This window comes from Streptomyces tyrfis, assembly GCF_037034285.1.
GTDB lineage: Bacteria > Actinomycetota > Actinomycetes > Streptomycetales > Streptomycetaceae > Streptomyces.
In genome coordinates, this window is record NZ_JBAGJZ010000042.1 from 1 (window position 1) to 57671 (window position 57671).

Below are 57671 nucleotides of genomic sequence, written 5' to 3' on the forward strand. Positions count from 1 at the left end.
CGCGTCCGTCCTCGGTCCCGCACGCCCCCGGAGGAGCCGCGTACAAGTCCGGAGGAGTCGCGTACGGGTCCGGAGCCTCCGCGTCCGGCGTCGGTCCCGCGCGGCCTCGGAGGAGTCGCATACGGGCCCTGAACGGCCCTACATGGGCCCGAACCGGCCAGAGGCGGGCCCGTGAGGGCCGCGAAGGCCGATGGAGGGCCGTGACGGGCCCTCTCGGGCCGGCGCACGGAAGGGCGGCCCCCCCGGGTGGGTACCCGGAGTGACCGCCCTTCCTCGCGCCAATGGGGCTTACGCGCCTTCGGGCGCCTCAAGCGCCCTCGGGGCCGTCGAGCCCTCGGGACTTACTTGCCCTTGGCGGCTTCCTTGAGCTTGGAGCCCGCGGAGACCTTCACGCTGTAGCCGGCCGGGATGTTGATCGGGTCACCGGTCTGCGGGTTACGAGCGGTGCGAGCGGCACGGTGGGTGCGCTCGAAGGTCAGGAAGCCGGGGATGGTGACCTTCTCGTCGCCCTTGGCGACGACCTCACCGACGGTCTCGGCGAGCGCGGCCAGCACGGCGTCGGCGTCCTTGCGAGTCACCTCGGCACGGTCGGCCAGGGCGGCCACCAGCTCACTGCGGTTCATGTTGTTACTCCCGTGTTCTTCTTGCCTGTGAGGCGTGAGATCGAAGCCGATGCTGCCAGGGCCCTCGGACAGTCCCCGGACCCGGGTCTGTCGCCAGACCCTCGCGCCCGATTACGCATCCTGCCCCCACCTGCGGCGGGAAAGCCAATCCGGCCCCCTCCGGAGTCACACGAAAAGCACCACTCGCTCGTCGTGGTGACGTTCCGTCGACACCGCGAAAGCGGTCCGCAGCGGATGCGGGGCTCGCTGGACGCGCCGCCCGCCCACCCTAAAGGGGCGTTTGGGGCGCCGCGATCCGCGACGCGCCGTAGCTCAGATCGACGTGGGGCCCGTCACAGCGCCGCCGGCCGCCTTCGCGGCGTCCCGGACGGCGCCGGCGACCGCGCCCGCGACCTTGTCGTTGAAGACCGACGGGATGATGTAGTTCGCGTTCACCTCGTCCTCGGCGACGACATCGGCGAGCGCGCGGGCCGCGGCCAGCATCATCTCCGTGTTGACAGTACGGGACTGGGCGTCGAGCAGACCGCGGAAGACACCCGGGAAGACCAGCACGTTGTTGATCTGGTTCGGGAAGTCGGAGCGTCCGGTGGCGACAACTGCGGCCGTCTGGCGGGCGATTGCCGGGTCCACCTCGGGGTCCGGGTTCGCGAGCGCGAACACGATCGAGCCCTCGGCCATCGCGGCCACGTCGTCGCCGTCCAGGACGTTCGGGGCGGAGACGCCGATGAAGACGTCGGCGCCCACGACCGCCTCCTTGAGGGTGCCGGAGACCGACTCCGGGTTGGTGTTGTCGGCGATCCAGCGCAGCGGCGAGTCGGGGGCGGCGGAGAGCAGGTCCTCGCGGCCCTCGTGCACCACGCCGTGGATGTCGGCGACGACGGCGTGCTTGACGCCCGCCGCGAGGAGGAGCTTCAGGATGGCCGTGCCGGCCGCTCCGGCGCCGGACATGACGACCCGTACGTCCCCGATTCCCTTGCCCACGACGCGCAGTGCGTTGGTCAGCGCGGCCAGCACCACGATGGCGGTGCCGTGCTGGTCGTCGTGGAAGACCGGGATGTCCAGGGCCTCGCGCAGCCGCGCCTCGATCTCGAAGCAGCGGGGGGCGGAGATGTCCTCCAGGTTGATGCCGGCGAAGCCGGGCGCGATCGCCTTGACGATCTCGACGATGGCGTCGGTGTCCTGGGTGTCCAGGCAGATCGGCCACGCGTCGATGCCCGCGAACCGCTTGAAGAGGGCGGCCTTGCCCTCCATCACGGGCAGGGCGGCCTTCGGGCCGATGTTGCCGAGACCCAGCACGGCGGAGCCGTCCGTCACAACTGCGACGGAGTTGCGCTTGATGGTGAGGCGGCGGGCGTCCTCGGGGTTCTCGGCGATCGCCATGCAGACGCGGGCCACGCCCGGGGTGTAGATCATCGAGAGGTCGTCGCGGTTGCGGATGGGGTGCTTGGACGCCATCTCGATCTTGCCGCCGAGGTGCATCAGGAACGTACGGTCGGAGACCTTGCCCAGGACGACGCCCTCGATGCCGCGCAGCTTCTCGACGATCTCGTCGGCGTGCGCGGTGGAGGTGGCGGCGATGGTGACGTCGATCCGCAGCTTCTCGTGGCCGGAGGCGGTCACGTCGAGGCCGGTGACCGAACCGCCCGAGGACTCCACGGCCGTGGTGAGCTGGGAGACTGACGTGCCGCTGGCGGGCACCTCCAGCCTGACCGTCATCGAGTACGAGACGCTGGGCGCCGTTGCCATGGCCGAGTCCTTCGCTTTCCTTAGCTTCTTTGCCGCGCGGCCGGAGCGCTCGCCTCGGTCGCGCCTTCCGATCGTCGCACCTACTGGTCGGTAGCCGGTAATGACTGCCACGTTTCGGAAAGTAGTTTCCACCATACGAGATATGACAGCGCGGAGGGAAGCCCGCGACCGGTATGTCCGCGCCCGAAGAGGGGCCGTACGGGTCAACGCGACGGCACTCGCGTCAACAGGACGGCACTCGCGACGGCGGCCCGCGGCCGGCGGCTCGCCCACCACGGCCCCCGCAACGACAACAGACCCGCGCCACCGGAAGGTGACGCGGGTCTGTCATCTGCTTGAACGGCACCGACCCGCCATGCTCGCCTCGCGGCAAGTGGTCGCTCGAAGCGACGAAGGTTGGGCCCGGGGGCTTGGATCGAGCCGGTGCCGCACACCAGGCTAACAAACACCCCGCGGATGCGATTCCCGAAGCCCGCACGGATTTCCGGAGCCTCGCCGGAAGGCGTCCCGGGCGTCCCCTCCGGACCGGCCACGGCCGCCTCCCGGCCCGCCGCCCCCGGCCGGGCGCGGGCCCGGAGCGCCCGCCCCGGACCCACGCAGGCCCGGACCGCCGTGCCCCGTCGCGCGTTCAGGTGCCCGGGTTCAGGTCCGCCCTCAGTCCCGCAGCAGGTCCGGGACGCCGTCCTCGTCGGGCAGGTCCCGCTCCCCCGAGACCACCGTGAGCTGCTGCGTCGCGCGCGTCAGCGCCACGTACAGCACCCGCAGGCCGGCCGGGGACTCGTCGGCGATCTCCGCGGGCGAGACGACCACCGTGGCGTCGTACTCCAGGCCCTTCGCCTCCAGGCTGCCCAGCGCCACCACCCGTTCGCCGAGACCGTCGAGCCAGTCCCGGGCCTGCGCGCGGCGGCCCATCGCCACGACCACGCCGACCGTGCCGTCGACCTCCGCCAGCAGTCGCCGCGCCTCCTCGCGCACCGCGGCGGCCAGGTCGCCGTCCCGCACGGTCTCGAAACGCGGCTTCACCCCGGTGGACCGGACGGCGGACGGCGGCTCCGTGCCGGGCATCGCCAGCGCCAGCACCTTCGAGGCCAGCTCGGCGATCTCCGCCGGGTTGCGGTAGTTGACCGTGAGGGTGAAGCGGCGGCGCGGCCGGGTGCCCAACGCCTCGTCGCGCGCCTGCGCCGCCTCGTCCGGGTCGGACCAGGAGGACTGCGCCGGGTCCCCGACGACCGTCCAGGTGGCATGCCGGCCGCGGCGTCCGACCATCCGCCACTGCATGGGGGTCAGGTCCTGCGCCTCGTCGACGATGACATGGGTGTACTCGGTGCGCTCCGCGGCCAGCCGCTCGGCGCGCTCGCGGCGGCTCTCCTCGCGGACCGGCATCAGCTCCTCCAGGCCGGTGAGCTGGTCCAGCGGGTCCGTCTCGCGCTTCTTCCTCGGCCGCAACGGTGCGCCGAGCAGCGTCTGGAGCTCGTCCAGGAGCGCCACGTCGTGCACGGAGAGCGGGCCGTTCCCCTCCTTGCCGAGCCGCTTCAGGGAGCGCGCCAGGCGGCGCACCTCGCCCTGGTTGAGGACCCGGCGCGCCCAGCGGCCCAGCCGCTTCTCGTCGGCCATCGCGGCGAGCACCCCGCGCGGGGTGAGCTCGGGCCACCAGGCGTCCAGGAAGTCGAGGAAGGGGATCTCGGTGGAGACGTCCTCGTCGAAGGAGGCGCGCAGTTCGGCGGCGAGTTCGGGGTCGGTGTAGCGGTCACGGCCGGACGACTTGTTCCACAGGGCGTCCAGCAGCAGTCTTCGGGCGCGCGGGCGCAGCAGGTTGACCGGGGCGGTGCCGCCGAGCACCGAGTGCCGGATCCGGCACAGTTCCTCGGCGTCCAGCTCGACGCGGGCGCCGAACGCGACGACCCGCAGCCGGGCAGGGGTGGCCGGGGGCGTGCCGGGGGCGCCGTCCGCGTCCGTCCCGTCGGCCGCGTCCCCGAAGGCGAGTTGGCCGTCGCCCTCACCGCAGGCACGCGGCGCGCCGGGCCGTTCCAGCGCCCCGCGCGCGGCCTTGCGCAGCACCGGGAGCATCCGGGAGGAGCCCTTGATCCGGGCGACGGCGGGTTCGTCGTACGCGGTGGCGCCCTCGGGCCCGGCCGCCTCGTCGGAGAGCGAGCCGACCGCGCGGATCGCGACCTGCCCCTCCTCGCCCAGCGAGGGCAGCACGCCCTCGGTGTACGCGACGAGGAGCGGGGTCGGCGAGACGACCAGGATGCCGCCCGCGTAACGCCGCCGGTCCTGGTAGAGGAGGTACGCGGCGCGGTGCAGGGCGACGGCCGTCTTGCCGGTGCCGGGGCCGCCGGAGACCTCGGTCACGGAGGCGGCGGGGGCCCGGATCACCAGGTCCTGTTCGGCCTGGATGGAGGAGACGATGTCCCGCATGGTGTGGCTGCGCGCCTGGCCCAGGGCCGCCATCAGGGCGCCGTCGCCGATGGCGGGCAGCCGCTCCCCGTCCAGGTACGCGGTCAGCTCGGGGCGCATCAGGTCGTCCTCGACGCCCAGCACCCTGCGGCCCTTGGAGCGGATGACCCGGCGGCGCACCACACGGCCCGGCTCCTTCGGCGTCGACCGGTAGAAGGGGGCGGCGGCGGGGGCGCGCCAGTCGATGACCAGGGGCGCGTACTCGGCGTCGAGGACGCCGATCCGGCCGATGTGCAGCGTCTCCGCGATGTCGGCGGTCCGGTCCTCGCGCACGGCGTCGTCGGCCGGCTCGACGGAGGTGTACGCGCCGTCCGGGCCGCGTTCGCCGTCCTTGCCCAGCAGCAGGTCGATCCGTCCGAAGAGGAAGTCCTCGAACTCGCTGTTCAGCCGGTTGAGGTGGATTCCGGCGCGGAACACCTGGGCGTCACGCTCGGCGAGCGCCCCGGGAGTGCCGACCTGGCCGCGCTTGACGGCGTCGTCCATGAGGAATTCCGCCTCATGGATCTTTTCCTCCAGACGGCGGTACACGCGGTCGAGATGTTCTTGCTCGACACCGATCTCCCGGTCCCGCAGTGAATCGACAGCGGCATCCTGCGCGGCCACCGAGGCCCCCTTCTGACGTGCATTGGGCAGCCGTCAACCTTATGCGAAGGGGAGCCGCCGCGCACCTGTGGTGCGGAAGAAGGGCGCGGCGGGGCCCGATTCCCCGGCCTCCGGCCTCCTCGGCCCCTCAGCCCCCAGCCTTCTCGCCCTTCTCCTCCCCCTCCCCCGATCCGTCCCCCTCTCCCTCTCCCGGTCCCGGCGCGGGTGCGGCGGCCGCGACGCGGCGCCGGTGACGGGCCACGCGCTCCCGGTTCCCGCACACCTCGCCGGAGCACCAGCGGCGTCGGTGCCCGCGCGAGGTGTCGAGATAGAGCCGACGGCAGTTGTCGGCCTCGCAGCGGCGCAGCCCGGCCCGCGCCACCGGGTCGGTGAGGAGTTCCACCGCGTCGCGGGCCACGGCGGCCAGCAGCGCCCCGCACTCCGGGTCCGCGCTCAGCGTCCGGACCAGCGTGCCGCCCCTCCCCCGTACCGCCCGCAGGCCCGGCGGGGGCGTCGCGGCCAGCGCGTTGACGCGTTCCAGGGCGGCCTCGGCCCTGCGGCCGCCGAGTTCGGCGGTCAGCAGCCGGTCGACGCCGGCCCTCAGCTGCCGGAAGCGCGCCACCCATGTGTCGTCCACGGCGTCGAGGCTCGTGCCGCGCGGTACGAGCCCGGTGGCGAGGAGCCAGTCTGCGAGCCGCTCGGCGCCGTCGAGCAGTTCGCACGTACCGGAGGAGCCGGTTCCCGTCGCCACCAGGTCCAGGCAGGGGCGGCCGGAGGCGAACCGCAGGTCGTACGCGTTCTTACCCGCTGCCATGGGGGTGTCACCGCCTCGGGGGTCTCCGCTGGAGGTCTCCCCCAGGGTGCCCCCTCGGCCGACCGGCCCGGAACCCCTGACGCGCACGGAGTCGGCGCCCCGGGGCGCTACCGTCTCCGAATGACCGACGATCTCCGCACCGCCGCGCCGAAGGCCGGGCCGCTGCTGCTCAGGCCCTGGCGGCCGCGGCCCGACGCAGTGCCCGGCCCGGCGCGATGCTCAGCCCAGCGGCGGATCGTCGTGCAGGATGCGCTGGAACAGCCGGTGGTCGCGCCATTCGCCGTCGATGTGCAGACAGCGCGGGGCCATTCCGTACTGCTCGAAGCCGCACTTGGCGAGCACCCGCTGCGACGCCACGTTGTCCACCACGGTCCCGGCCTCGATCCGGTGCAGCCGCAGCCCGTCCCTGGCCAGCTCGCAGATCCGCCGCACCGCGACCGTGGCCAGGCCCCGGCCCGCGTAATCGACGTCGACCCAGTAGCCGAGCGACGCGCTGCAGAACGGACCGAGCACGATGTTGCTGAGGGTGAACCCGCCCACCGCCCGGTCCTGTTCGTCGGCGAGCACCCACGGCATCGAGCGCCCCGCCTCACGGTCCGCGAGCACCCCGGCCAACCGCTCCCGCTGGCCCTGCTCGGTGTAGAACGCCTCGGGCCGTACCGGCTCCCAGGGCCGCATGAACGCGCGGCTGCGGGTCAGCGCGGCGGCGAGGGAGGCGGCGTCGTCCGGGGTGGCGGGGCGGAGCCGTATCTCCGCGTCAAGCCGGTGCGCGTCATTGATCATCCGTCCAGGCTATCCCGCCCCGGTGTCGCCCCGGCCGCCCGCCCGAGGACCGCCCCGGTGCCGTGCCGACCCCGCCCCAGTACGGCCCCAGTACGGCCTCAGTCCGCCGCGTTTCTCTCGCGCGCCAGGTCCACCAGCCGGTCGAAGGTGCGGTGCAGCTCGGCCCGCCGCTCCTCCTTGTGCCCCTCCGTGGGCTCCAGTCCGTCGATGGTCCGCTCCCACACGTCCATGAACGTCGTCTTCCACGCCTCGGCCACCGCCGGCTCCGGCAGCGTCACACCGACGTGGGCCCGCTCGGCGATCAGGCACAGCAGGTCGATGTCGCAGGGCACGACCACACCCCAGTAGTCGTCGGGCTCCAGCCCCTCCGGGTCGCCGGCCATCGCCTCCTCGATCTCCGAGAGAAGGCGTCCCGTGATGCCCGAGAGATGGTCCGCCGCCGTGTCGCTGTCGAAGTTTCCGCTGCCCCAGGTCCCCATGGCTCCCCTCCGTCATCCGTTCGGCGCGTGTCCGCGCGCCTCACCAAGTCATAGCGGACGGGACTGACAACGGCCCGTGCCGTCGCCCGGGTCCGGGGTCGCCTCCCAGGCCCTGTCGTCAGACTGCCGCCTGCCGTGCGACGGCAGTCCGAAGACAGGCCCTAGGCCAGCCGGTAGCCGCGTTTGACGACCGTCCGGACGAGACCGGGCACCCCCAGCGCCGTGCGCAGCCGCGCCACGGCCGCCTCCACCGCGTGCTCGTCCGAGCCGCCGCCCGGCAGCGCGCGCAGCAGTTCGGCGCGGGACACCACCCGGCCCGGCCGGCGGGCCAGGGCGTGCAGCAGGGCCATTCCGGCGGGCGGCACCGGGCGCCGCTCGCCGTCGACGGCCACCGCGTGCCCGCGGATCTCGATCCGGTGCCCGTCGGCCGTCACCACGCGGGCCCTGGCCGGGAGTTCGCGGCACAGGAGTTGGACCAGCGGGGCGAGCCGGAAGCGTTCCGGCTGGACGGTGCCGATGCCGAGCGCGTTCAGCGGCCGGGCGGTGACGGGTCCGACGCACGCGACCAGCACGTCCTCGCGGAGCGCGCCCAGGAGCTCCGGCAGCAGCCCGCGCCGCTCCGCCCGTCCCAGCAGCGAGACGGCGGCCGGGGCGCTGGTGAAGGTGAGCGCGTCCACGCCACGGGCCAGGAGGGCGTCGAGCAGCCGGTCGAGCGGGGCCGGGTCCTCGGGATCCGTCCAGCGGTAGACCGGCACGCAGACGACGTCGGCCCCGGCGGCGCGGAGCGGTTCGACGAAGCCCGGGACGGGTTCGCCGTGCAGTTGGAGGGCGATCCGGCGGCCGGCCACGCCCTCGGCCAGGAGCCGGTCGAGCACCTCGTCCATGGACTCGGAGGCGGGCGTCCAGGTCTCGGTCAGCCCGGCCGCCCGGACGGCGCCCTTCACCTTGGGGCCGCGCGTCAGCAGCTCGGCGCCGCGCAGGGCCGCCGCCAGCCGCTCGCCGAGGCCCCAGCCGGCGGCGGCCTCGATCCAGCCGCGGAAGCCGACGGCGGTGGTGGCGACGACCACGTCGGGGGCGGTGTCGACGACGTCCCGGGTGGTGGCGCGGAGTTCGGCGTCGTCGGCGAGCGGCACGATCCGGAGGGCCGGGGCGTGCAGGACGGCGGCCCCCCGCCGTTCCAGCAGGGCCCCGAACTCCTCCGCACGGCGTGCGGCGGTGACCCCGACGGTGAAGCCCGCGAGGGGTTCGAGCTGTTCGTCCATGTGTGCGCCGCCCCGGTCTCGTTCCGCCACTGCCCGATCGATGCGGAAGGCCGTCCGCCCGGCACGGGGGCCGAGCCCGCCCACGGCGTGCGACGGGCCCGGTTCCGCCGCGTCTCCCGCCCGCCGCGTCACGTCATCGGGACGCCGCGCGGACGGATTCGCGTCCCGTACGGCCGGGGCCGGAATCCCGGCGCGCGGACCGGACGTCTTCCGGACGTCTTCCGGACGTCTTCCGGACGTCTTCCGGACGTCTTCCGGACGGCGAACGTATACCACCGGCCCGCCCTCGCCGCACCGCGGCCGGGCCCGCCGCGCCGCCTCAGCCCGTTCCCGCCGACATGAGCGCGGCGTCGGCCTCCGGCAGCCAGCTCCCGTCCGGCCGCACCAGCCAGCCCTCCGCCGCCCCCAGCCGGGCCGCGGCCTCGCGCAGCGCGTCGAGACCCGGATGCCGCAGCCCCGCGCGCCAGACCATCAGCAGCGGGGAGACCGGCACCGGCCCGACCAGCGGACGCACCACGGTCCCCGGCATCGGGGGGAAGCCGACGACGCACAGCACCGGGTACGCCGACTTCGCCATGACCCGCTGGAACTCGGCCACGCCGACCGCGAGCGGAACCGGCGGGGCCAGCCGGATGCCCCACTTCGCGAAGAGCAGCCGGGCCAGGTCCGTCCACTCCCCGGTCCGCGGGTTGCCGTCCCCCGCGTAGACGGTCTCACCGGCCAGGTCCGCCGGGGCGACGGACTCCCGCGCGGCGAGGGGATGGCCGACGGGCAGCAGCACGGCCATCGGCTCGTACCGCACCGGCTGGAGGCCGAGCCGGGCCCGCACCGCGGGGTCGAGCCCGGCGGCACGGCCGAAGGAGACGTCGAGCCGCCCGGCCAGGATCTCCCCCGCCGCCCAGGTCAGCCCGCTCTCGAAGCGGGCCATCAGCTCGCACCCGGGAACCAGCTCACGGGCGCGGGCGAGCACCCGGGCGGCCGTCATGCCGTCGGTGTTGAGGTCGACGAAGAGCGGCCGGGCCGCGGGGTCGGCGAAGGCGGCGGCGAGGTCGGCGTGCGCCTCCAGCACCCGCCGGGCGTACGGAAGGAGCCGTTCCCCCTCGGCGGTCAGGGCCACCTGCCGGGTGGTGCGCACGAGCAGTTCCGCCCCCAGTTCGCGTTCCAGCCGCCGGACGTCCCGGCTCAGTGCCTGCTGCGCGATGTAGAGGCGGGCGGCGGCACGCGTGAAGTGCAGGTCCTCGGCGACGGCGACGAAGGCGCGGAGCAGCCGGGGGGCGATGTCGGCGCGGTGCGGCACCGGGGCGTCCGGATCGGCCGGGTAGGAGACCACGCCGAAGAATTTACAACACATACGCGTTAATCGCTGCGCAGAAGGTGTTGGACCCCATGGACCGCCCGCCCCGAGGGTTGGCCCATGCCGTACGAGAGAAATCCGCCCCCCGGCCCCGTCTTCGCGCTCTCCGGGGACCTTCTGGTCATCGCCCGCCCCGCCGGCGGCGCCCCCGTCCGTCCGAAGCCCGCCGGCCCGCGCCTCCCCCGTCCCGCCAACCCCTACCTCCGGCTGCTCGCGACACCGGGCGCCCGCGCCTTCACCGCGGGCAACCTCCTCGCCCGGCTCCCCATGGGCATGTTCACCGTCAGCGCGGTGATCATGATCGCCGGGTCGCGGGGCTCGTACGCCCTGGCGGGGGCCGTCACCGCGACCGGTCTGGCCGCCACCGCCGTGGTCGCCCCCTGGACGGCCCGGCTGGTCGACCGGTACGGGCAGGCCAGGGTCGCGGTCCCGGCCACCGCGATCGCCGTGCTCGGCTCCCTCGCCCTGCTCCTCTGTGTCCACTACGACGCCCCGGACTGGACGCTGTTCGCCTGTTACGCCGCGACCGCGACCACCCCCAACACCGGCGGGATGTCCCGCGCCCGCTGGGCCCATCTGCACCGGGGAGATCCGGCCGCCCTGCACACCGCGAACTCCTTCGAGCAGGCCGCCGACGAGCTCTGCTTCATGCTCGGCCCGGCCCTGGCGGCGCTGCTGTGCGGCGCGCTCTTCCCGGAGGCCGGAACGCTCGTCGGGGCGGTCCTGCTGATGACCGGCGTGCTGCTCTTCGCCGCCCAGCGCGCCACCGAGCCGCCCGTCGCCCCGCGCACGAGGGGCGGCGGCGGCTCCCCGCTCCGCGCCCCCGGCATGCCCGCCCTGCTCGCCGTCTTCCTCGCGACCGGGGCGGTCTTCGGGGCGATGGAGATCGCCACGGTCGCCCGGGCGGGGGGCGCGGTGGTGGCCCTCCAGGCGGCCGGGTCGTGCGTCGCGGGGCTGCTGTACGGGTCGCTCCGCCCGGCCGCGAACCCCGCCCGGCGGCTGCTGGTCTGTCTGACGGGGATGACGGCGCTGATGTCCCTGCCGCTGCTCGCCGCCTCCTCGACCGAGGCCCTGCCCGTCCTCGCCGGCGCCCTGCTGCTGGCCGGCGCGGCGACCGCCCCGACCATGGTCACCGGCATGACCCTGGTGCAACGCCTCACCCCGGCGGCCCAGTTGAACGAGGGCATGACCCTGGCCGTGACCGCGCTGCTGGGCGGGACGGCCGCGGGCTCGGCGACCGGCGGCCGGCTGCTGGAGCACGCGGGAACGGTCGCGGGCTACGCCGTGCCGGTGTGCGCGGCCGGTCTGGCCCTGGCCCTCGCGGCGACCGCGATCCGCGCCCCGGGAAGCCGCGCCCACGACTGACGGGGACGGGAAACCGGGGGACGAGGAAACGGGGGACGGGAAAACGAACGAGGACCCCGCCGCCGGTGGGCGACGAGGTCCTCGTTCACATGGGAATTGTGGAGATGGCGGGAATCGAACCCGCGTCCAACGGAGCGGAACCAGGGCTTCTCCGTGTGCAGTCCGCTGCGCTTTTCTCGGCCCCGGAGATCACGCGGACAAGTCTCCGACGGGCTCAGTCACTGTTTGATTTCCTTCTGGGCCCCGTGACCGGGCTCAGAAGTTTAGATCCCTTGATGATGCCAGGATCCGGGTCGGGATCAACCCCGGGCTGACACTTCGCAAGTCGCTACTTAGGCAGCGAGGGCGAAGGAATCGCGCTTGGTGTTGGCGATTATTGGTTGCGACATATGGTTTACGAGATCATTGCCGCTTCCTCGACACGCTTCCCCTGCTTCGACATCCGCTGTCGAAACCGATCATCCCCATGTGTTGTTTTCAATGACGCACCCGCTGTGAGGTGCGATGCCATCGTACGTGACCAACGCGCGACGATGCCAGCCCATTCCCCGCCGATCCCCCGGGCCCCGTCGTACGCCTCCCGGCGTCCTGCCGCAGGCGCCCGCCGGAGTCCGCCGGAACGGTGTCCGCCGGAGTCGTCGGCCCGGTGCGGCCGTCAGTGGCCGCGCTGGCGCCGGCGGGCCGCCGCGATCGCGCGGTTGGTCTCCCGCAGGTCCTGCTTCTCGCGCAGGGTCTGCCGCTTGTCGTACTCCTTCTTGCCCTTGGCGAGCGCGATCTCGACCTTGACCCGGCCTTCCTTGAAGTACAGCGCGAGGGGCACGATGGTGTGGCCCGTCTCGCCCGACTTCGACTCCAGCTTGTCGATCTCGGCCCGGTGCATCAGCAGCTTCCGCTTCCGCTTCGCCGAGTGGTTGGTCCAGGTGCCCTGCACGTACTCGGGGACGTGGACGTTGTGCAGCCACGCCTCGCCGCCGTCGATCTGGACGAAGCCGTCCACCAGGGAGGCCCGGCCCAGCCGCAGGGACTTGACCTCGGTGCCCATGAGGACGAGACCGCACTCATAGGTGTCGAGGATGTGGTAGTCGTGCCGCGCCTTCTTGTTCTGCGCGATGAGCTTGCGCCCGGTGTCTTTTTCCTTGGCCATAGTGCGGCCATTTTCGCACTACGACCCGCCCCCGAGGCCACTCAATACCGTCTCCGCGCGCTGCTCGGCCCCGGAGTCGACCACGAGGTCGGGGGTGATGCCCCGGTCGTCGACGACGCGTCCCGCTGGGGTGCGGTAGTGGCCGACGGTCAGCTCGGCCACCGCGCCGCCGGGGAGCCTGCTGGGCATCTGGACCGAGCCCTTGCCGAAGGTGCGGGAGCCGACGGTGACGGCCCGGCCCCGATCCTGGAGCGCGCCGGTGAGGAGTTCGGCGGCGCTCATCGTGCCCCCGTCGACGAGGACGACGAGGGGGCGGGCGGTGTCGCCGCCCGGTTCCGCGTAGAGGGCCCGCTGCTCGCCGCGCACGTCGTACGTGGCGACCAGGCCGCCGTCCAGGAAGGCGGAGGCGGCGGTGACGGCCTCGGTGACCAGTCCGCCGGAGTTGCCCCGCAGGTCGAGCAGCACCCCGGCGCCCGCCGGGGCCCCGCGGACCGCGTCCCGCACCTCGGTCCCCGAGCCCCGGGTGAAGGAGTCGACGTCGATCAGCAACGCCGGGGAGGGCCGGGAGCGGTCCGGTCCGATCCGGCGGACGGTGACCGCCTCGGTGCTGAGCCGGGCCCGGTGCAGCGTCCGGGTGCGCAGGACGCGGCCGCGCTGGACGCCGAGCGCGACCGCGCTGCCCGCCACCGCCTCCATGCGGTCCCCGCGCAGCAGGGCGACGGCCTCGGCGACGGGGCGGCCGTCGATCCGGCGCCCGTCGATCGTGCGCAGCAGGTCGCCCGGGGCGATGCCGGCCCGCTCGGCGGGGCTGCCCGGCTGCACCCGGGCCACCTCGACCCGCCCGTCGGCCGAGCGCCTCGCGGCGATCCCCACCCCGGTGTACGAACCGTCGAGCGCCCGCTCGAACTCCTGGTACTGCCGCTCGTCGTAGACCGCGCCCCAGCGGTCGCCGCTGCGGCTGACGACCCGCTCGGCCGCCTCCGTTCCCGACTTGCCGTCGGCCACGGCACGGGCGGCGGCCGACGCCACCTCCTCGCGGTCGACGGTGAAGGCGTGCTCGGTGTGGATCGCGGAACGGCTCGCGGGGTCCGGGGACTTGGCGCGGTCCCGCGGCAGCGAGCCGGTGGCCGCCGCGGTGGCCAGCACGGACGCGAAGACCAAGGTCAGGGCGGCCCCGCGGCGCACGCCGCGGGGCGCGAAACACCATGCGGGACCCGACATGGCGTCGAGTCTAGGGGGTGTCTGATAAATGAGTGCGGGAGAAGGAGCGGGGGCCGGTGCGTGCGATCGCAAGACTCCGGAGCGTCTGCGTGGCGGAGCCACGTGGGCGGTTCGGCAACGCCGCGAGCGTGCGCACCGGACCCCGCGACGCCGCAGGTATGTGTCAGACACCCCCTAGAGAGCGGGCCGAGGCCCTGCCTTCGAACCGGCGGCGCCGAACCGGAGGCTGTTCGAAGACGGGATACGGTGCGGCGACCGGCGGATGCGGAAGGCGCCGGCGGCACGGCAACGCCCCCGTCGGCACGAACGGTTGACCGGGTGCCGCGGGGGCGTTCGCCACGCCTTCGTTCGTCACACCTTGAGGTACTTGCGGAGCGCGAGGAGCGCCGCGAGGGCGGGCATGAGCAGGCCGATCGCCAGCACCAGCGGCAGCTTGGTGAGGACCGCGTCCCAGCCGATGAACTCGATCAGGGTCAGCTTGCTCTGGAGCGCCAGGCCGGCGTCGATCAGGAAGTACCGCCCGGCCAGCAGCATCACGCAGGCGAGCACGCCGCCGATGAGACCGGCGAACGCCGCCTCCATGATGAACGGCATCTGGATGTAGAAGCCGGAGGCCCCGACCAGCCGCATGATGCCGGTCTCCCGCCGCCGGCTGAACGCGGACACCCGGACGGTGTTCACGATCAGCATCAACGCGATCACCAGCATCAGCACCATCACGAAGATGGCCGCCACGTTCATGCCGTTCATCAGCCCGAAGAGGTTGTCCAGGATGGACCGCTGGTCCTGGACGGACTGCACGCCGTCACGGCCGGCGAAGGCGGTGGCGACGACCTTGTACTTCTTCGGGTCGTGCAGCTTGACCCGGAACGACTCCTGCATCTGGTCCGGCGTGATGTTGCCCGCCATGGGCGACTTGCCGAACTGCTCCTGGTAGCGCTTGTACGCCTCGTCGGCCGACTCGTACGTGACCGTCTGGACGGCGTCCATCTTCTTGAGATCGGCCTCGATCTCCTTCTTCTGCTCGGCGGTGACGGCGCCCTTGGCGCACTTGGGCGTCGAGACCGCGTCGTTCTTGCTGCAGAGGAAGATCGAGACGTTGACCTTGTCGTACCAGTAGTCCTTCATCGTGCTGACCTGCTCGCGCATCAGCAGCGCGCCGCCGAACAGGGCGAGCGAGAGGGCGACGGAGACGACGACGGCGAACGTCATCGTGAGGTTGCGACGGAGGCCGACGCCGATCTCCGACAGGACGAACTGGGCGCGCATGGCGTCCTTTCAGTGCTCGATGCTCAGTGCTGGTAGCCGTAGACGCCGCGGGCCTGGTCGCGTACGAGACGGCCCTGCTCCAGCTCGATGACGCGCTTGCGCATCTGGTCGACGATGTTCTGGTCGTGGGTCGCCATGATCACGGTGGTGCCGGTCCGGTTGATCCGGTCCAGCAGCTTCATGATGCCGACGGAGGTCTGGGGGTCGAGGTTGCCGGTGGGCTCGTCCGCGATCAGCAGCATGGGGCGGTTCACGAACGCCCGCGCGATCGCCACGCGCTGCTGCTCACCGCCGGAGAGCTCGCCGGGCATCCGGTCCTCCTTGCCGCCGAGGCCGACCAGGTCGAGGACCTGGGGCACCGCCTTGCGGATCTCGCCGCGCGGCTTGCCGATGACCTCCTGCGCGAACGCCACGTTCTGCGCGACGGTCTTGTTGGGCAGGAGCCGGAAGTCCTGGAACACCGTGCCCAGCTGGCGGCGCATGTGCGGCACCTTCCAGTTGGACAGCCGGGAGAGGTCCTTGCCCAGGACGTGGACCGTGCCCGTGCTGGCGCGTTCCTCACGGAGCATGAGTCTCATGAAGGTGGACTTGCCGGAGCCGGAGGAGCCCACCAGGAAGACGAACTCGCCCTTCTCGATTTCGAGCGACACATCCCGGAGAGCGGGACGGCTCTGCCTCGGGTAGGTCTTGGAGACGTTGTCGTATCGGATCACGGATGCACCACGGTAGGCCGGGAGTAGGTGTGCGTGACCTTACGCGAACCCGGCTGACGCGTGCAGGCGGACGTCCGGTCATGGGCGATTTATGGGGGAAGGAGCACCGGCCGGGAACGGGGCGGAAACGCTGCGGAACGGGTGATGTCCGGCGGGCCCGCGCCGAAATCCGCGCGAGCTGGCACAGTGGGAGGGGGAACGGTCGCGTTTCCGTGAGCGTTGTGCGGAGAGAAAGCACATGCGGCTCCGCCGCGCGGGAGGAGGAAAGCGCATGACCTATGACCGACTGGTGTGCGCGAACTGCGCGGCGCCCGTGAGCGAGGGCCGCTGCCCCGTGTGCCGGGCGAGCCGGGAGCGGCTGCAGCAGCAGGAGCAGGGCGTCTTCGCCGGGCTGAGCCCGGTGGCGCTGGTGGCCCTGCTGGTGGTGATGCTGGGCACGCTGGCGCTGCTGGCGCACCAGACCGTCTGAGGACGTTCCGCACCGGAGCGGGTGCGGGCATGCGGAGGGGCCCGGGCGCCTGAGGGCGTCCCGGGCCCCTTCGCGCGTGTCGCGCGGGTCACCGTGCGTGTGCGGGGCGCGCCCGTACGCGTACGCGGGACGCGTCACCGTGGGTACGGGTGACGCGTCCGTGCGCGTACGCCGGGCGCCTCATGGCCGCGCACGCGCGGCGGGGTCGCGCGGTCAGGCGACGGCGCGGCCGTTCACCAGGCGCGGCAGGATCCGGAAGCCGATGCCCCCGGCGATCATCGTCGCGGCGCCGACCAGCAGGAACGTGGTCTCGGCGGCACCGGTCTCGGCGAGCTCGTCCTTGCCCTTGCCCTGCTCCACCGGCTGGTTGCCGGCCGAGTCCGGGGTGGTGTTGTCGGCGCACTTCGCGCCGTCGAGGTCGACGGTGCAGGTGCTGGTGTCGCCGCCGCCGGTGGCGCCGGAGGACGCGCTGCCCGTGGTGCCGGAGGAACCGCTGCCGCCGCTCCCGGACGTGCCGGAGGAGGCGTGGCCACCGTTGCCGCCGGACTGGCCGCCGTTGCCGTTGCCACCGGAGTGGTTGCCGCCGTTGCCGTTGCCACCGGAGTGGTTGCCGCCGTTGCCGTTGCCGCCGTGCGAGGAGCCGCCCTGGTCGCCCGCACCGCCCTGGTCACCGGCACCACCCTGATCGCCCGCGCCACCCTGATCGCCGGCACCGCCCTGGTCGCCCGCGCCACCCTGGTCGCCCGCGCCACCCTGGTCACCGGCACCACCCTGGTCGCCCGCGCCACCCTGATCGCCCGCGCCACCCTGATCGCCCGCGCCACCCTGGTCACCGGCACCACCCTGATCGCCCGCGCCACCCTGGTCACCGGCACCACCCTGATCGCCCGCGCCACCCTGATCGCCGCCTTCGGTGCCGCCGGAGTCGACACCGCCCGGCTCGCCGCCCCCGAGGGTGGTCCGGGCGGCGACCGTCGCGTCGTCGGCCTCCACGCCGATGCCGAGGTCGAGGCCCACGGCCGACGCCGCACCGGCGGCGGTCAGCGAGGCGCCCGCGGCGATCACCGCACCGGCGGCGATCCGCGCGACGCGAACTCGCGTCTTCTTGGTCATGTGTCTGCTACCCCCTGTAGCTGTACTCGTCAGTGGAGCAGCCATATGCGGGCCCCGGCTCCGCGGGGTTCGCTCCGAACGGCGCCACATCGAGCCGTGGCCATGCCGCCCGCCCCCGTTCACGCCCGTCCCGGACATACGCATGCTGCTCCTGCACCCTGACCACAGTTAAGAATTACGTCAAGGCCGTTCCAGGCGATGTGCACCGCTTTGCCCGCCGTTGACCGCCGTTCAGCGTCACGACTGTGACGCACTCCCCACAGCATCCGCGCAACTCACGGTCCCAACTCCCCTTGACGAGCGGTCGTGTGTTCGCCGCCTCCGACGAAAAGGGCGGCGCCGGAACCCCGTTGGGGGTTCCGGCGCCGCCGTGAGGTCCGGGACGGCCCTTACTTCTCGCGCTGCTTGCGCCAGCGGATGCCCGCCTCCAGGAAGCCGTCGATCTCGCCGTTGAAGACCGCTTCCGGATTGCCCATCTCGAACTCCGTACGCAGGTCCTTGACCATCTGGTACGGGTGCAGGACGTAGGACCGCATCTGGTTGCCCCAGGAGTTGCCGCCGTCGCCCTTGAGGGCGTCGATCTTGGCCTGCTCCTCCTGACGGCGGCGCTCCAGCAGCTTCGCCTGGAGGACGTTCATCGCGGACGCCTTGTTCTGGATCTGCGAGCGCTCGTTCTGGCAGGAGACGACGATGCCGGTCGGGATGTGGGTCAGGCGCACCGCGGAGTCCGTGGTGTTGACGCCCTGGCCGCCGGGGCCCGAGGAGCGGTACACGTCGACGCGGAGCTCGGACTCGTCGATCTCGATGTGATCGGTCTGCTCGACCACGGGCAGCACCTCGACGCCCGCGAAGGACGTCTGGCGGCGGCCCTGGTTGTCGAAGGGCGAGATCCGGACGAGCCGGTGGGTGCCCTGCTCGACGGAGAGCGTGCCGTAGGCGTACGGGGCCTGGACGGCGAAGGTGGTCGACTTGATGCCGGCCTCCTCCGCGTACGACGTCTCGTAGACCTCGGTCTTGTAGCCGCGCTGCTCGGCCCAGCGGAGGTACATGCGCTGGAGCTTCTCGGCGAAGTCCGCGGCGTCCACGCCGCCGGCCTCGGCCCGGATGTTGACCAGGGCCTCGCGGGCGTCGTACTCGCCGGAGAGAAGCGTGCGGACCTCCATCTCGTCCAGCGCCTTCCTGACGGACTCCAGCTCGGCCTCGGCCTCCGCCAGCGTGTCCGCGTCGCCCTCGTCCTGGGCGAGCTCGAAGAGGACCCCGAGATCGTCGATCCGGGCGCGGAGGGCCTCGGTCTTGCGGACCTCGGCCTGGAGGTGCGAAAGCCTGCTGGTGATCTTCTGCGCCGCCTCGGGGTCGTCCCAGAGGGAGGGCGCGGCCGCCTGCTCCTCGAGCGCGGCGATGTCCGCCCTCAGCGCATCCAGGTCCAGGACGGCCTCGATGGACCCCATGGTCGAGGAGAGGGACTTCAGCTCTTCGGAAATATCGACGACTGCCACGGGTCCAGCGTAACGGCTGTCGGAGCGGACGTTTCCCGGACCGCTTGATCACGACGCGGCGGGCGGGTGCGCGGGCCGGGCGGGAGGCGGGCGGCGGGGCGGGCCCGGCGGGTGCGCGGACCCGGGGCCGGGGCGGGCGCGGACCCGGGCGGCGGGCCCGGGCGGGCGGCCCGCGCGGGGACCTCTCCGGCGCCGCACGGGCCCGGAGGCCGGGTCAGGGCGTTCCCGGCGTCGAGCTCTTGGTGTCCTGCGGGGGCGCGTCGGAGGAGTCGTCGCCCAGCGCCAGCCAGCCGCCCACGCCCAGCGCCACCGCCAGGACGAGCGCGGCGGCCCCGAGGGTGAGGCGGCGCTTGCGGACGGCGGCGGACCGGTTGCGGGCCGAGCCGGGGCGGGGCGCGCCCGGGGAGCGCGGGGCGCGGGCGGTGCCCCGGGGGCCGCCGGAGAGCTCGTCGGGGGCCGGGACGCGCATGCTCGTGTGGGTGTCGCGGTTGGAGTCGGCGGACGAGCCGGGCACCAGCGGGACCGCGCCGCGGCGGCGGGGTTCCTCGGCGGGAGGCGCGTACCGCTGCTCGTCGTGCGTCCGGGGCTCGGGCTCGGCGCCCGGCTCGTCCACCTCCAGCGGCGGGATGCCGGCCAGCTGTGGGAGCTGTTCGCGCAGCCGGGCCGCGAGCTCGGAGGCCCGCAGCCGGGAGGCCGGGGCCTTGGCCAGGCACTGGACCAGGAGCTGCCAGAGCTCCTCGGGTATGCCAGGGAGCGGGACGACCGTCTCCGTCACATGGCGGCGCAGCACGGCGCCGGGGTGTCCGCCGCCGAACGGGGTGAAGCCGGCGAGGAGTTCGTACAGGACCGTCGCGAGGGCGTAGATGTCGACCGCGGCGCGGGGCGGGAGGCCCTCGACTATCTCGGGGGCCAGGTAGTCCGGGGTGCCGATGATCTTGCTGGCCTTGACGCGGCGCGGGGTGTCGATCAGCTTGGCGACGCCGAAGTCGGTGAGCAGGGCCGGGTGGGAGTTGCCGGGGCCCAGCGGGCCCTCCATGTCGAGGAGGATGTTCTCCGGCTTGACGTCGCGGTGGACCACGCCGGCGGCGTGCGCGGCGGCCAGGCCGTCGGCGACGTCCGCGATGATCGCGACGGCGGCCTCGGGCGCGAGGCGTCGTTCCCGGTCGAGACGGGTGCGCAGGTCGGTGCCGCGCACCAGGGTCATGACCAGGGCGAGGTCGTTGCCGTCCACCACGAGGTCGTGGACGGAGACGACATGGGGGTGGTCCAGGCCGAGCAGGGCGGTGCGCTCCTGGACGAAGCGGCCGACGAGCTCCTGGTCGGACGCGAGGTCCTCGCGGAGCAGCTTGATGGCCACCGGGCCCTCGGGCCCCTCGCCGAGCCACACCGTTCCGGCGCTGCCGCGCCCCAGGATCTGGTGGGCGGTGTACCGGCTGCCGATTTTCCGTGCCAAGACTGCTCCCTCAGCGGCTGGCGATGGACCGTCGCTCATGACCCCCGGTCGACAAAGTTACGCGTCGGCCGGGGGGTTGAGTGCCCGGGATGGCGCCGGCCCTCACTTCCGCGGGCGAATTGCGGTGGAATCCGGCCCGCGGATGTCGACATGACCACGGAGTCGGTGAGGTCGCCGGCGGTGTTGACGGGTCGGCGGGGCCGACCCGCCGACGGCTCAGGGCTTGCCGTCGCCGATCTTCGAGACCCAGTCGACCACGGTGGAGACCGCGTCGCTGATCGCCCGCCAGTAGCTCTTGCCCTGGCCGATCCAGTCCTGAAGCGGGGTCAGTTCCCAGATCAGCCAGCTCGCGACGAAGAGCAGGACCAGCGTGAACAGGCAGCCCTTGAGGCAGCCGAGGCCGGGGATCCGCATCGGGTTGGCGCTCCGCTGCCGGGGCTCGCGGGGCGGGCGCGGCGCGGGCTGCTGCGGCGGCTGGTACTGCTGGGGCTGCGGCGGCGGCTGGTAGGCCTGAGGCTGCGGCGCGTACTGCTGGGGCCGCTGCGGCTGGTACTGCTGCTGCGGCCGGGGCGCGTACTGCTGCGGCGGGTACGGCTGCTGCTGGGGCGGCGGCTGCCGTCGCGGCTGGGGCCGCTGCGGGGGCTGCGCCTGGGGCTGGGGCCGCTGCGGGCGGCGGCGCAGCGGGTCCTGGTCGGGGTCGAGGTACTGGACCTGGGTCTGCTCGTTGCGGTCGCGGGCCGCCTGGAGCTGGGACTGCCAGGGGTGCGGCCCCTCGGGCTGCGGGGGGCCGTCCGGGCGCGGGGGCATGGGCGGCATGACCGTGGTCGGGTCCGCCTGCCCGTCCGGGCCGCCCTGGCCGGAGGTGTGCTGGAGGACGCTGGTCGCGGCGTTCGGGTCGTACGCGCCGGCGTTGCTCGGCAGCACCTGCGTCGGGTCGGCCGCGCCGGGGGTGTCCGGGACGGCGGCGGGCGCCGGGTCGGGGGCGAGCAGGGCGCCGACGCCTTCGGCCGCGGCGATCTCGGCGGCGCCGGCGTGGACGCCGATGCCGGCCGCGACGGTGCGCAGCGCGCGGGCCAGGTTCTCGGCACTGGGGCGGCGCTCCGGGTCCTTGCTCAGGCAGCGCTCTATGACCGTCCACAGCGGTTCCGGGACGGTGGTGGGGCGGCGGGGCTCCTCGCTGAGGTGCTGGTGCAGGACTTCGAGGGCGGTGGCGCCGGAGAACGGCGGGCGGCCGGTGACCAGTTCGTACAGCAGGATGCCCGCGCCGTAGATGTCGACGGCGGAGGTCTGCGGGCGGCCCTCGGCGGACTCGGGCGCGACGTAGGCGGGCGTGCCGACGAACTCGTGGGTGCGGGTGAGCCCCGGGGAGTCGGCCAGTCGCGCGATGCCGAAGTCGGTGAGCATGGGGCGCATCCCGCCGTCGCGCTCGTCGAGCAGGACGTTGGCGGGCTTCAGGTCGCGGTGGACGACGCCGTCGGCGTGGCTGGCGGCGAGCGCGTCCGCGATCTGCGCGGTGAGCAGCGCGGCGGCGACCGGGGTGAGCGGGCCGTTCTCGCGGAGGTAGCGGTGCAGGTCCGGGCCCTCGATCAGGTCCATGACGAGGGCGAGGAGGTCGCCCTCGACGACCAGGTCGCGGGTGCGCACGATGTTCTCGTGGGTGAGCCGGAGCAGCACCGAGCGCTCGCGCAGGAACCGCATCACGACGTCCGCGTCGTGGGCGAGTTCCTCCTTCAGGACCTTGATCGCCACGGTCTCGCCGGGCTCGCCGGCGACGGCCGCCTCGGCGCCCGCGGTCTCCCGCTGGCGGGCCCGCCAGACCGTGCCCGTGGCGCCGCGGCCCAGCGGCTCCTCAAGCAGGTATTTGCTGCCTACCGGCCGCACGTCATGCGCTCCCTGCAGATCGTGGTGTTCACGGTGTTCCCGGATTCGCACCAGGCGTTCCGGCCCACTCTAGAGGCTGTCGTCAAACCGGCGCCGTCATCCGGAGGGCGGCCCGGCGGTGTCCGGCGCACCGCCCCGCCGGGCGCGACCCGGGCTCGGCGCGGCCGGTCCGGCGGGCCCGGGCGCCCTTCCGGCCGCCGGCGCCGACCCCGCCACGGGTTCCGGGGACCGCCCGGAGGGGTCCGGGCGGGCTCCCGGAGCGGAATCGTCCGGTCTGGATACAAGACGCTCGCTCCGGGCCGGAGGTTGCCGCGCGCGGCCGAGGAGTCCCGGCGGGCGCCCGGGGGTGCGGGGGTCCGAGGGGCCCCACCGGCCCTCCGGCGGCTCCCGGCGGCCCTCCGGCGGTTCCGGGCGGGCGGCCGGGGCGCACACACTCGGCCAATCAAGATCGTTTACCGGTGGCCGCCGGGCGGATTGTCGGCGACAGGTGCGAGGATGCCTACAGCACGGACTGTGGGGTCGTGTCCCCGCGGCCCGTGACGAACCTGTACCGGACGACGCGTCCGGGTCGGGTGGGGGGAGATCACAGGGCGTTCCCCCTGCCCGGCGCCCCGCGCAGAAGGGACCGCCGACGGCGATGCAGATCCGGCTGACCGTCCTCGCGCCGCGCAGCGGCCAGACCCCCGCGCGCGCCTGCGACGTGCTGGTCACCGCCCCGTCGGGGACGGCGCTCGCCGCCGTGGCGGCCGAGCTGGCCGCCGCCGTCTCGGGGCCCGAGGGATCGCCCGGCGGTCCCGTGGCGCTGTTCGCCGGGCGGGCGCGGCTCGACGCGGGGCGGTGCGCGCTGGGCGAGCCCCCGCTGGTCGACGGGGCGGTCCTCTCGCTCCAGGTCCCGGGCGAGGACGAGGCCGCCGACGAGATCGTCCCGGCCCAGCTGCACGTGGTGGCGGGGCCCGACGCGGGCGGGGTCCATCTGCTGCACGGCGGACAGATCAGAATCGGCCGTTCCGCCGACGCGGACGTCCCGATCGACGACCCCGACGTCTCACGGCTGCACTGCGCGGTCACGGTCGCCGAGGACGGCCTGGTCTCGGTGGCGGACCTGGGCTCCACCAACGGCACCCTGCTCGACGGCAGGGTGGTCCGCGACCGCCCGGTCCGGCTGAAGCCCGGCGCCCTGCTGCGGCTGGGCGAGTCGACGCTGCTGCTGACCTCGGGCGCGCCCGCGCCCGCGCTGCCGACGACGCCGGACGGCGAGGGGCATCTGCGGGTGTCCGGCGGGGCGGGCGGCGACGGACGGGCCGAGGAGCACGATTCCGGCCATGGATACGCCCCGGCCGTCCTCCCCGGGGCCGGACCGGCCCCGCACGCCCCGCGGGAGGGCGGCGACGGCGGGCCCGACGACTCCCCTCGCACCGCGGACGGCGAGGCGCCCCGGCGCGGGATAGGCGCCTGGGCGCGCAGACTCGCGGGCCACCGGGGGGAGCCCGTCCATGAGGCGGCGCCCGACGGGGCGGGGGCCGCCGGGCCGTCGTACCCGGATTCCGCCGCGCCGCCCGCGCGGCCGGCCTCGGGCGGGGTCTGGCCCGACCCCGCGGCCGTGCTGCTGACCGCGCTGGGCCCGGGTCCCCGGCTCTGGGAGCGCGGCCCCGCGCATCCGGAGGCGCTCGTGGTGCGGCTGGGCACGACCGACCGGGCCGAGCTGCCCGCCGTCCCGGTGACCGTGGGACTGCGGGAGGCCGGTTCGCTCGGTCTGGCCGGGCCGCGGGCCAGGCTCGCCGGGCTGGCCCGCTCGGCGGTGGCGCAGCTCGCCGCGCTGCACTCCCCCGCCGATCTGGAGATCGTGCTGATCAGCACGGACCGGACGCGCACCGCGGAGGAGCGCGCACGCGAGTGGGCCTGGCTGGGCTGGCTGCCGCATGTGCGCCCGGCTCACGGCCAGGACTGCCGGCTGCTGCTGGCCCACGACCGCGAGCAGGCCGCCGCCCGTACGGCCGAGCTGACCCGCCGACTGGACGAGGGCCCGCTCGGCCCCGGCTGGGCGAGCCTGGACCGGGCCGTGATCGCCGAGGCCGCCGCGCGGTACACGGGACCGTTCACGGTGGTGATCGTCGACGGCGACCCCGGTTCTGCGGCGCTGCGGGAGAGCACCGCCCGGCTGGCCGCAGCCGGGGCCGCCGCCGGGATCCATCTCATCTGCCTGGCCCAGACGCCGGCCGCCACCTCCACCTCGCCGGTCGCGGCGACGTACGAGGCCGCCTGCCACGCCTCGATCGCGTTCCGCGAGTGCGGGGCGGTGGCGATGCTGAGCGGCGACGTGGCCACCGCCCTGCGGCTGCTGCGCACGGCCGACGGCCGGGCCGCCGGGCACGGCACGGTCGCCGCGGTGGACGCGGTGTCGGCGCACTGGGCCGAGCGGTTCGGCCGGGCGCTGGCCCCGCTGCGCACGGACGCCTCGGCGTCGGCGCACGGCGGGCCCGCGTCGACCGCGCTGCCGCTCTCCGCCCGGCTGCTGGACGAGCTGGGCCTGGCCCGGGCCACCCCGGCCTCCCTGATGGCCCGCTGGGCCTCCGCCGCGGACGAGCGGGCCCCGGCCGTGTCCGTCGCCTCCGCCGCGGCCCGCCGGGCAAGCGGATCCGGTGGCATGGGAGCGCCGGGCGGCGCGCGGGTGTCCGCCCCGCAGCCGCGCGGCGCGACGCCCCGGGTGGGCGCCCAGCGCACGGTCGAGGGGCCGGGCGGACACGGCTCCGGCCCGTACCCCGGCGGCGACACCGTCACCCATGTCGGCACGGTGACCCCCGGCCTGCTCCGCGACGAGGCGCGCGGGGACCACAGGACCTTCGGGGCTTCCGGCGCCTCCGGCGCTCCGGGGGCGGGCGAGGGGCGCGGGACGACCGGCGTCCGCGCCCCGTACACCGGCCGCTCCGGGCACCCGGGATACGCCGATTCCGGCACTCCCAGGGTCAGCGGCGGGCGCTACGGCGGATTGCCCGGGGACGGCCCGGACGCCCGCACCTTCTCCGGGGCCGGTTCCTGGCCCGGCGGCGACGCGCGGGGGTCCGGCGATCTCCGGTCCGACGGGTCCGGGCGGGCCCCGGAGCACACGGCCGGCCCGCACGGGGACGCGCCGCCGGCCGCGCCCCGGTCCGGCGGTCCGGGCGAGGCCCCGGCGGGGCGTGCCGCCGTGGCCGCGCCCGCCCGCACGGCCCCTGACCCGGGGGCGGGAGCGGCGGCGGGGGCGGACGCGTCCGGGGCCGCCCCGGGCCGGGGGTCGTCCGTGACGGTCTTCGGGCGTCCCTTCGTGGTGCTCGGGGCCGGGCCCCGGGGCCCGGTCGGCGTGGACCTGACGGAGGAGGGTCCTCATCTCCTCGTCGAGGGCCCGGCCGGCAGCGGCCGTACGGAGCTGCTGCGCGCCGTCGCCGCCTCGCTGGCCGCCGCGGACCGGCCCGACCGGCTGGGCCTCGTGCTGGTCGACGGCGCCGGCGCCGAGCGGGGCGAGGGCCTGGGCCCGTGCGCCGAGCTCCCGCACGCCTTCACGCATCTGGTGGCCTCCGATCCGGTGCGGATGCGGGAGTTCGCGCAGGCGCTGGGCGGTGAGCTGAAGCGGCGCGCCGAGCTGTTGGGCGCGGACGACTTCGCCGGGTGGCACCAACGGCGGGAGCTGGCACGGCGGTTGGTGGGCCAGCGTCCGCCGAGCGCGGCGGAGCGGCGCGGCGACGTGGACTCCCCGATGAGCGGGACGCTCCGGTTGCGTCCCGCCGGTGCGCGGCCCGCGGCCCCCGAGCCGGCCGCGCTGCCCCGGATCGTCGTCCTGGTCGACGACTTCGACGCGCTGGTCGCCCCCGCGCTCGGCAGCACCGGCCGCCCCGCCGCCGGTTCGGTGGTACGGGCCCTGGAGGCCGTGGCCAGGGAGGGCGGCCGGCTCGGCGTCCACCTGGTCGCCGCGTCGGGCCGCCCGGAGCGCACGGAGGACACCGACCTCGCGCACGGGGCCCGGCTGCGCATCGTGCTGGACGCCCCGGCCGTCCCGCGCTCGCCGGAGGACCCGGCGCCGGGGCGCGGCCGCCTGGGGCATCCGGACGGGCGGGTGACCCCGTTCCAGGGCGGCCGGGTCACGGGCCGCATACCGCGTACGGCGACCTCGCGCCCCGTGGTCGTCCCGCTGGAGTGGGAGCGGATGGGGGACCCGCCGGCCCGCCGCCAGGTCCGCGAGCTGGGCAACGGCCCGACGGATCTGGCGCTGCTGGCGAGCGCGCTGGAGCGGGCGGCCCGGTCGGTGAACGCGGAACCGCTCGCCCCGCTCGGCCCCGACCCCTCCTGACACCCGACGCGGCCCGGGGCGTGCGCGGGCGCGCGCCCCGGGCCGCCGAACGCCACCGGGCCGCCCCGCACGCCGTCGCCCGCCCCGTAACGCCCCCGCACCGCCCGGCCGCCCCGCACGCCCCCGGGCCGTAACGGCCCCGCACCGCCCCCGGACCGCCTTGCGCGCCCGCGCCCGGCGGTTGGGCGCGCCCGCGCCCTCGGGCCGCCCTGTCGCCCCGTAACGCCCCCGCACCGAACCCCGCCGTCCCGCACCCGCGTGCCGCCCGCCGCCCATCACGCACCGCGTACCGCGTACCGCTCCCGAGCGCGAACACTCGCCCCGGGCCGTCCCGTACCCCCTCGTACCACTCCCGCACCGCCCCGCCCGTCCCGTCCGCCCTGTGTCACGGCCCCGGCGCCGACCCCTTTGCGGGGCCCCGGCCGGGTCCGTCCGGGACGGGCCGAACGTCCCGTCTCGACCACTGACGGCACGTCACGAGCCCATTACGATCAAGGAGTTGGCCCGGGAAGCGGTATTGCGGGCATCATGCACCCGGCGTAGGACTGTGCGCACACGACGATGTGAGAGACGGGGAAGCTATGCGCACAACCCATCGGATCAGCAGAGCCGCCGTGGTGTTCACCGCCCTCGGCGCGCTCGCCCTCACCGGTTGCGGCGGCAACGACGACGACGGCGGGAAGGGGAAGTCCGGCCAGGGCTCCGGGAGCGGCGCCCAGGACGCGCCGGGCGTCGCGCTGCCGAAGCTCGACGGCGAGAAGCTCTCGGTCGCGGCGGTCTGGACGGGCGCGGAGCAGGCCAACTTCGTCAAGGTGCTCAAGGAGTTCGAGAAGCGCACGGGGGCGACGGTCGCCTTCGTCCCGGCGCAGGACCCGATCATCAACTTCCTCGGTACGAAGATCGCGGGCGGTCAGCCGCCGGACGTCGCGATGATCCCGCAGGTCGGCGCGATCCGGCAGGCCGCCGAGAAGAAGTGGGCCAAGCCCGTCGGCGCCGAGGCCAGGGACCAGCTGACCAAGAACTACGGCAAGGTCTGGCAGGACCTCGGGACGGTGGACGGCACCCCGTACGCCGTCTACTTCAAGGCCGCCAACAAGTCCCTGATCTGGTACAACGCCCGGGCGTTCGAGAACGCGGGCGCGTCCGAGCCGAAGACCTGGAAGGAGTTCCTGGCGACGGCCGAGACGGTCTCCGCCTCGGGCGTCACCCCGGTCTCGGTGGGCGGCGCGGACGGCTGGACCCTCACCGACTGGTTCGAGAACGTCTACCTCTCCCAGGCGGGCCCGGAGAAGTACGACCAGCTGGCCAGGCACGAGATCAAGTGGACGGACCCGTCCGTCGGGGACGCGCTGACCACCCTCGCCGAACTCTTCGGCAAGCCCTCGCTGATCGCGGGCGGCGCGGACGGCGCGCTGCAGACGGAGTTCCCGGCCTCGGTCACCCAGACCTTCACCGGCGGCGACCAGCCCAAGGCCGCGATGGTCTTCGAGGGCGACTTCGTGGGCGTCAACATCGCGCAGACCAAGGCGAAGATCGGGACCGACGCCAAGGTGTTCCCGTTCCCGGCGGTCGGCGCCGAGTCCCCGGTGGTGACGGGCGGCGACGCGGCGGTGGCGCTGAAGGACGGCAAGGGCGCGCAGGCGCTGCTGACCTGGCTGGGCTCGGTCGACGCGGCGAAGATCATGGCCGGGCAGGGCGGCTTCATCTCCCCGAACAAGGCCCTGGACCCCGCCGCGTACCCGAACGAGGTGCAGCGCACGATGGCGAAGGCGCTGGTCGCGGCGGGCGACGCGGTCCGGTTCGATATGTCCGACCAGGCCCCGCAGTCGTTCGGCGGGACGCCAGGGAAGGGTGAGTGGAAGACCCTCCAGGACTTCCTGAAGAACCCGAAGGACATCGCGGGGACCCAGGCGAGACTGGAGTCCGACGCGGCCAAGGCGTACAAGAGCTGACGCGATGACGACAGCCGCCGCGGGGGGCGCCGACGAGGCGTCCTCCGCCGACACGCCATCGTCCGCGCGGCCGCCGGCGCCCGCGCCCCGGAGGCCCTCCGGCGGCCCGGGTCCGGGTCCGGGTCCGGCGGGCGCCCCCGCCGACGCCTACGGGGGCTCCCCGAAGCGGCGTTCCCGGAGCGTGACCGGCACCCGCCGGGTCGTCGCCGCGCTCTTCCTGGCGCCCGCGCTGGTGCTGCTCGGGGCCCTGGTGGTCTATCCGATCGGGTACTCCGTCTACCGGTCGTTCCTCGACCAGGCGGGCACGGGCTTCGCCGGACTCGACAACTACCGGGCGCTGTTCACGGACGACACCATCCGCACGGCGATCAGGAACAACGCGATCTGGGTGGTGTTCGCGCCGACGGTCGCCACCGCCCTCGGGCTGATCTTCGCCGTGCTGACCGAGCGCGTCCGCTGGGGAACCGCGTTCAAGCTGGTCGTCTTCATGCCGATGGCGATCTCCATGCTCGCCGCGGGCATCATCTTCCGGCTGGTGTACGACCAGGCCCCGGAGCGCGGGGTCGCCAACGCCGTATGGGTGGGGGTGCACGACACCTTCGCCGAGTCGGCGGGCTACCCGAACGCGCATCCGCTGCCGGTGCATCCGCTGAAGGCGGGCGGCGGCGGTTCGTTCGTCACCAAGGAGCCGGTGCGCGCCGGGCAGCCGGTGCGGCTGCCGCTGGTCGGCGTGGCCCCGGCGAAGATGCCCTCGGACGCGAGACCCGCGAAGGCCGCGGAGGCGGAGCCGGGGAAGATCACCGGCACGGTGTGGCTGGACTTCACCAAGGGCGGCGGCGGGCGGCCGAACGTCATCGACGCCGGGGAGCCGGGGCTCCGGGGCATCGAGGTCGAGGCGGTCAGGGGCGGCGAGGTGGTGGCCTCGGCCAGGGCCGGCGCGGACGGGGTGTTCACCCTGCCCGCCTCGGCCGACGGCGCCGAGCTCAGGCTCCCCGCCTCGAACTTCCGGGAGCCGTACAACGGCGTCGAGTGGCTGGGCCCGACCCTGGTCACGCCCGCGATCATCGGCGCGTACGTGTGGATGTGGGCCGGGTTCGCGATGGTGCTGATCGCCGCGGGTCTGGCCGGGCTGCCCCGTGAACTCCTGGAGGCCGCCCGGGTGGACGGCGCCAACGAGTGGCAGGTGTTCCGCCGGATCACGGTGCCGATGCTGGCGCCGGTCCTCTCGGTGGTGCTGGTCACGTTGATGATCAACGTACTGAAGGTCTTCGACCTGGTCTTCATCATCTCGCCGGGCTCCTCGGTGGCCGACGCGAACGTGCTGGCGCTCCAGCTCTACCGTTCCTCGTTCGGCACCGACGCGGATCTCGGCGTCGGCAGCGCCATCGCCGTGCTCCTGCTGCTGCTGGTGCTCCCGGTGATGTACGTCAACATCCGCCGGATCCGGAAGGAGGGGCGCCGATGACGACCGCCTCGACCACGTCCGCCGGGACCGGCCCGGCGCGGGCCGGGCGGTCCCTCGCCGCCCGGGCCGCCGCCCGCGCCGGGGGCGGCGCGATGCGGGTGTTCCTCGTCCTGGTGGGCCTGTTCTGGCTGCTGCCGACCGTGGGGCTGCTGCTGTCCTCGCTGCGCGGCGCGGACGACATCGCCTCCAGCGGCTGGTGGCGGGTCTTCACCGCCCCGTCCCAGCTGACCTTCGACAACTACGCCCGGCTGCTGGACAACCCGACGATCACCCACTCGGTGCTGAACACGGTCCTGATCACCGTCCCGTCGACCGTCCTGGTCGTCGTGCTCGGCTCGCTGGCCGGATACGCCTTCGCCTGGATGGACTTCCCCGGCCGCGACTGGTGGTTCCTGGTGGTGGTGGGGCTGCTGGTGGTGCCGGTGCAGGTCGCCCTCGTACCGGTGTCCAAGCTCTTCGGCGCGATCGGGATCTTCGAGACCACGGCCGGCGTGGTCGTCTTCCACACCGCCTTCGGGCTGCCGTTCGCGATCTTCCTGCTGCGGAACTTCTTCGCGGAGATCCCGAGGGAGCTGCTGGAGGCGGCCCGGCTCGACGGGGCGGGCGAGATCCGGCTCTTCACCCGGGTCGTGATGCCGCTGGGCGGTCCGGCGATCGCCTCGCTCGGCATCTTCCAGTTCCTGTGGGTGTGGAACGACATGCTGGTCGCGCTGATCTTCGCGGACTCCGGTTCGCCGCCGATCACGGTCGCGCTCCAGCAGCAGGTGCGGCAGTTCGGCAACAACATCGACGTGCTGGCGCCCGGCGCCTTCGTGTCGATGGCCATCCCGCTGGCCGTCTTCTTCGCCTTCCAGCGCCAGTTCGTCTCCGGCGTGATGGCGGGCGCGGTCAAGTAGCACGCGCGGCCGGGAGCGCGCGCCGCCGGACGGGCCCGGGAGACGGGCGCCGTCCGGCGGCGCGCGCTCAGCGTTGCTGGCCCGCCATCACCGTGACCAGGCCGACGACCACGAGCAGCGAGCCGCCCCAGGTCCACAGCGAGGTCCGTTCGTGCAGCACGGTCGCCCCGGCGAGCACGATCAGCAGATACCCGAGGGCGTTGAACGGGTAGGCGAGGGAGAGCGGCACCTTCGCCAGGGTGGTCATCCAGGCGACGGCGGACACCGCGAAGACCAGCAGGCCGAGCACGACCCAGGGGCTGGTCGCGGCGCGCAGGGCGACGGACCCGCCGCCGTGCGCCGCGGCGGCCGCGGCCCCCTTCATCCCGTGCTTGAGCATGATCTGGCCGCCCGCCGAGGAGAACACGGCGAACAGCAGCAGCAGCAGACTGGGGACGGTCAAGGCGGTGCTCCTGACTGCGGCGGCCGGGGGCGCGGCCTCCGGGGCGGGGGTGGGGCGGGGGACGGCGGGCTCAGACGCCGACCCGGTCCGCGTGGACGTACTGCCGGTTGAGGATGTCCTGTACATCGACGTGCTCTCCAGCGATGATCGTCTCGGCCGCGTGCGGCGTGAGCAGGGCGACGTGCTGATAGCCGAACAGCGTCGGCCGGATCCGGGTGAGGAGCTTCGACAGCCCCCCGAGGACCGCCGGGAGCGGCCCGCCGCCGAGCAGCGCCCAGAACGGGGCCCCGGTGGAGGTGAGGCGCAGGACGTCGTAGCCGGCGCCCCGGACGGTGCGGCGCAGGCTGGCCCGGGTGAAGAAGCGCAGATGGGTCTCGTCGAGGATGCCGCGCCGGTCGTAGTCGAATACCCCGAGCGCGACCCGCAGCCGGGAGTACCAGTGGCTGAAGTTCGGTACGGACAGCAGCAACCGGCCGCCGGGCCGCAGCACCTCGGCGACCTCGGCGAGCAGCCGCTCGGGGCGGGAGAGGTGCTCGATGACGTCGCCCGCGACCACGTAGTCGTAGCCGGCGCCGATCTCCGGGGGCAGTCCGGCCTCCAGGTCGACGCGGTGGAAGCGGCTGCACCGCTCGCGCACCCCGGGGACCTCGACGAGGTCGACGCCCGTCACCTCGTGGCCGAGGGCCTCCAGCCGCTGGGCGAACAGGCCGCCGGAGCAGCCGAGGTCGAGGACCCGGCCGGGCGGCATGCCGCGCATCTGTTCAAGGATGACGGCGTGCGAGGAGCCGTCGCCCTCCTTGAACGCGTACTCGACGGGTTTGGGGATCCAGGCGCAGGTGCCGAATCCCTTGACGGCGAGCCGGTATTCGAGGACGTCCTTGACGACGTCCTTCGCGTATTTCATTCCGTTGACGTAGCAGATCTCGTCGCCGTAGTAGGTGGGGACGGGGATCTCCTTGATCCGCATTCCGGCGTCGAGCATCTGGACGATGATCTGGGTGTCGAAGTCGAACGCGTCGGTGTTCCGGTCGATCGGCAGCCTCCTGAGCGCGGCGACGCTGTACGCGCGGTATCCGGAGTGGAATTCGGTGAGCCGCGAGCCGAGCAGGGCGTTCTCCAGGCGGGTGAGAATCCGGTTGCCCAGCCATTTGTACAACGGCATGCCGCCCTTGAGCGCGGACCCGGAATTCATCATCCGCGAGCCGAACACCGCCTCGCATTCGCCGCGTTCGATCGGCGCGACCATGTCGGGCAGGAATTCGGGGGCGTACTGGCCGTCGCCGTGCAGCAGGACGACGATGTCGAGCCCGTGGGCGGCGGCCAGGGCGTAACCGGCCTTCTGGTTCCCGCCGTAGCCGAGGTTCTTGGTGTGCCGCATGACGACGGTGCGCGGCATGCCCTCCGTCTGCGACCAGCGGCAGCCCGCGGTGAAGGTCGCGTCATGGCTCGCGTCGTCGAGGATGAGGATCTCGGCGATCCTGGACCGGAAGTCCTCCGGGATGCGGTCGAGGGTCCGCTCCAGCGTCGCCTCGGCGTTGTACGCGACCACCAGGATGCCGATCCTGGGGCTCGGGCTTTCCTTCACAGGGGGTTCTCCAGTTGGTGCTCGGCGCCCCGGGGGGCGCGGGCGCGGGGTACCGGAATCCGGGGCGCGGGGCCCGGGGTTACGGGGTGGGCGGTCAGCTGACGGGGGTGCCGGTGGGGCGCGTGGGAGGGGGCGCGGCGGCCGGGGCGCGTTCGCCGGCGCACTGCGGGGGCACGGACGGCGGCGCGGCGAGGATCGCGCGGACGCCGCCGACGAGTCCGGCGGCGAGGACCGCCCAGCCCGCCTCGCCGAGGTGCATCACCGTGTCGCTCCAACGCACGGCGGAACGCCCCATGTAGCCGAGGAGCGCGGTCAGTCCGAGCAGGCAGCCGTACGCGGCGCCCTCCCAGAAGCCGATGACGAAGAGCCCGGCCGCCGCCCAGGTCAGGTACTGGAGGGCGGACGCGGTGGAGAGCAGCAGCAGCAGTCCCATCGTGAAGCCGACGACGAGGGGCAGTTGCGCGGGGCGCAGCCGGGCCAGCCACGTCCCGGCCGCCGCGCAGACCAGCACGAACAGGAAGTGCCCGTCGCCCTGGACGAAGGCGATGAACGCGTCCGGCAGCCCGGCCAGGTCGGCGAACCGGACGATGCCCCACAGGCGGTAGTCGCCGCCCGCGTACTCCAGGACGTTCTCCTTGAGGTCCGCCGGCACGGTGGCCAGCACCGGCCCCCAGACCAGGGCGATCAGCGCGGTGAAGGCGGCGGTGAACCGGAGGAGGGCGGGGCGGCCCGCCCGCAGCGCGACGACGAACAGCGCCGGAAGGGCAACCACCGGGATGAACTTGACGCTGATCGAGAGCGCCGCGGCCACCCCGGCCGCCAGCGGGGCCTTCCGGTCCACCAGCAGGTACGCGGCGGCCAGCGCGAAGGTGATGGCGACGGCGTCGGTGTTGCCGTGGTAGCCGGACGTGGCGATCAGCACGGGGCTGAGGGCCACGCCCGCCCCGCAGGCGACCGCCGCGCCCATGGAGCGGCGCCGGCGCACGATGCCGAAGACGAGGAGCGCACAGCAGAAATCCGCGATCGAGGCGGGCGACCTGATCAGGATTCCGAACGGAATTCCGAGGTCGGAGAGTTCGTGCAGACCGAGCAGCATCCATCCGGCCAGCGGCGGATGGTTGTAGACGGGCAGTCCCGGGAGCGGTTGTTCGTAGATGCGAATGGGGCCGTAACGCGCGACCGCCTCGGCGAATCCGCGAAAGATGTGGACGTCGGCCGGTCCCGGTTTGTTCGCCGCGATCAGCATTCGGGTGAGAAGACCCGCGGCCGCGGCGACGAGCACCATTGTTCTGGCTCGTCGCACGTCCCAGGTCTCGCACCGCGTTCGGATACCCATGAAAACAGAACGTAGCAACCCGAGGACGCCGAGTGACGCAACGATGCTCCAGGCATGCGGATCGCCTCGTCCATTCCCTGCGGAGTTGTACGGGCGTCCGCATTCCTGAATCACCCGGACGGCTCAGCCGGAATGCGCGGGCCCCGACGCGGCCCCTTCGCCGGCCCCGGGGCGGTCCGGCCGGGGCCGGTCGCCGGGCTCCCGCAGCATGCGGTCGGCCACGGCCGCCGCCGCGCGCCCGTCGCCCGGGTCGCAGAAGTCCCGGCGGAACGCCGCGTACGCCCGCGCATGGCCCCGGACGGCGCGCGCCGGATCGCGCAGCGCCTCGACGAGCGCGGCGGAGCCGGGGATCAGCGGGCCGGGGGCGCGGGCCTCGAAGTCGAAGCAGAAGCCGCGCACCGCGTCGCGGTAGTGCGCCAGGTCGTGGGTGTGGAACAGCATCGGGCGGCCGGTGCGGGCGAAGTCGAACATCGTCGAGGAGTAGTCGGTGACCAGGACGTCGCTGATCAGCAGGAGTTCGCCGGCGTCCGGATAGCGGGAGACATCGCGGACGAAGCCGCTGCCGCGGTCCGCGATCCGGCCCGCGACGAGGTGATGGCGGCGCACCAGGAGCACCGTGTGCGGGGCGAGTTCGCGTTCGGCGGCGAGAGGGTCGAGGTGCCGGCCCAGGGCGTACCGGCCGCCGCCGCACGGCTGGTCGTCGCGCCAGGTCGGCGCGTACAGCACGACGCGCCGGTCCTCGGGGATGCCGAGCCGCTCCCGTACGGCGGCGGCGACCTTGGCCCGGTCCGGGGCGTGGAACAGGTCGTTGCGGGGGAGGCCGCACTCCAGGACCTCGCCCCGGTAGCCGAGGGCGCGTCGCAGGACGGGGGTGGCGAAGCTGTTCGGGGAGACCAGCACGCTCCACTGGCGGGCGAGCCGCTCGACGGCGGCGAGGCGGGCCGCGTCGGCCCGTCCGGCGCCGGCGTGGTCGAGCCCGATGCGCTTGAGCGGTGTGCCGTGCCAGGTCTGGACGACGAACTGGTCCTCGCGCCGCTCGAACCACTCGGGCAGCTGGGTGTTGGTGACGATGTGCCGGCTGGTCGCCAGGGCCTCGTGCCAGGCGGCGGAGCCGTGTTCGACGGCGGTGACGCCCTCCGGGAGGCGCGCCTGCTGGTCGCGCACCACCCACAGGTGCTCGGAGCCGATGCCCCGGCGGACCAGTTCCTCGTGGACGGCGCGCGGCGAGTCGGAGTACTGGCGGCCGTCGAAGCTGCTGTACAGCACGGTGTCGCGCGCGGGCGCGCCGCGCCTGCTCCGGTACGCCGCGCGCAGCAGCCGTGCGCCGCGCGGGCCGCGTTCGGCGGCGGGGAGCACCGGGCCGGAGCGGATCAGCAGCCGGTCGTAGCCGTGCCGTTCGACGACGAACTCCCGGCCCTTCAGGGCGCGGGCGGCGGGCAGGGCGCGGTGGGCGGCGGCCGGGACGCGCAGCGCGGTCTCGTACGCCTCGCCGTCCGCGCCGCGTTCGCGGAGGAGGAGGTGCCAGCGGCCCCGGCCCAGCGGCAGCGGCCCGCCCGGTCCGTCGACGGCGTCCGGCCGCAGCACGGCCCGGAACCGCCGCGCCCCGGCGGGCCCGGAGAACGCGACGGGGAGGACGGCCTCCTCGTCGTGGTCACCGTGCCGGGCCACCAGCGCGACGGACCGTTCCGGGTGGTCGGGGAAGCCGCCCTCCAGGACGAGCCGCCCGTCCTCCGTCCAGGCCGCCAGGTCGACGGCGGGCTCCGCGGCGCGGTCGCTGATCAGCAGGTCGCCGCGCGCGCTCGCGGTGAGCCCGAGCTCACGCCGCACGCCGTCCCGTGCGCCGGCGCCGATGCCGTCCCGTGCGCCGGCGCCGGTGGCGTCCCGTACGCCATCCCGTACGCCGTCCGCCGCGCCGGCGCCGCCCGCGTCCCCGCCGCCGTCCCCGCTCCCGGTGTCGTCCGTATCGAGCGGGTAGCGGCCCGGCAGCACCGGTCCCGGCACGTCGACCGGCGTCCGGCGGCCGTCCGGTCCCACCAGGTGCACCTGGTAGACGATCCGAGCGGGCGAGGCCCCCTCCCCCGCGCCCGCGCGGGCCTTGGGGAAGGCGTCGAGCGGCACGGCGGCGGTGAAGCGGCGCCAGCCGGACGCCATGGCTCCGGTGGTCGTGCGGACCGTGACCGGACAGTCGAAGGAGGTCCCCGAGGGGCGGTGGGCGAGGGCGAGGCGCAGCGGTCCGGAGCAGAGGCGGGCGCGGACCATGCCGTCGACGACGACGTGGTCGCGGCGGCCGTCCGGGCCGCCCGCCCGGTGCGACTCGAAGCGGGCGTCGATCCGTTCGGCGTGCAGCACCAGCGTGCCGTCCTCGAAGGCGGGCACGATCCGGTGGTCGCCGTCGGGCCGGTGCACCGGCGGCGGGGCGGCCGCCTCCTCGGTCGAGAGGGCGGAGCGGCGCAGCCTGCCGTGCCCGGCGATGCCGATCTCCATTCGCCAGGTGAGGCGTTCGGGCCCGCGGCGGGCGTCGACGCGCAGCCGCGCCGGGTCGACCACGGTCTCGAACCCGGAACGGTCGTAGTCGTGCAGGCTCTGCCGGGACCGGGCGGTGGCCTCGGGGTCGAGGACGGTGCGCAGCCTCAGCGGCACCGGGCGCCGCCGCCCGGCCCGCAGCCAGGCCGCCCGGAACTCGTCGGCGCGCGAGGCCGCGGGCAGGTTGCGGAGGTACGCGTACCCGGACAGATGCAGCCGGCCGTCCCGCCAACGGGCGTCCCGCAGCCGGGCGATGAGCGGCAGGTCCCGTTCGCCGACGTGGAGCGCCCGGCGCGCGACGGGGCCGGTGAGCACCGGGAAGGAGGCGGTGCGGCGCCGGACGCCCCGTACCTCGAACGCGCCCGGTTCGGCCCGGTCGTGGGCGAGCAGCGCCAGCAGTTCGTCCATCCGGCGTTCGCGGACGAGATGCCACATCAGGCGCGTCGGCAGCGGCAGCGCGTCCAGGGCGGCGGGGTCGGCCTGGTCGGTGAACTCGTCGGCGTGGGCGAGGAAGGCGCGCCGGTGGTCCTCGTCGCCGTCGGCCAGCGCCTCCAGGGCGTATCGCAGGTCGTGGGCGAGGACATGCTCCTCGTAGCGCCGTTTGTCGGCGGCGCCGCGGTGCTCGTCGAGGAAGGCGCAGACGCCGAGGAGGTGTGTGACCCGGTCCTGGACGGCGCGCACGCCGGCGCGACGGGAGTCGAGCGAGCCGGCCCGCTCGCGCCAGTGGTACACGGGGGCGCTCAGCACGTCGACGGACCGGGCCAGGAAGTGGGCGGGCAGCACGACCGGGATGTCCGCGTGGAGCGCTCCGACGGGGAAGGCGAAGGCGTGCTCGTCCCAGAAGGAGCGGCGGAAGACCTTGTTGCAGGCGATCCGGTCGGCGGCGAGGGCCCAGTCGCGGGAGATGTGGGTGCGCAGCCGGGTCCTCGCCATCGGCGCGCGGAGGTCGGGCGCCTGCCGGAGCTTCCCGGAGGGGCGCAGCCGCAGCACGTTGCCGGAGGCGAAGTCGGAGCCGGTCTCGTCGAGCGCGCCGAGCAGGAGTTCGTACGCGCGGGGCGGGACCACGTCGTCGCCGTCGGCGAACGCGAGGTGGCGGGCGCCCGGGTCGCAGTGGCGCACCCCCGTGTTACGGGCCTGGCCGAGGCCGCCGTTGGCCTGGCTGACGAGCCGGAAGCGGCGGTCCCGGGCGGCGAACCCGGTGGCCAGGGCCGCGCTGCCGTCGGTGGATCCGTCGTCGACCATCACCACTTCCAGGTCGCCCATGGTCTGCTCGGCGAGGGACTTCAGGCAGTCCGTCAGATGGAGCTCCACGTCATGGACGGGTACGACGACACTGAGCCGTGGCGGCATGTTGGCACGTCCGTTCCTCGGGGCCTGTGACTGTCCGTACGGCTCAACCCCCTGGACGGCCGGGGGTCACCGGCACGAACCCTCCCTTACGGGTGACATCGGCCGCACCGCGCTTACGCACCGTCACCTCCGGGGCCGCCGCCGTCCTCGCCGGCGCGCGGGAGGAACCTCCGCGCCACGCGTCCGGCCGCGTGCCCGTCGTCGTACGGAGGGGGCCGTCCTCCGCGTGCCACGCCGGGAGTTCACCCGATCGGGGCAGAGCCGGTGACCCGGCGGGTTCGCCCCGGTTGTCCGGGCATGAAACCGCGCCTCAGTGTCGTCGTCCCGGTCCGCAACGCCGAGGACTTCCTGGAGGACTGCCTGCGGTCGCTGGCCGGGCAGACGGTCTCCGGCATCGAGGTGGTGCTGGTCGACGACGGTTCGACGGACGGCGGCGCGGCCGTCGCCCGCCGGTTCGCCGCCCGGGACCGCCGCTTCCGCTCTGTGCGCCAGGAGGGCGCGGGGCTGGGCGCGGCCCGCAACACGGGCGTGCGGCACACCTCGCCGGACGTGCCGTACCTCGCGTTCGTCGACGGCGGCGACGTCGTCGCGCACGACGGGTTCGCGCGGCTGCTGGCCTCCCTGGAGTCGACCGGCTCGGACCTCGCGGCCGGCAACGTGTGGCGGCTGGACGAGCGGGGGCGGCGGCAGGCGTGGCAGTACCGCTGGCTGACCGCCACCCGCACGCGCACCCACATCGGCCGCGAGCCCCGGCTGCTCGGCGACCGGGTCGCCTGGAACAAGGTGTTCCGGCGCTCCTTCTGGGACCGTCACTCCTTCACGTTCCCGGAGGGCGGGCTGTGCGAGGACGCCCCGGTGGTGATCCCGGCGCACTACCTCGCGGACGCGGTGGACGTGCTGCGCGAGCACGTCTGCTACCGGCGGGCGCGGGAGGGCTCGCTCCCCCGTCGGGGCACGGACGTGCGGGGCGCCCTGGACCGGATCGCGGCCTGCGAGGAGGTCAGCGCGTTCCTGGCGGGCCGGGGCGGGATGGCGGGCGCCGCCGCCCGGCGGCGCTACGACCTCTCGTGCCTGCGCGACGACTTCGGGCCCTTCCTGGAGGGGCTGTCGAGGGGCGGACCCGCCTACCGGGAGGCGTTCATGGCGGGCGCGGGCGCGTTCCTCGACCGGATGGAGCGGGCGGACCCGCCGGGCCGGGACGCGCTCCAGGAACTGCCGGTGGAGCTGCGGATCAAGTGGCGGCTGGTGCGGGAGCGCAGGCTCGCGGAGCTGCTGTCGGTGCTGGCCTTCGAACGGGCCAACGGCGCGGGGACGTTCATGGTCGGCGGTGTGCCGGGGCGGCGGCAGGGCGGTTTCCCCGGGCTGCCGGACGTGACGCGGCTGACGCGCTCCGACCTCCCGGCGGTGGCACGGCTGCTGGAGGCGCGGTGGGGCGAGGACGGGAAGCTGCGGCTGCGGGGCTACGCGTACGTCCGCAACCTTCCGGTGGCCTCGGCGCGGCACTCGCTGAAGATGGGCATGGTGCGCGCGGTCCGCGGCCGGCAGCTGCGCACCGTGCCGGTGCGAAACGTTCCGGCGCCCGAGGCGACCATCGACTCCGGTCAGGAGGTGCACAGTTATGAGCACTCCGGCTTCGAACTGACCCTCGATCCGCGCCGGTTGCGGCCCGGCGGCTGGCTGGTCGGCGTCATGGTGGCCGCCCAGGGCACGGTCCGCCGGGTGGCCGTGCGCGCGGCGGAGGAGGGGGCCGTCCAGCCGCTCGTGCACGACCTGGGCGACGGTCTGCGGGCGGTGCTCGACTACCGGCGCGGGCGGCTCCTGCTGACCCTGGCGCGGCTCCCGGCCCGGTGCGAGGACCGTCGCTTCGGCCGGAACCTGGAGCTGACCGGCCGGCTGTACGCGGGCGCCCGGCCGCAGGCCGTGGTGCTGACCTGCGACGGGGTGCCGGACCAGGAGTCCGTCCGCCCGGTCGAGTGCCGGGCGGACGGCCGTTTCCGGGTGCGGATCCCGCTCGCCGACCTCGCCAGGATGGCGGCCGCCCCGGCGGCCCCGCACCGGGCGCCGCGCGAGGTGGAGCCGGAGTCCGGCCGGCAGTGGCGGGCACGGCTGGTGCTGGCCGACGGGTCGCGGGTGCCCCTGGCCGCGGCTCCGGAGGCGGCGCCGCCCGCGGTGGCCGACGCGTCGGGCGAGCTGGTGCTGGACCTGAGCGGCCGGCCGTTCGTGGACGCGGCGGTGTGGACGGCGGAGGGGGCCCTGCGGATCGAGGGCGTGACCGGGGCCGGGACCGGCCTGCGGCCGGACGAGGGGCCGGCCCGCCTGGTGCTGCGGCACGAGACGCTGCGCGAGACGGTGACGGTCCCGGTGACCCATGTCTCGCCGCGCGCCGGGACGGCGGCCTACGACGGCCCGGACACCCGGCGGCGTGCGCGGGCGTACCCGGAGCCGGACATCGCGGCGCGCGCGCGGGCGCACGGACAGCAGCCGACCGCCGGGGCGGGGTCGGGGGCGGGGTCATACGCAGAGCCGGTCGGCGGATCACGCGCGCGGGCGCGGACGGAGCCGGACGCCGCGACGCGTGCGCGGGCGTACGGACGACAGCCGGCCGCCGGGGCGCGAACGGTCCCGGGCGCGGGCGCGTACGGAGAAACGACCGCCGGAGCGCGCGCGGGCACGCTGGGAGAGCCGGCCGCCGGAGCGCACGCGGGCACGAGCACGGGCGCGTACGGGGAGACGACCGCCGAGGCGCGGGCGCGGGCCCGGACGTACGAGGGCGCGGACACCGCGGCGTACGAGGGGCGTCGCTTCACCGCGTTCCTCGCGCCGTCGGTGGCGGCCGGGCTGTCCGAGGGCCGCTGGGACGCCTACCTGGGCGGGCGGCCGGTCCGGGTGCTGGCCGCGCTCGGGGCCCGACTGCCGCTGTCCCGCGCCGGCGCGGACCCGGCGGGCCCGGCTCCGGGGCGGGAGTTCGCCCTGGAGCGCCGGTTCGGCGACCGGTTGACGCTGCGGGCCGGGCCGGTGCTCGCGGTCGCCGAGCGGGGCGCGTACCGCCGGGCCGAACTGCGCGGCGCGCACTACCCGGCCCGGCGCGCGCTGCCGCTGCGGGACACCGTCCTCTACACGGGCGGCGGCACGGGCGGCGGCGCCTCCCGCGCGATCCACGCCGAACTCGTGCGCCGGGGCGTGCGCTCGGGGCACCTCTGGGTCACCGACGGGCTCCATGGACACGTGCCGCCCGGCGCCACCCCGGTCGTCGAGCACAGCGCCGCCTGGTACGAGGCGCTGGCCCGGTCCCGCCGGATCGTCGCCGCCGGGCAGCTGCCCGAGTGGTTCGAGCGACGCCCCGGCCAGACCGTGGCGCAGACCTGGCACGGCACCCCGCTCGGCCGCTTCGGCACGGATCTGGGCGGCACCCGGTACGCCGACCACCACCGGCTGGCCTCGCTGCCGCGCCGGGCGGCCCAGTGGTCCGTCCTGGTCTCCCCCAGCCGTCACTCGACCCCGCTGCTGCGCCGCGCGCTGGGCTACGGCGGCGAGGTCCTGGAGGCCGGTTCGCCCGCCAACGACCTGCTCTTCGCCGCCGACCGGGCCAAGACCGCCGAGCGGCTCCGGCGCCGGTTCGGCATCCCGGAGGGCCGCCGTGTGGTGCTGTACGCGCCGACCTACCGCGACCAGCTCGCCCACGCGTCCGGGGCCGACGGCGAGCACCCCCGTTACCGCTGGGACCCGGCACTCGACCTGACCGCCCTGGCCCGGTCCCTGGGCGACGGCCACACCCTGCTGGTGCGGCGCCATCCCCGGGTCACGGGCAGCGTGCCCGGGGAGCACGGGGTGCGCGACGTGTCGGCGCACCCGGACGCCGCCGAGCTGCTGCTGATCGCGGACGTGCTGGTGACCGACTACTCGGGGATGATGTTCGACTTCGCGCACACCGGCCGCCCGATGCTCTTCCACACCTACGACCTGGCGCACTACCGCGACACGGCGCGCGGCTTCTGCCTGGACTTCGAGGCCCGCGCGCCCGGCCCGCTGCTCCCGCGCGCCGACGAGGTCGCCGGTGTGCTGCGCGCCCCCGGCGCCCTGGCCGCGTCGGCCGCCCGGTACGCGGAGGCGTACGCGTCCTTCCGCCGGGACTTCTGCGACCTCGACGACGGCCGGGCCGCGGCCCGCGTCGCCGACCGGCTCCTCGCCGCGGGGTGACGCGCGCCGTCGTCCCGGACGGCCGAAAGCCGTCGCCCGAGGCCGGTAGGCCGTCACCCCGGACGGCCGGGAAGCCGTCGCCCCGAAGGCGGTAGACCGTCACCCCGGACGGCCGGAAAGCCGTCGCCCCGAGACCGGCCGGCAAGTGGTCGCCATGGGCCGCGAGGCCCCGCGCGGGGACCCCCGTCCGGACCGGCCGCGCGCCGCCGTCCGGACCGCAGGGCCCTGTGCGCGCGGGGTCTCCGGTGCTGGAATGGCCCCATGGCCGACACCCCGCACCGCACCGGTTCGCCCGCCGCCCACGACACCGATCTGATCGTCATCGGCGGCGGCCCGGCCGGCTGCGCCGCCGCCCACATGGCCGCGGGCGTCGGCCTGCGCTCGATCCTGATCGAGCCGGACGCCCTGTGCCGCAGTCTCTCTCGCGTCCCGGCCCTGAACAACGTCCTCGGCGGCCACACCAGCGGCCCCGCTCTCGCCGACTCCATCGCCGCGGACCTGCGGAGCACCGGGCCGTGCCGTCTCGAACTCGGCCGCCGTGCCACCGGTCTGCGCGCCCACGACGACCGGGTGGCCGTCACCCTGGACGACGGGACCGTGCTGACCGCTCCCCACGCCGTCGTCGCCACCGGCGTCGGGCCCCTCCAGCCGGGCGACGTCGGCTGGATCACCGCTCCCGCCGGCCTCGTCCTCCCCCCGCTCTGGCGGGCCGGCGCGGCCGACGCCGAGGGCCGCGTCCTCCTCGTCCTCGGCGGCGACCGTCCGATCGGCACGTTTCTGCGCGCCCACCCGGACACCGGCGCCCGGCTGCTGGTGGCGTATCCGGAGGCCGACGCGTACAAGACCGAGGAGATCCACGACGACCCGCGCGTGACGCTCCTGCCCGTCGAGCATCTGACCCTGCGCCCCTCGCCGGGGGCGGCGGTGACGGCGGAGGCGGTGGGCCGGGACGGCGGAGGGCGGCGGACCGTCGCGGCGGACGCCGCGTATCTGAGTCTCGGGAGCGCGCCGACCGCCCCGCCCGGCGACCTCGTCCGAGGCGCGGACGGCTACTGCCCGCCGGGCGACCAGCACCCGCGCGTCATCGTCGCCGGGGACCTGCGCTCCGCTCGCTTCCAACGGATCACGACCGCTCTGGGCTCCGGCGGCGAGGCCGCGCTGCGCGCCTACTACGCGGCGCGGGACCTGCCCGTCGGGGACTGAGAACCACCGGCCGCCGCGCATCTCGCGCCTCTACGCGCCCGCGCGTACCCACCCGTTCACGCCCGCGCGCCCCGCCGCTTCACGCGCCCGCGCGCTCCCCCGCTTTCACTCTCCTCCGCGGCCCACGCGGTTCGCGGCCCGCGTCTTCGCGGCCCGCGGCCCACGCCTTCGCGGCTCGCCGCTCACGCCTTGAGCGCCGCCACCGCCGAGGCCGCCAGGTCGTCGAGGTACCCCTTGGGCAGCGGGCCGCGGACGACGGCGAGCCGCCAGTAGAGCGGGCCGACGATCAGATCCAGGGCCCGGTCCGGGTCGCTGTCCTCGGGCAGTTCGCCGCGGGCGACCGCGTCGCGCACGACGACGGCGGCGATGCCCTGCTGCGGGTCCAGCAGGGCGGCCTTGATCGTGTCGGCGATCTCCGGGTTGCGGGCCGCCTCGACCAGCAGGTCCGGAATGACCTGCGAGGCGACCGGGTGGCGCAGGGCGTAGGAGGCGAGCTCCAGCACGGCGCGGACGTCCCCGTGCAGCGAGCCGGTGGCCGGGGCGGGCATGCCCTGGACGGCCACGGCGGAGACCAGATCGAGCACCAGGGCCAGCTTCGACTTCCAGCGCCGGTAGACGGCGGTCTTGCCGACGCCCGCGCGCCGGGCGATGCCCTCGATCGACATCCGGGCGAAGCCCACCGCGGCCAGCTCCTCGAAGACCGCGCCGCGGATCGCGTCGGTGACGTCCTCGCGCAGCACAGCGGCCCCGGCGGGCACGCGGCGCCGGGTTCCCGGGTCGGTGGTCATGGGCGAATCATAGTGCGTCACGACGGAACGGTTGCGTTGCGACGTGGGCGCGTCCTACTCTCGGCGTTGCGACGATACGGTCCCGTTCCATCGGCCGTCTCGTGATCCCCCCTCCCGTCGAAAGCGATCGTGGTGAGCCAGACAACGACCCCACCGGCCCCGGCCGCCCCCTCCGTCGGCGCGCTTCTCCCGGCGTACGCGCCGGGTGAGCTCGCCGCGCTCGCCGCCCGGCACGGTCTGACCATGAGCGGGGCCCGGCCCCCGCTGCGCGCCTATCTCCGGCAGCTGTGGGACCGGCGGCACTTCATCACGGCGTTCGCCACCGCCAGGCTGACCGCCCAGTACAGCCAGGCGAAGCTCGGTCAGGTCTGGCAGATCATGACCCCGCTGCTGAACGCGACGGTCTACTACTTCATCTTCGGCGTGCTGATGAACACCAAGCGCAACGTCGAGGACTTCGTCCCCTTCCTGGTGACGGGCGTGTTCATCTGGACCTTCACCAGCAGCTCGATCACCGCGGGCACCCGGGCGATCACCGGCAACATCGGCCTGGTCCGGGCGCTGCACTTCCCGCGCGCCTCGCTGCCGATCGCGCTGGCCCTCCAGCAGCTCCAGCAACTGCTGTTCTCCCTGGGCGCCCTGGTGCTGATCCTGGTGGCGTTCGGGCAGTTCCCCAGGCCCTCCTGGCTGCTGGCGATCCCGGCGCTGCTCCTCCAGTCGGTGTTCAACACCGGCGTCTCGATGGCGGTGGCCCGGGTGACCGCCCGGACCCCGGACATCGCCCAGCTGGTGCCGTTCGTCCTGCGCACCTGGATGTACAGCTCGGGCGTCATGTGGAGCATGGACCAGATGCTCAAGGGCGACCGGGTCCCGCACTACGTGGCGGTGATGCTGGAGTGCAATCCGGCCGCCGTCTTCATCGATCTGATGCGGTTCGCGCTCATCGAGAGCTTCGATGCCTCCCATCTGCCGCCCCACGTCTGGGCGATCGCCGCGGGCTGGGCGCTCGTGTGCGGAGTGGGCGGTTTCGTGTACTTCTGGCAGGCGGAGGAGCGGTACGGACGTGGCTGACCACATGGGCGACTCGGCGGGGACGAGCGGCGGGACCGGTGACGGCGGGCGGGTGCCGACCGTCGTCGTGGACGACGTGCACATCACGTACACGGTGAACGGGGCCCGCACCGGGCGGGGCAGCGCCACCTCGGCGCTCAGCCGGATCGTCTCGCGCCGGCGCACTCCGGGGGCGCGCGAGGTGCACGCCGTGAAGGGGGTGAGCTTCGTCGCGTACCGGGGCGAGGCCATCGGCCTGATCGGCTCCAACGGCTCGGGCAAGTCGACGCTGCTGAAGGCGATCGCCGGCCTGCTGCCCGCGACGAAGGGCCGGGTGCACACCCAGGGCCAGCCCTCGCTGCTGGGCGTGAACGCGGCGCTGATGGGGGACCTGACCGGCGAGCGCAACGTGGTGCTCGGCGGCCTGGCGATGGGCATGTCGCGGGCCCAGGTCCGCGAGCGCTACCAGGAGATCGTCGACTTCTCCGGCATCAACGAGAAGGGCGACTTCATCACGCTGCCGATGCGGACGTACTCCTCTGGCATGGGGGCCCGGCTCCGGTTCTCCATCGCGGCGGCCAAGAGCCACGACGTGCTGCTGATCGACGAGGCGCTGTCCACCGGGGACGCCAAGTTCCAGCGGCGCAGCAAGGACCGGATCGCGGAGCTGCGCGAGGAGGCCGGCACGGTCTTCCTGGTCAGCCACAGCAACAAGTCGATCACCGAGACCTGCGACCGGGCGCTCTGGCTGGAGGCGGGCACGCTGCGGATGGACGGCCCGGCGGACGAGGTCGTCGCCGCGTACGAGAAGTTCACCTCCGGCGGGAAGTGAGCCCCTCCCCGGCCTCCCCCTCTCCCCCCCGCCCCCGCCTCCCGCGCGGTGAGAGGGCGGGCGAGGAAAGGGGCGGGGCGGCCACCGGAGAACCGGTGACCGCCCCGCCCCGTCGAGCGATTCGGTACACCCCTACGCGTGCGTGCGCAGCAGCGTTCGCATCGTCCGCATGGCCACCGACAGGTTCGCCAGGTCGAACGAGTCCGAGCTCCGGATCTCCTCCAGGGTGGAGCGCGACCGGGTGAGGACCGCCGCGTTCGTCTCCTCCCACGTCTCGAACCGCTCCTGGGGCGTCGAGGCCCCGTTGCCCACGGACAGGACGTCCGCGGTGAGCGCGGCGTGCGCCGCGTACAGGTCCTCGCGGATGGAGGCGCGGGCCATGGACTGCCAGCGGTCGGCCCGCGGCAGCTCGATGATCCGGTCCATCAGCTGGGTGATGCCCAGCCGGTCCGCGAGGTCGTAGTACACCTCGGCGACGGCCAGCGGTTCCTTGCCGGTGCGCTCCGCGATCGCCACGACGTCCAGCGCCGGGAAGGCGGAGGAGAATCCGGCGACCCGCTGCGCGAGCTCGTCCGGGACGCCGGCCTCGGTGAGGTCGTCCAGGATCGACTGGTACCACTCCAGGTCGGCGCCCTGCAGCATCTTCGGGAGCCCGCCCCGGACCTGCTCGACGCCCGCCCTGAAGAAGTCGACCGTCTCGGCGATGGCCAGCGGCTGCGGCCGGTTGCCGAGCAGCCAGCGCGTGCCGCGCTCGACGAGCCGGCGCGAGTGCAGCCGGATCCGGGTCTGCACGGCGGCGGGGACCTCGTTGTCGAGCGCCTCGACGGCGTCCCACACCTGGCCCAGGCCGAAGATCTCACGGGCCGCGAACTGCGCCCGCACGATCTCCTCGATGGACGCCCCGGTCTCCTCGCGGAACCGGTGCAGGAAGCTCGAACCACCGGTGTTGACGGTGTCGTTGACCAGCACCGTGGTGATGATCTCGCGACGCAGCGCGTGCCCGTCGACCGCCTCGGGGAACTGCTCGCGCAGCTTGCTCGGGAAGTAGGCGTGCAGCAGCTGCTGGAGGTGCGGGTCGTCCGGCAGGCTGGTGCGGATCAGGTCCCGGGCCGCCGTGATCTTGGTGTAGGCGAGCAGCACGGCCAGCTCCGGCTGGCTCAGCCCCTTGCCGCCGTTCAGCAGTTCCCGGATCTGCCGGTCGCTGGGCAGGAACTCCAGACCGCGGTCCAGGTCCCCCTCGCGGCCCAGCCGGCGCATGAAGCGCTGGTGGGCGTGGAGCAGGGAGGCCGACTCGGAGGTGGCGTTGGCGAGCGCCACGTTCTGCGCGTAGTTGTTGCGCAGGACCAGGCGGCCGATCTCGTCGGTCATGTCGGCCAGCAGCTTGTTGCGCTGCTTGACCGTCATGTCGCCGTCCCGGACCAGGCCGTTGAGCAGAATCTTGATGTTCACCTCGTGGTCGGAGGTGTCCACACCGGCGCTGTTGTCGATCGCATCGGTGTTGATCTTGCCGCCGCCGCGGGCGAACTCGATCCGGCCGAGCTGGGTGGCGCCGAGGTTGCCGCCCTCGCCGACGACCTTGGCCCGCAGGTCCCGGCCGTCGACCCGGATCGCGTCGTTGCCCTTGTCGCCGACGTCCGCGTTGGACTCGGCGGACGACTTGATGTACGTGCCGATGCCGCCGTTCCACACCAGGTCCACGGGGGCCTTGAGGATGGCCTGCATCAGCTCGTTGGGCGTCATCTTGGTGACGCCGCGTTCGATGCCGAGCGCCTCGCGGACGTGCGCGTTGATCGGGACGGACTTGGCGGTGCGCGGGTGGACGCCGCCGCCCGCGGAGAGCAGGTCCTTGTCGTAGTCGGCCCAGGAGCTGCGCGGCAGGTCGAAGAGGCGGCGCCGCTCCGCGTACGAGGCGGCGGCGTCCGGCTTCGGGTCGAGGAAGATGTGCCGGTGGTCGAAGGCGGCCACGAGCCGGATGTGCTCGGAGAGCAGCATCCCGTTGCCGAACACGTCACCGGACATGTCGCCGACGCCGACGACGGTGAAGTCCTGGGTCTGGGTGTCGTGGCCGAGCTCCCGGAAGTGCCGCTTGACGGACTCCCAGGCGCCCCGGGCGGTGATGCCCATGCCCTTGTGGTCGTAACCGGCGGAGCCTCCGGAGGCGAACGCGTCGCCGAGCCAGAAGCCGTAGCCGACGGCGACCTCGTTGGCGATGTCGGAGAACTTCGCGGTGCCCTTGTCGGCGGCGACGACCAGGTACGTGTCGTCCTCGTCGTGCCGGACGACGCCCTCCGGCGGCACGACCTCGCCGGCCACCATGTTGTCGGTGATGTCGAGCAGCGCCGAGATGAAGGTGCGGTAGGAGGCGACGCCCTCGGCCATCCAGGCGTCGCGGTCGACGGACGGGTCCGGGAGCCGCTTGGCGACGAAGCCGCCCTTGGCGCCGACCGGCACGATGACGGTGTTCTTCACCATCTGCGCCTTGACCAGGCCGAGGATCTCGGTACGGAAGTCCTCCCGCCGGTCCGACCAGCGCAGACCGCCTCGGGCGACCTTGCCGAAGCGCAGGTGCACGCCCTCGACGCGCGGCGAGTAGACCCAGATCTCGAACGCCGGGCGGGGCGCCGGCAGGTCCGGGATGGACTGCGGGTCGAACTTCATCGAGACGTAGCCGTGCGGCCGGCCGTCGGCGCCCTTCTGGAAGAAGTTGGTGCGCAGGGTGGCCTTGATGACGGTGAGGAAGGACCGCAGGATCCGGTCCTCGTCGAGCGAGGCCACCTGGTCCAGGGCCCCGTCCAGCTCCTCCAGCAGCCCGTCGGTGAGCTCGGTGCCGGCGCTCTGCCGCTCCGGGGACATCCGGGCCTCGAAGAGGGAGACCAGCAGCCGGGTGGTGTGGACGTTGTTGCGGAGAGTGCTCTCCATGTAGTCCTGGCTGAAGGTCGAACCGGCCTGGCGCAGGTACTTCGCGTAGGCGCGCAGCACCATGGCCTGGCGCCAGGTCAGTCCGGCGCCGAGCACCAGCGCGTTGAAGCCGTCGTTCTCGGCGGCGCCGGTCCACACGGCGGCGAAGGCGTCCTGGAACCGGTCGCGGGCGTCGTCGGCGAGGTAGGCGCCGGTGCCGTTGGTCTCCGGCATCCGCAGACCGAAGTCGTAGATCCAGGCGTGGGTGCGGTCCGCGCAGCGCAGCTCGTACGGGCGCTCGTCGACGACCTCGACGCCGAGCCGTTGCAGGGCGGGGAGGACCGCGGACAGCGAGACCTGCTCGCCGGTCCGGTAGATCTTGAAGCGGCGCTCGCCGGGGCCGGCGCCGACCGGCTCGTACAGGCTGAGGGCGAAGTCCTTCTCGTCCTTCTTCAGCGCTTCGAGGTGGAGGAGGTCGGCGACCGCCGAGCGCGGCGAGTGGTCGGCCTTGTAGCCCTCGGCGAACGAGTGGCCGTACTGGCGCAGCAGCTCGGCGGCGCGCTCCTCGCCGCACTCGGCGGTGAGGGCTTCCTGGAAGCCGTCGGCCCAGGAGCGGGCGGCCTCGACCAGCCGGGCCTCGATGCGGTCGGCCTCGGCGTCGGTGAGGTCGGGCAGCTCGGTGCCGGGGGCGACCCGGACGACGAAGTGCAGCCGGGAGAGGATCGACTCGGTGTTCCAGGCGGTGAAGTCGACGCTGGTGCCGCCCAGCTCCTCCTTGAGGATGTCGATCAGGCGCAGCCGCACCCCGGTGGTGTAGCGGTCGCGCGGCAGGTACACGATCGCGGAGTAGTAGCGCCGGTACTCGTCCTGACGCAGGTAGAGCCGCAGCCGGCGGCGCTCCTGGAGGTACAGCACGGAGGTGACGACGGAGCGCAGCTGATCGACGGGCGTCTGGAACAGCTCGTCGCGCGGGTACGTCTCCATGATCTGGAGCAGGTCGCGGCCGTCGTGGCTGTTGGGCGAGAAGCCCGCGCCGTCCAGCACCTCGGCGACCTTGCGGCGGATGACGGGCACCCGGCGCACGGACTCGGTGTAGGCGGCGGACGAGAACAGGCCGAGGAAGCGGCGCTCGCCGATGACGTTGCCGTCGGCGTCGAACTTCTTCACGCCGACGTAGTCGAGGTAGCTGGGCCGGTGGACGGTCGCCCGGCTGTTGGCCTTGGTGAGGACGAGGAGCCGGTGCTCACGGGCCTTGGCCCGGGCGTCGGCGGGCAGCCGGTCGAAGGACGGGCTGACCGGGTGGGCCTCGTCGACGCTGTGGTGCGGGTCGGAGCGCAGGATGCCGAGGCCGGTGCCGGGGACGGCGGCCAGGGCGTCGGTCTCCTTGAGCTCGTACTCGCGGTAGCCGAGGAAGGTGAAGTGGTCGGCGGCGAGCCAGCGCAGCAGCTCCCTGGCCTCGTTCACCTCGTCGTCGGGGAGGCCGTCGAGCGGCTCGCCGGGCAGGTCGTCGGCGATGCGCAGCGCCGTGTCGCGCATCTTCTCCCAGTCCTCGACGGCCTCGCGCACGTCGGAGAGCACCCGCAGCAGGTCGGTGGCGATCTGCTGGAGGTCGGAGCGGTCGGTCTCGCGGTCGATCTCGACGTGGATCCAGGACTCGACGAGCGCGTCGTGCGGAAGCTCCGTGCCGGTGGCGGCGCCCTTGCCGCTCCTGACGCCCTTCGCGCCCTTGGCCGTCTTCGCGGCCTTGACGCCCTTGGCGTCCTTGCGGTCCTGCGGGGTGGTCGGCAGACCGTTGCCCTCGGCGAGGACCTCGATGAGCTTGCCGGTGACGTCGCGGCGCACGACGACCTGCGGGTGGATCACGACGTGGATGCCGCGGCCCTGGCGGGACAGCTCGTTGGTGACGGAGTCGACCAGGAACGGCATGTCGTCGGTGACGACCTCGACGACGGAGTGGCTGCACGTCCAGCCGTTCTCCTCGACGGTCGGGGTGTGCACCCGCACGTTCGCGGTGCCCTGCGGGCGGATCTCCGCGAGCCGGTAGTGGGAGGAGGCGGCGCCGAAGACGTCGACCGGGTCGCGGCCCGAGATGTCCTCCGGGGCGGTGTGCAGGTAGTAGCGCTGGAGGTAGGAGAGGATCGCGTCCTGTCCGGGACGCCCCTGCCGGGCCGCGGTGACGTCGGCCCCGGCGGCGACGCTCATCCGCGGGGTACCGCCCGGGCCGCCGACACCACCGCCCGGGCTGTTGTCAGCTACCTTGGCGGCCCGTGCGAGCAGCTCGGCCTTGGCTTCGTCCAGCTTGGTCTGCATGTCCTCTGGCTCCTGTCGCGCGCCATTGCGTGACGTAGGTGTAAACAGCGGCGTACCGCCACGACACGGCTTTTCCGTTCCGAGTCGACGCTATGCCGCCATGAGGGATTTCCGGGGCCGTATCAGGAATTTTTGACAGTCGGCCCGGGTGAGACGAATCAGTCGCGGCCCGGGTGCTCTCCTGGCACTCCGGGCGCAGGCCGGGGGCTCCGCTGTCCCCGAGGCGTATCGCGCTGATCACGGGGTCCAGGCTATCTCGCCCGCCCCCATGACCGTCACGAGCCGCTTGTGTACAAAAGATGGTCGGAAAGTTTGACACTCTGGACAGCGCGGCGGCCCGAGCTGCCGCACTCTGGTAGACGGAACAGGCCGAGACCCGTGGGAGCCCCGCCATGGCACCGAAGATCCTGATCGTCACCGGCGACGCCGCCGAGTCGCTGGAAGTGCTCTATCCCTATCAGCGGCTGCGGGAGGAGGGCTACGACGTCCACATCGCCGCCCCGGCCCGCAAGACGCTCCGCTTCGTGGTCCACGACTTCGAGCCCGGCTTCGACACGTACACGGAGAAGCCCGGCTACACCTGGCCGGCCGATCTCGCCTTCGCCGAGGTCGCCCCGGCGGACTACGCGGCCCTCGTCGTGCCGGGCGGCCGGGCCCCGGAGTATCTGCGCAACGACCCGGAGCTGCGCAAGATCCTCAAGGCGTTCTTCGACTCGGACCGGCCGGTCGCCCAGATCTGCCACGGCCCGCTGATGACGGCGGCGGTCGGCGCGCTGGCCGGCCGGCACGTCACCGCCTATCCCGCGCTGGAGCTGGACATGCAGGCAGCGGGCGCCGACTTCCAGGACCACGAGGCGGTGGTGGACGGCACGCTGGTCTCGTCCCGCGCCTGGCCGGACCACTCGGCGTGGATGCGCGAATTCCTGAAGGTGCTGCGCACGAAGGCCCCGGTGACCGACTGACGGCCGCAGGTCACGCGGTCATCGTCGTGGCCAGGTCCGCGGCCTCGGCCAGGCTGTCGACCACCGGCACCCCGGCGGCCTCCAGGCTGGCCCTGCTGTGCGACCCCCCGGTGTAGAGCACGGCCTTCGCGCCGACATGGTCCGCGGCCACGGCGTCGTCCACGGCGTCGCCGATGACCACCGTGCGCTCCGGCGATATGCCGCCCAGCGCGGCGAAGTGCCGCTCCATGTGGCGCGCCTTGCTGCCGCCGGACGGGCCGGTGCGCCCGTCGACCCGCAGAAAGTGGGGCTCGATGCCGTACCCCCGCACCACGGGGACCAGCTGCTCGTGTCCGTACATGCTCAGCAGTGACTGGCTCCCGCCGGCCAGCCGCCACTGCGCGAGCAGCTCCTCGGCGCCCGCCGTGAGCCCGCAGGCGGCCCGCTGTTCGGTGTAGTGCCGGTGGAAGATCACGTCCATCCGCTCCCACTCGGCGTCCGTGGGCACCCGGCCCATCAGCCGTTCGTAGAAGCGGGGTATCGGGATGCAGTACATCTCGCGGTACTGCTCCAGCGTGATCGGCTCCAGGCCGACCTCGCCGAATGCCGCGTTCGTCGCCCCGATCACCGCGGCGGTGTCGTCGAGCAGAGTGCCGTTCCAGTCCCAGACCAGATGTGTGCGGTGCTTCCCGTGCGTCCCCATGCCCTAGAAAGTACCTCCCGGGTCCGACAGCCCACGCCGGAACGGCCACGGTCGGGGCGTGGGCGACGCATGAGACGCCCGGGGCGGCACGGAACGCCGGGCGGGACGGCGGCACGGCGGGGCGCTCCGGGACCGCCCCCTGGGCCGGCCCCCGTCCGCCCGCTCTCAGCCGATCAACCGGTCAGCCGATCAGGTTCGGGATCTCCTGGATGCCGAACCACAGCAGCTCGTGGTCCTCTGCGCCGTCCACGGTGAACTGGGCGTCGTCGTCCCCGAGGTCCGCCGCGCCCAGCGCCGCCGCGGCCGCGCCGACGTCCTTCCCCGCCTCGTCCCCGTCGACGTGCACGGAGGCGGCGTCGGTCAGCGGGACGGCGGACGCGATCCGCACCTCGCCCAGCGACGAGGCGTCGAGGCTGCGGTCCGGGTCGGCCACGGCCGCGCCGTCCGGCACGTCGACGGCGACGACGACCCGCCGGCGGACGGCGTCCGGGTTCCCGGCGATCAGCCGCAGCGAGGCGGCGGCGGCCCGGTTGAGGGCCGCGTACTCCAGCTCCTCGATGTCGTCGGAGACGTACCACTCGCGCAGTCCGGGGGTCACCGCGTAGGCAGTCAGCGGGCCGGGACCGATCTCGCCCGCCCGGTGCGCCGCTGCGAGACCGGAGAGGGTCAGAGGGACGTACACGCGCATGGCTGGCCGCTTTCGTAGTCGGAACGTCCCCCAGGATACGTGCGGGCTTCCCCCTTTGGAGCTACGCCCACCGGGCCCGCCCCGCCCCGCCCGCCGCCGCCTCGCGGCCCCGTTCGGCCGCCTCACAGCCCGTGCGACGCCGCCCGCGTCACCCGGACAGGTGATCCGCCCCGACGTGTCCCACGCCACACGGGCGCTTGCGAGAGCCCGCCCGCCCCCGTAGAAGATCCCCGTCAGAAGTTACTGCCCGGTATTCGCCGGGCCGTCTGAAGCACGGGGGCAGTACATGAAGCACGGGGGCAGCACATGTTGAGCACGAACAGGACCCGGCCCGCCGGACGGCACGACCGGCGCAGGCCCGAAGCCGTACCGGCGCAGCGCACGAGGACGCCGCGGCGCGTCCGCCCGCATCACTGGTTCGCCGAACGCCTCGTGGCCGTGCTCAGCGGCCAGCGTCCGGTGCACTGGATGCTCGGGCACACCATCGGCGAGGCGTACGACCAACTGGCCGAACTGGCGCCCCGCACCCCGCTCGGATCCCGCGGCGCCCGCCCCGTGATCCGCATGTGCCACGGCGCGCAGCCCGTTCCGGGCGTGGTGGAGGCGTGCGCCAGCATCGCGGCGGGCGACCGGGTACGGGCCATCGCCTTCCGCCTGGAACAGGGCAGGGACCTGCGCTGGCGCTGCGCAGCGGTGGAACTGGGCGACGAACACCAGCCCATGGCCCCGGCCCGATGAGCGGCCCCGCACCGCGGGCGCTCCCGGGCCCCGCTCCGGAAGCACCACGCCGGGGAGCCGCTCGGGGGCCGGCCCCGGAGCCCGGCGGCCGCACGGGGCACCTGGGCCGCTCCTGCGGCTCGCGGGGCCGTCTCCGCCCCGGAGGGACGGCAGGGACGGCAGGGACGTGCTCCGCCTGTACGTCCCCTCCGGAGCGGCCAGGGCCCCTGGGAGCGGCCGGGGCCCCTCGGAGCGGCCGGGTCCGCCCGGGCCCCGCTTCGGAGCGGCCGGGCGGACACCGCGCGGGCCGATCAGGACCCGCCGCGCCCTGTGGCCCCGTCCCCGCCGTCTCAGGCCTCCGGGCCCGGTGCCGATACCGGCACCGGGAAGAGGAAGAGACGGCAACGTTCGGGCGTGTCGGACAAGCCGTGACCACGGCGGAAAGCGGGCCGTAACCGGGACGGAGGACGGCGGCCCCGCTGCGGAAGCCGGGGCAAAGGACGGCGGACCCGCTGCGGAAGCCGGGGCAAAGGACGGCGGACCCGCTGCGGAAGCCGGGGCGAAGGACGGCGGCCCTGGTCACGGAAACCCGGAACAGAGAACGGCGGCCCCGCCCCGAAGCCGGGTCAGGGCCCGAGGCCGGAAGCGGCCGGACCACGGAATCAGCCGGGCCGCGAAGGCGGCTGGGCCACGAAGGCGACCGGACCGCGAAAGCAAAGGAGCCACGGAAACAGCCGGGCCCCGCGAAAGCGAGCGGGCCGGGGCCGGGCACCCATGAGGGATGCCCGGCCCCGGCCCGGTCCCGGCGGCGTCGGCCGCCGGGCCTCGCGTCAGGGGTCGCCCGCCTACTTCTTGCGGCGGCGGCCGCCCCCGCTCTTCTGCGCCTTGCGCCGCTCCGCGCGCGTCATCCCGTCGGAGGCCCCGGACGGGGCGGCCGCGCCGTCGCCGTTGGAGAAGTCGCCCTCGACGACCCCGCCCTCGCCGTCCACCGTGGGGGCGGAGAAGTGCAGCCGGTCGGGGCGCTGCGGGGCGTCGAGCCCCTTGGCCCGGATCTCCGGACGCGCCGCCGGGACGAGGTCCTCCTTGGCGAGGGAGGGCCGCTCGGCCTCCTCCTGCACCGGAACCTCCTCGACGTGCTGCTCGACCTGGACCTCCAGGTTGAACAGGTAGCCGACGGACTCCTCTTTGATGCCCTCCATCATGGCGTTGAACATGTCGAAGCCCTCGCGCTGGTACTCGACCAGCGGGTCCTTCTGCGCCATGGCGCGCAGGCCGATGCCCTCCTGGAGGTAGTCCATCTCGTAGAGGTGCTCGCGCCACTTGCGGTCCAGCACGGACAGCACCACGCGACGCTCCAGCTCGCGCATGATGTCCGAGCCCAGCTGCTTCTCACGCGCTTCGTACTGCTCGTGGATGTCGTCCTTGATGGACTCGCCGATGAACTCGGCGGTGATCCCGGCCCGGTCGCCGGCCGCGTCCTCCAGGTCCTCGATCGTGACCTTCACCGGGTAGAGCTGCTTGAACGCGCCCCACAGCCGGTCCAGGTCCCACTCCTCCGCGAAGCCCTCGGCGGTCTCCTGGCGGATGTAGTCGTCGATCGTGTCGTCCATGAAGTGCGTGATCTGCTCCTGCAGATCCTCGCCCTCCAGGACCCGGCGGCGCTCGCCGTAGATGACCTCGCGCTGGCGGTTGAGCACCTCGTCGTACTTCAGGACGTTCTTGCGCGTCTCGAAGTTCTGCTGCTCGACCTGCGACTGGGCGGACGCGATGGCCCGCGTCACCATCTTGTTCTCGATCGGCACGTTGTCCGGCACGTTGGCCATCGACATGACGCGCTCGACCATCTGCGCCTTGAACAGCCGCATGAGGTCGTCGCCCAGCGACAGGTAGAAGCGGGACTCGCCCGGGTCGCCCTGACGGCCGGAACGACCGCGCAGCTGGTTGTCGATGCGCCGCGACTCGTGGCGCTCGGTGCCCAGGACGTAGAGCCCGCCCAGCGACTTGACCTCTTCGAACTCCGCCTTCACGGCCTGCTCGGCCTTCTCCATCGCGGCGGGCAGCGCGGCCGCCCACTCCTCGACGTGCTCGACCGGGTCGAGGCCCCGCTGGCGCAGCTCGGCCTCGGCGAGGTCGTCGGGGTTGCCGCCGAGCTTGATGTCGGTGCCTCGGCCGGCCATGTTCGTGGCGACCGTGACGGCGCCCTTGCGTCCGGCCTGGGCGACGATCATCGCCTCGCGGTCGTGCTGCTTGGCGTTGAGGACCTCGTGCTGGATGCCGCGCTTCGACAGCTGCTGCGAGAGGTACTCGGACTTCTCGACCGAGGTGGTGCCGACGAGGATCGGCTGGCCCTTCTCGTGCTTCTTGGCGATGTCGTCGACGACGGCGGCGAACTTCGCGACCTCGGTCCGGTAGATCAGGTCCGACTGGTCGAGGCGGACCATCGGCCGGTTCGTCGGGATCGGCACCACGCCGAGCTTGTAGATCTGGTGGAACTCGGCGGCCTCGGTCATCGCCGTGCCGGTCATGCCGGAGAGCTTGCTGTAGAGGCGGAAGAAGTTCTGCAGGGTGATCGTGGCGAGCGTCTGGTTCTCGTCCTTGATGTCCACCCCTTCCTTCGCCTCGATCGCCTGGTGCATGCCCTCGTTGTAGCGGCGGCCGGCGAGGATACGGCCGGTGTGCTCGTCGACGATCATGACCTCGCCGTCGATGACGACGTAGTCCTTGTCCTTCTTGAAGAGTTCCTTGGCCTTGATGGCGTTGTTGAGGTACCCGACGAGGGGGGTGTTCACCGACTCGTAGAGGTTCTCGATGCCGAGCCAGTCCTCGACCTTCGACACGCCGGACTCATGGATCGCGACGGTCCGCTTCTTCTCGTCGACCTCGTAGTCGCCGGTCTCCTCGATGCCCTTGAGCGGGTTGCCCGCCTCGCCCTTGGTCAGGCGCGTGACCAGCTTCGCGAAGTCGCCGTACCACTTGGTGGCCTGGTCGGCCGGGCCGGAGATGATCAGCGGCGTACGGGCCTCGTCGACGAGGATCGAGTCGACCTCGTCGACCACGGCGAAGTTGTGGCCGCGCTGGACGAGCTCGTCGGCGGACCAGGCCATGTTGTCGCGGAGGTAGTCGAAGCCGAACTCGTTGTTCGTGCCGTACGTGATGTCGCAGGCGTACTGCTCGCGGCGCTGGGCCGGCGTCATGTTGGCGACGATGCAGCCGACGGTCAGGCCGAGGAACTTGTGGACCCGCCCCATCA

Annotated in this window: 37 protein-coding genes and 1 other RNA gene (1 of these 38 running past the window's edge); 12 read left to right on the top strand and 26 right to left on the bottom strand. The window is 73.8% G+C overall.

Going from position 1 to position 57671, the window contains the following annotated elements:
• Positions 1–341: 341 nt before the first annotated feature.
• From WA762_RS26915 to WA762_RS26950, 8 genes are all read right to left on the bottom strand, one after another.
• Positions 342–623 (bottom strand): HU family DNA-binding protein, encoded by a 282-nt coding sequence (locus WA762_RS26915; protein ID WP_017237029.1) that lies wholly within the window; start codon positions 621–623, stop codon positions 342–344.
• Positions 624–935: 312 nt separating this feature from the next.
• A complete protein-coding gene (locus WA762_RS26920; protein WP_335939045.1) occupies positions 936–2369 on the bottom strand; it encodes an NAD-dependent malic enzyme in 1434 nt (477 codons plus the stop codon).
• Positions 2370–3023: 654 nt separating this feature from the next.
• Entirely contained in the window at positions 3024–5429 is a 2406-nt protein-coding gene (locus WA762_RS26925; protein ID WP_335939046.1) for a HelD family protein, read from the bottom strand.
• A 127-nt stretch (positions 5430–5556) separates the two neighbouring features.
• Positions 5557–6222, bottom strand: coding sequence for a CGNR zinc finger domain-containing protein (locus tag WA762_RS26930; protein ID WP_335939047.1), 666 nt, complete (start codon positions 6220–6222; stop codon positions 5557–5559).
• A 219-nt stretch (positions 6223–6441) separates the two neighbouring features.
• Positions 6442–7005, bottom strand: coding sequence for a GNAT family N-acetyltransferase (locus WA762_RS26935; protein WP_335939048.1), 564 nt, complete (start codon positions 7003–7005; stop codon positions 6442–6444).
• A gap of 98 nt (positions 7006–7103) precedes the next feature.
• Positions 7104–7484: a DUF4259 domain-containing protein gene (locus tag WA762_RS26940; RefSeq protein WP_335939050.1), complete on the bottom strand. Its 381-nt coding sequence runs from the start codon at positions 7482–7484 to the stop codon at positions 7104–7106.
• Between the two features lie 161 nt (positions 7485–7645).
• Positions 7646–8746: a uroporphyrinogen-III synthase gene (locus WA762_RS26945; RefSeq protein ID WP_335939052.1), complete on the bottom strand. Its 1101-nt coding sequence runs from the start codon at positions 8744–8746 to the stop codon at positions 7646–7648.
• Positions 8747–9065: 319 nt separating this feature from the next.
• Positions 9066–10076, bottom strand: a complete 1011-nt coding sequence (locus WA762_RS26950; protein ID WP_443080685.1) for a LysR family transcriptional regulator — start codon at positions 10074–10076, stop codon at positions 9066–9068.
• Positions 10077–10160: 84 nt separating this feature from the next.
• Here WA762_RS26950 and WA762_RS26955 point away from each other — a divergent pair, with 84 nt between their 5' ends.
• Positions 10161–11465, top strand: coding sequence for an MFS transporter (locus WA762_RS26955; RefSeq protein WP_335939054.1), 1305 nt, complete (start codon positions 10161–10163; stop codon positions 11463–11465).
• Between the two features lie 96 nt (positions 11466–11561).
• Here WA762_RS26955 and ssrA read toward each other — a convergent pair.
• The 5 genes from ssrA to ftsE all read right to left on the bottom strand — a co-directional run bounded on the left by ssrA (position 11562) and on the right by ftsE (position 15812).
• Positions 11562–11931: a transfer-messenger RNA gene (gene ssrA / locus WA762_RS26960) on the bottom strand.
• Positions 11932–12120: 189 nt separating this feature from the next.
• The gene (smpB, locus tag WA762_RS26965; protein WP_335939056.1) at positions 12121–12609 is read right to left on the bottom strand and encodes an SsrA-binding protein SmpB; all 489 of its coding nucleotides are present in this window, start codon (positions 12607–12609) and stop codon (positions 12121–12123) included.
• An 18-nt stretch (positions 12610–12627) separates the two neighbouring features.
• Positions 12628–13830: a S41 family peptidase gene (locus tag WA762_RS26970; RefSeq protein WP_335939058.1), complete on the bottom strand. Its 1203-nt coding sequence runs from the start codon at positions 13828–13830 to the stop codon at positions 12628–12630.
• A 351-nt stretch (positions 13831–14181) separates the two neighbouring features.
• Entirely contained in the window at positions 14182–15099 is a 918-nt protein-coding gene (ftsX, locus tag WA762_RS26975; RefSeq protein WP_335939060.1) for a permease-like cell division protein FtsX, read from the bottom strand.
• A gap of 23 nt (positions 15100–15122) precedes the next feature.
• Positions 15123–15812 (bottom strand): cell division ATP-binding protein FtsE, encoded by a 690-nt coding sequence (ftsE, locus tag WA762_RS26980; RefSeq protein WP_335939061.1) that lies wholly within the window; start codon positions 15810–15812, stop codon positions 15123–15125.
• Positions 15813–16083: 271 nt separating this feature from the next.
• On the opposite strand from ftsE, the gene WA762_RS26985 reads away from it, so the two are divergent.
• Complete coding sequence (locus WA762_RS26985) at positions 16084–16281, top strand: hypothetical protein (RefSeq protein ID WP_335939062.1); 198 nt, start codon at positions 16084–16086, stop codon at positions 16279–16281.
• Positions 16282–16494: 213 nt separating this feature from the next.
• Here WA762_RS26985 and WA762_RS26990 read toward each other — a convergent pair whose 3' ends face one another.
• The 4 genes from WA762_RS26990 to WA762_RS27005 form a co-directional block, all read right to left on the bottom strand.
• A complete protein-coding gene (locus WA762_RS26990) occupies positions 16495–17394 on the bottom strand; it encodes a hypothetical protein (protein ID WP_335939064.1) in 900 nt (299 codons plus the stop codon).
• A gap of 389 nt (positions 17395–17783) precedes the next feature.
• On the bottom strand, positions 17784–18890 hold the full coding sequence (prfB, locus tag WA762_RS26995; RefSeq protein ID WP_335939065.1) for a peptide chain release factor 2: 1107 nt from the start codon (positions 18888–18890) through the stop codon (positions 17784–17786).
• Between the two features lie 214 nt (positions 18891–19104).
• Positions 19105–20343: a serine/threonine-protein kinase gene (locus WA762_RS27000; protein WP_335939067.1), complete on the bottom strand. Its 1239-nt coding sequence runs from the start codon at positions 20341–20343 to the stop codon at positions 19105–19107.
• Positions 20344–20559: 216 nt separating this feature from the next.
• Complete coding sequence (locus WA762_RS27005; protein WP_335939069.1) at positions 20560–22224, bottom strand: serine/threonine-protein kinase; 1665 nt, start codon at positions 22222–22224, stop codon at positions 20560–20562.
• A 637-nt stretch (positions 22225–22861) separates the two neighbouring features.
• Between WA762_RS27005 and WA762_RS27010 the strand changes: the two genes are divergently transcribed.
• The 4 genes from WA762_RS27010 to WA762_RS27025 all read left to right on the top strand — a co-directional run bounded on the left by WA762_RS27010 (position 22862) and on the right by WA762_RS27025 (position 30858).
• On the top strand, positions 22862–26545 hold the full coding sequence (locus WA762_RS27010) for an FtsK/SpoIIIE domain-containing protein (protein ID WP_335939071.1): 3684 nt from the start codon (positions 22862–22864) through the stop codon (positions 26543–26545).
• Between the two features lie 581 nt (positions 26546–27126).
• Complete coding sequence (locus WA762_RS27015; RefSeq protein WP_335939073.1) at positions 27127–28497, top strand: ABC transporter substrate-binding protein; 1371 nt, start codon at positions 27127–27129, stop codon at positions 28495–28497.
• 4 nt (positions 28498–28501) lie between these two features.
• On the top strand, positions 28502–29962 hold the full coding sequence (locus WA762_RS27020; RefSeq protein WP_335939074.1) for a carbohydrate ABC transporter permease: 1461 nt from the start codon (positions 28502–28504) through the stop codon (positions 29960–29962).
• Positions 29959–30858 carry a carbohydrate ABC transporter permease gene (locus tag WA762_RS27025; protein ID WP_335939075.1) on the top strand — a complete coding sequence of 300 codons (900 nt, stop codon included), beginning with the start codon at positions 29959–29961 and terminating at the stop codon, positions 30856–30858. Before WA762_RS27020 ends, WA762_RS27025 begins: the two co-directional genes overlap by 4 nt.
• Positions 30859–30925: 67 nt before the next feature.
• On the opposite strand, the gene WA762_RS27030 is transcribed toward WA762_RS27025, so the two are convergent.
• The 4 genes from WA762_RS27030 to WA762_RS27045 form a co-directional block, all read right to left on the bottom strand.
• A complete protein-coding gene (locus WA762_RS27030) occupies positions 30926–31300 on the bottom strand; it encodes a hypothetical protein (protein WP_335939077.1) in 375 nt (124 codons plus the stop codon).
• Positions 31301–31370: 70 nt separating this feature from the next.
• Positions 31371–32885, bottom strand: a complete 1515-nt coding sequence (locus WA762_RS27035) for a bifunctional glycosyltransferase/class I SAM-dependent methyltransferase (protein WP_335939078.1) — start codon at positions 32883–32885, stop codon at positions 31371–31373.
• Positions 32886–32979: 94 nt separating this feature from the next.
• A complete protein-coding gene (locus WA762_RS27040) occupies positions 32980–34221 on the bottom strand; it encodes a hypothetical protein (protein WP_335939079.1) in 1242 nt (413 codons plus the stop codon).
• Positions 34222–34344: 123 nt separating this feature from the next.
• Positions 34345–38094, bottom strand: a complete 3750-nt coding sequence (locus WA762_RS27045) for a bifunctional glycosyltransferase/CDP-glycerol:glycerophosphate glycerophosphotransferase (protein ID WP_335939080.1) — start codon at positions 38092–38094, stop codon at positions 34345–34347.
• Between the two features lie 297 nt (positions 38095–38391).
• Between WA762_RS27045 and WA762_RS27050 the strand changes: the two genes are divergently transcribed.
• Positions 38392–42291: a bifunctional glycosyltransferase/CDP-glycerol:glycerophosphate glycerophosphotransferase gene (locus WA762_RS27050; protein ID WP_335939081.1), complete on the top strand. Its 3900-nt coding sequence runs from the start codon at positions 38392–38394 to the stop codon at positions 42289–42291.
• A 261-nt stretch (positions 42292–42552) separates the two neighbouring features.
• Positions 42553–43494 (top strand): FAD-dependent oxidoreductase, encoded by a 942-nt coding sequence (locus WA762_RS27055; RefSeq protein ID WP_335939083.1) that lies wholly within the window; start codon positions 42553–42555, stop codon positions 43492–43494.
• A 182-nt stretch (positions 43495–43676) separates the two neighbouring features.
• On the opposite strand, the gene WA762_RS27060 is transcribed toward WA762_RS27055, so the two are convergent.
• Positions 43677–44282 (bottom strand): TetR/AcrR family transcriptional regulator, encoded by a 606-nt coding sequence (locus WA762_RS27060; protein WP_335939085.1) that lies wholly within the window; start codon positions 44280–44282, stop codon positions 43677–43679.
• A 129-nt stretch (positions 44283–44411) separates the two neighbouring features.
• Here WA762_RS27060 and WA762_RS27065 point away from each other — a divergent pair, with 129 nt between their 5' ends.
• Positions 44412–45353 (top strand): ABC transporter permease, encoded by a 942-nt coding sequence (locus WA762_RS27065; protein WP_335939087.1) that lies wholly within the window; start codon positions 44412–44414, stop codon positions 45351–45353.
• Positions 45354–45357: 4 nt separating this feature from the next.
• Complete coding sequence (locus WA762_RS27070; RefSeq protein ID WP_335939109.1) at positions 45358–46164, top strand: ABC transporter ATP-binding protein; 807 nt, start codon at positions 45358–45360, stop codon at positions 46162–46164.
• A 132-nt stretch (positions 46165–46296) separates the two neighbouring features.
• On the opposite strand, the gene WA762_RS27075 is transcribed toward WA762_RS27070, so the two are convergent.
• Positions 46297–51372, bottom strand: coding sequence for an NAD-glutamate dehydrogenase (locus WA762_RS27075; protein WP_335939088.1), 5076 nt, complete (start codon positions 51370–51372; stop codon positions 46297–46299).
• Positions 51373–51764: 392 nt separating this feature from the next.
• On the opposite strand from WA762_RS27075, the gene WA762_RS27080 reads away from it, so the two are divergent.
• A complete protein-coding gene (locus WA762_RS27080; RefSeq protein WP_335939089.1) occupies positions 51765–52334 on the top strand; it encodes a DJ-1/PfpI family protein in 570 nt (189 codons plus the stop codon).
• Positions 52335–52344: 10 nt separating this feature from the next.
• Here the strand turns inward: WA762_RS27080 and WA762_RS27085 are convergent, their stop codons facing one another.
• Both WA762_RS27085 and WA762_RS27090 read right to left on the bottom strand, forming a co-directional pair.
• Positions 52345–53016, bottom strand: a complete 672-nt coding sequence (locus WA762_RS27085; protein ID WP_335939090.1) for an HAD family hydrolase — start codon at positions 53014–53016, stop codon at positions 52345–52347.
• A 181-nt stretch (positions 53017–53197) separates the two neighbouring features.
• Positions 53198–53704: a DUF6912 family protein gene (locus WA762_RS27090; protein ID WP_335939091.1), complete on the bottom strand. Its 507-nt coding sequence runs from the start codon at positions 53702–53704 to the stop codon at positions 53198–53200.
• A gap of 309 nt (positions 53705–54013) precedes the next feature.
• On the opposite strand from WA762_RS27090, the gene WA762_RS27095 reads away from it, so the two are divergent.
• Positions 54014–54442, top strand: coding sequence for an Rv3235 family protein (locus tag WA762_RS27095; RefSeq protein ID WP_335939111.1), 429 nt, complete (start codon positions 54014–54016; stop codon positions 54440–54442).
• 824 nt (positions 54443–55266) lie between these two features.
• Here WA762_RS27095 and secA read toward each other — a convergent pair.
• Positions 55267–57671 carry the 3' portion of a preprotein translocase subunit SecA gene (gene secA, locus WA762_RS27100; protein WP_335939092.1) on the bottom strand. The gene runs 418 nt beyond the window's last position, so 2405 of the gene's 2823 nt are visible here — the last part of the coding sequence; the start codon falls outside the window, past its right edge; the stop codon is at positions 55267–55269.

Excerpts from the sequence above, each read along its gene's own strand:
- WA762_RS26915 (WP_017237029.1), bottom strand. The coding sequence starts at position 623 with ATGAACCGCAGTGAGCTGGTGGCCGCCCTGGCCGACCGTGCCGAGGTG.
- WA762_RS26920 (WP_335939045.1), bottom strand. The coding sequence starts at position 2,369 with ATGGCAACGGCGCCCAGCGTCTCGTACTCGATGACGGTCAGGCTGGAG.
- WA762_RS26930 (WP_335939047.1), bottom strand. The coding sequence starts at position 6,222 with ATGGCAGCGGGTAAGAACGCGTACGACCTGCGGTTCGCCTCCGGCCGC.
- WA762_RS26935 (WP_335939048.1), bottom strand. The coding sequence starts at position 7,005 with ATGATCAATGACGCGCACCGGCTTGACGCGGAGATACGGCTCCGCCCC.
- WA762_RS26940 (WP_335939050.1), bottom strand. The coding sequence starts at position 7,484 with ATGGGGACCTGGGGCAGCGGAAACTTCGACAGCGACACGGCGGCGGAC.
- WA762_RS26945 (WP_335939052.1), bottom strand. The coding sequence starts at position 8,746 with ATGGACGAACAGCTCGAACCCCTCGCGGGCTTCACCGTCGGGGTCACC.
- WA762_RS26955 (WP_335939054.1), top strand. The coding sequence starts at position 10,161 with ATGCCGTACGAGAGAAATCCGCCCCCCGGCCCCGTCTTCGCGCTCTCC.
- smpB (WP_335939056.1), bottom strand. The coding sequence starts at position 12,609 with ATGGCCAAGGAAAAAGACACCGGGCGCAAGCTCATCGCGCAGAACAAG.
- WA762_RS26970 (WP_335939058.1), bottom strand. The coding sequence starts at position 13,830 with ATGTCGGGTCCCGCATGGTGTTTCGCGCCCCGCGGCGTGCGCCGCGGG.
- ftsX (WP_335939060.1), bottom strand. The coding sequence starts at position 15,099 with ATGCGCGCCCAGTTCGTCCTGTCGGAGATCGGCGTCGGCCTCCGTCGC.
- WA762_RS26985 (WP_335939062.1), top strand. The coding sequence starts at position 16,084 with ATGACCTATGACCGACTGGTGTGCGCGAACTGCGCGGCGCCCGTGAGC.
- WA762_RS26990 (WP_335939064.1), bottom strand. The coding sequence starts at position 17,394 with ATGACCAAGAAGACGCGAGTTCGCGTCGCGCGGATCGCCGCCGGTGCG.
- WA762_RS27010 (WP_335939071.1), top strand. The coding sequence starts at position 22,862 with ATGCAGATCCGGCTGACCGTCCTCGCGCCGCGCAGCGGCCAGACCCCC.
- WA762_RS27015 (WP_335939073.1), top strand. The coding sequence starts at position 27,127 with ATGCGCACAACCCATCGGATCAGCAGAGCCGCCGTGGTGTTCACCGCC.
- WA762_RS27020 (WP_335939074.1), top strand. The coding sequence starts at position 28,502 with ATGACGACAGCCGCCGCGGGGGGCGCCGACGAGGCGTCCTCCGCCGAC.
- WA762_RS27025 (WP_335939075.1), top strand. The coding sequence starts at position 29,959 with ATGACGACCGCCTCGACCACGTCCGCCGGGACCGGCCCGGCGCGGGCC.
- WA762_RS27040 (WP_335939079.1), bottom strand. The coding sequence starts at position 34,221 with ATGGGTATCCGAACGCGGTGCGAGACCTGGGACGTGCGACGAGCCAGA.
- WA762_RS27045 (WP_335939080.1), bottom strand. The coding sequence starts at position 38,094 with ATGCCGCCACGGCTCAGTGTCGTCGTACCCGTCCATGACGTGGAGCTC.
- WA762_RS27050 (WP_335939081.1), top strand. The coding sequence starts at position 38,392 with ATGAAACCGCGCCTCAGTGTCGTCGTCCCGGTCCGCAACGCCGAGGAC.
- WA762_RS27055 (WP_335939083.1), top strand. The coding sequence starts at position 42,553 with ATGGCCGACACCCCGCACCGCACCGGTTCGCCCGCCGCCCACGACACC.
- WA762_RS27060 (WP_335939085.1), bottom strand. The coding sequence starts at position 44,282 with ATGACCACCGACCCGGGAACCCGGCGCCGCGTGCCCGCCGGGGCCGCT.
- WA762_RS27070 (WP_335939109.1), top strand. The coding sequence starts at position 45,358 with ATGGGCGACTCGGCGGGGACGAGCGGCGGGACCGGTGACGGCGGGCGG.
- WA762_RS27075 (WP_335939088.1), bottom strand. The coding sequence starts at position 51,372 with ATGCAGACCAAGCTGGACGAAGCCAAGGCCGAGCTGCTCGCACGGGCC.
- WA762_RS27080 (WP_335939089.1), top strand. The coding sequence starts at position 51,765 with ATGGCACCGAAGATCCTGATCGTCACCGGCGACGCCGCCGAGTCGCTG.
- WA762_RS27085 (WP_335939090.1), bottom strand. The coding sequence starts at position 53,016 with ATGGGGACGCACGGGAAGCACCGCACACATCTGGTCTGGGACTGGAAC.
- WA762_RS27090 (WP_335939091.1), bottom strand. The coding sequence starts at position 53,704 with ATGCGCGTGTACGTCCCTCTGACCCTCTCCGGTCTCGCAGCGGCGCAC.